The organism is Mycobacterium sp. B14F4 (assembly GCF_039871645.1).
Lineage (GTDB): Bacteria > Actinomycetota > Actinomycetes > Mycobacteriales > Mycobacteriaceae > Mycobacterium.
In genome coordinates, this window is record NZ_JBDPMF010000013.1 from 1 (window position 1) to 56,444 (window position 56,444).

The 56,444-nt window shown below is 65.4% G+C and carries 62 protein-coding genes (1 of these 62 running past the window's edge); 27 read left to right on the top strand and 35 right to left on the bottom strand.

What is annotated here, in order from left to right; all coding sequences use genetic code 11:
• The coding region (locus ABGB19_RS24840) for a beta-propeller fold lactonase family protein (protein WP_347688661.1) at positions 1–2,795 on the top strand (2,795 nt) is incomplete at its 5' end.
• Positions 2,796–2,813: 18 nt separating this feature from the next.
• On the opposite strand, the gene ABGB19_RS24845 is transcribed toward ABGB19_RS24840, so the two are convergent.
• The gene (locus ABGB19_RS24845) at positions 2,814–3,233 is read right to left on the bottom strand and encodes a DUF3499 domain-containing protein (RefSeq protein WP_347688662.1); all 420 of its coding nucleotides are present in this window, start codon (positions 3,231–3,233) and stop codon (positions 2,814–2,816) included.
• 130 nt (positions 3,234–3,363) lie between these two features.
• On the opposite strand from ABGB19_RS24845, the gene ABGB19_RS24850 reads away from it, so the two are divergent.
• Positions 3,364–3,786 carry a metallopeptidase family protein gene (locus ABGB19_RS24850; RefSeq protein ID WP_347688751.1) on the top strand — a complete coding sequence of 141 codons (423 nt, stop codon included), beginning with the start codon at positions 3,364–3,366 and terminating at the stop codon, positions 3,784–3,786.
• Between the two features lie 8 nt (positions 3,787–3,794).
• Here the strand turns inward: ABGB19_RS24850 and ABGB19_RS24855 are convergent, their stop codons facing one another.
• Positions 3,795–4,058, bottom strand: coding sequence for a WhiB family transcriptional regulator (locus ABGB19_RS24855; protein ID WP_347688752.1), 264 nt, complete (start codon positions 4,056–4,058; stop codon positions 3,795–3,797).
• A gap of 437 nt (positions 4,059–4,495) precedes the next feature.
• Here ABGB19_RS24855 and cofD point away from each other — a divergent pair, with 437 nt between their 5' ends.
• Genes cofD through ABGB19_RS24870 form a run of 3 tightly spaced genes read left to right on the top strand, consistent with a single transcriptional unit; the run spans position 4,496 to position 7,388 of the window.
• On the top strand, positions 4,496–5,494 hold the full coding sequence (gene cofD / locus ABGB19_RS24860) for a 2-phospho-L-lactate transferase (protein ID WP_347688753.1): 999 nt from the start codon (positions 4,496–4,498) through the stop codon (positions 5,492–5,494).
• Positions 5,491–6,855: a coenzyme F420-0:L-glutamate ligase gene (locus tag ABGB19_RS24865; RefSeq protein WP_347688663.1), complete on the top strand. Its 1,365-nt coding sequence runs from the start codon at positions 5,491–5,493 to the stop codon at positions 6,853–6,855. The genes cofD and ABGB19_RS24865 overlap by 4 nt, the downstream gene beginning before the upstream one ends.
• On the top strand, positions 6,852–7,388 hold the full coding sequence (locus tag ABGB19_RS24870; RefSeq protein ID WP_347688664.1) for an NUDIX domain-containing protein: 537 nt from the start codon (positions 6,852–6,854) through the stop codon (positions 7,386–7,388). Before ABGB19_RS24865 ends, ABGB19_RS24870 begins: the two co-directional genes overlap by 4 nt.
• A gap of 87 nt (positions 7,389–7,475) precedes the next feature.
• Here ABGB19_RS24870 and ABGB19_RS24875 read toward each other — a convergent pair whose 3' ends face one another.
• From ABGB19_RS24875 to rfbD, 3 genes are read right to left on the bottom strand one after another with little or no spacing between them, the layout of a single operon-like run.
• Positions 7,476–8,552 (bottom strand): NDP-sugar synthase, encoded by a 1,077-nt coding sequence (locus tag ABGB19_RS24875; protein WP_347688665.1) that lies wholly within the window; start codon positions 8,550–8,552, stop codon positions 7,476–7,478.
• Positions 8,553–8,554: 2 nt separating this feature from the next.
• A complete protein-coding gene (locus tag ABGB19_RS24880; protein ID WP_347688666.1) occupies positions 8,555–9,439 on the bottom strand; it encodes a glycosyltransferase family 2 protein in 885 nt (294 codons plus the stop codon).
• Between the two features lie 22 nt (positions 9,440–9,461).
• A complete protein-coding gene (gene rfbD, locus ABGB19_RS24885) occupies positions 9,462–10,340 on the bottom strand; it encodes a dTDP-4-dehydrorhamnose reductase (protein ID WP_347688667.1) in 879 nt (292 codons plus the stop codon).
• Positions 10,341–10,404: 64 nt separating this feature from the next.
• Here rfbD and ABGB19_RS24890 point away from each other — a divergent pair, with 64 nt between their 5' ends.
• Both ABGB19_RS24890 and ABGB19_RS24895 read left to right on the top strand, forming a co-directional pair.
• Positions 10,405–11,877: an LCP family protein gene (locus ABGB19_RS24890; protein ID WP_347688754.1), complete on the top strand. Its 1,473-nt coding sequence runs from the start codon at positions 10,405–10,407 to the stop codon at positions 11,875–11,877.
• A 2-nt stretch (positions 11,878–11,879) separates the two neighbouring features.
• A complete protein-coding gene (locus ABGB19_RS24895) occupies positions 11,880–12,602 on the top strand; it encodes a TIGR03089 family protein (RefSeq protein WP_347688668.1) in 723 nt (240 codons plus the stop codon).
• A 17-nt stretch (positions 12,603–12,619) separates the two neighbouring features.
• Here ABGB19_RS24895 and ABGB19_RS24900 read toward each other — a convergent pair whose 3' ends face one another.
• The 4 genes from ABGB19_RS24900 to ABGB19_RS24915 form a co-directional block, all read right to left on the bottom strand.
• Positions 12,620–13,318, bottom strand: a complete 699-nt coding sequence (locus tag ABGB19_RS24900) for a hypothetical protein (RefSeq protein ID WP_347688669.1) — start codon at positions 13,316–13,318, stop codon at positions 12,620–12,622.
• A 122-nt stretch (positions 13,319–13,440) separates the two neighbouring features.
• Complete coding sequence (locus ABGB19_RS24905; protein ID WP_347688670.1) at positions 13,441–14,607, bottom strand: acyl-CoA dehydrogenase; 1,167 nt, start codon at positions 14,605–14,607, stop codon at positions 13,441–13,443.
• Positions 14,608–14,657: 50 nt separating this feature from the next.
• Positions 14,658–15,173, bottom strand: coding sequence for a 5-(carboxyamino)imidazole ribonucleotide mutase (gene purE, locus ABGB19_RS24910; RefSeq protein ID WP_347688671.1), 516 nt, complete (start codon positions 15,171–15,173; stop codon positions 14,658–14,660).
• Positions 15,166–16,329, bottom strand: coding sequence for a 5-(carboxyamino)imidazole ribonucleotide synthase (locus tag ABGB19_RS24915; protein ID WP_347688755.1), 1,164 nt, complete (start codon positions 16,327–16,329; stop codon positions 15,166–15,168). Before ABGB19_RS24915 ends, purE begins: the two co-directional genes overlap by 8 nt.
• Before the next feature lie 128 nt (positions 16,330–16,457).
• Here ABGB19_RS24915 and ABGB19_RS24920 point away from each other — a divergent pair, with 128 nt between their 5' ends.
• Complete coding sequence (locus ABGB19_RS24920) at positions 16,458–17,126, top strand: GtrA family protein (protein WP_347688672.1); 669 nt, start codon at positions 16,458–16,460, stop codon at positions 17,124–17,126.
• On the opposite strand, the gene ABGB19_RS24925 is transcribed toward ABGB19_RS24920, so the two are convergent.
• The 3 genes from ABGB19_RS24925 to ABGB19_RS24935 are packed head-to-tail and all read right to left on the bottom strand — an operon-like array spanning position 17,081 to position 19,748.
• On the bottom strand, positions 17,081–17,599 hold the full coding sequence (locus ABGB19_RS24925) for a PH domain-containing protein (RefSeq protein ID WP_347688673.1): 519 nt from the start codon (positions 17,597–17,599) through the stop codon (positions 17,081–17,083). The two genes, ABGB19_RS24920 and ABGB19_RS24925, sit on opposite strands and share 46 nt — an antisense overlap.
• 29 nt (positions 17,600–17,628) lie before the next feature.
• Complete coding sequence (locus ABGB19_RS24930) at positions 17,629–18,393, bottom strand: class I SAM-dependent methyltransferase (RefSeq protein ID WP_347688674.1); 765 nt, start codon at positions 18,391–18,393, stop codon at positions 17,629–17,631.
• Between the two features lie 38 nt (positions 18,394–18,431).
• Complete coding sequence (locus tag ABGB19_RS24935) at positions 18,432–19,748, bottom strand: cytochrome P450 (protein ID WP_347688675.1); 1,317 nt, start codon at positions 19,746–19,748, stop codon at positions 18,432–18,434.
• A gap of 190 nt (positions 19,749–19,938) precedes the next feature.
• Between ABGB19_RS24935 and ABGB19_RS24940 the strand changes: the two genes are divergently transcribed.
• The gene (locus ABGB19_RS24940) at positions 19,939–20,907 is read left to right on the top strand and encodes a class I SAM-dependent methyltransferase (protein ID WP_347688676.1); all 969 of its coding nucleotides are present in this window, start codon (positions 19,939–19,941) and stop codon (positions 20,905–20,907) included.
• 21 nt (positions 20,908–20,928) lie between these two features.
• Here ABGB19_RS24940 and ABGB19_RS24945 read toward each other — a convergent pair whose 3' ends face one another.
• The 3 genes from ABGB19_RS24945 to ABGB19_RS24955 form a co-directional block, all read right to left on the bottom strand.
• Positions 20,929–21,672, bottom strand: coding sequence for a methyltransferase domain-containing protein (locus ABGB19_RS24945; protein WP_347688677.1), 744 nt, complete (start codon positions 21,670–21,672; stop codon positions 20,929–20,931).
• 20 nt (positions 21,673–21,692) lie between these two features.
• A complete protein-coding gene (locus tag ABGB19_RS24950) occupies positions 21,693–22,394 on the bottom strand; it encodes a hypothetical protein (RefSeq protein ID WP_347688678.1) in 702 nt (233 codons plus the stop codon).
• A 68-nt stretch (positions 22,395–22,462) separates the two neighbouring features.
• The gene (locus ABGB19_RS24955; protein WP_347688679.1) at positions 22,463–23,320 is read right to left on the bottom strand and encodes a lipase family protein; all 858 of its coding nucleotides are present in this window, start codon (positions 23,318–23,320) and stop codon (positions 22,463–22,465) included.
• A 603-nt stretch (positions 23,321–23,923) separates the two neighbouring features.
• Here ABGB19_RS24955 and ABGB19_RS24960 point away from each other — a divergent pair.
• A complete protein-coding gene (locus ABGB19_RS24960; RefSeq protein ID WP_347688680.1) occupies positions 23,924–24,745 on the top strand; it encodes a class I SAM-dependent methyltransferase in 822 nt (273 codons plus the stop codon).
• 20 nt (positions 24,746–24,765) lie between these two features.
• On the opposite strand, the gene ABGB19_RS24965 is transcribed toward ABGB19_RS24960, so the two are convergent.
• On the bottom strand, positions 24,766–25,575 hold the full coding sequence (locus tag ABGB19_RS24965; protein ID WP_347688681.1) for a biotin--[acetyl-CoA-carboxylase] ligase: 810 nt from the start codon (positions 25,573–25,575) through the stop codon (positions 24,766–24,768).
• A gap of 64 nt (positions 25,576–25,639) precedes the next feature.
• On the opposite strand from ABGB19_RS24965, the gene ABGB19_RS24970 reads away from it, so the two are divergent.
• Both ABGB19_RS24970 and ABGB19_RS24975 read left to right on the top strand, forming a co-directional pair.
• The gene (locus tag ABGB19_RS24970; protein WP_347688682.1) at positions 25,640–26,065 is read left to right on the top strand and encodes a hypothetical protein; all 426 of its coding nucleotides are present in this window, start codon (positions 25,640–25,642) and stop codon (positions 26,063–26,065) included.
• Entirely contained in the window at positions 26,062–26,451 is a 390-nt protein-coding gene (locus ABGB19_RS24975) for a hypothetical protein (protein ID WP_347688683.1), read from the top strand. The genes ABGB19_RS24970 and ABGB19_RS24975 overlap by 4 nt, the downstream gene beginning before the upstream one ends.
• A 45-nt stretch (positions 26,452–26,496) precedes the next feature.
• Here the strand turns inward: ABGB19_RS24975 and ABGB19_RS24980 are convergent, their stop codons facing one another.
• From ABGB19_RS24980 to ABGB19_RS25040, 13 genes are all read right to left on the bottom strand, one after another.
• On the bottom strand, positions 26,497–27,258 hold the full coding sequence (locus tag ABGB19_RS24980; RefSeq protein WP_347688684.1) for an FkbM family methyltransferase: 762 nt from the start codon (positions 27,256–27,258) through the stop codon (positions 26,497–26,499).
• Between the two features lie 110 nt (positions 27,259–27,368).
• On the bottom strand, positions 27,369–27,908 hold the full coding sequence (locus ABGB19_RS24985) for a YdcF family protein (RefSeq protein WP_347688685.1): 540 nt from the start codon (positions 27,906–27,908) through the stop codon (positions 27,369–27,371).
• A gap of 20 nt (positions 27,909–27,928) precedes the next feature.
• Entirely contained in the window at positions 27,929–29,104 is a 1,176-nt protein-coding gene (locus tag ABGB19_RS24990) for a hypothetical protein (protein ID WP_347688686.1), read from the bottom strand.
• A gap of 119 nt (positions 29,105–29,223) precedes the next feature.
• Positions 29,224–30,423, bottom strand: a complete 1,200-nt coding sequence (locus ABGB19_RS24995; protein ID WP_347688687.1) for a lipase family protein — start codon at positions 30,421–30,423, stop codon at positions 29,224–29,226.
• A gap of 88 nt (positions 30,424–30,511) precedes the next feature.
• On the bottom strand, positions 30,512–31,660 hold the full coding sequence (locus ABGB19_RS25000) for a hypothetical protein (protein WP_347688688.1): 1,149 nt from the start codon (positions 31,658–31,660) through the stop codon (positions 30,512–30,514).
• A gap of 214 nt (positions 31,661–31,874) precedes the next feature.
• Entirely contained in the window at positions 31,875–32,951 is a 1,077-nt protein-coding gene (locus tag ABGB19_RS25005; protein ID WP_347688689.1) for a hypothetical protein, read from the bottom strand.
• 93 nt (positions 32,952–33,044) lie between these two features.
• Positions 33,045–33,794 (bottom strand): SGNH/GDSL hydrolase family protein, encoded by a 750-nt coding sequence (locus tag ABGB19_RS25010; protein ID WP_347688690.1) that lies wholly within the window; start codon positions 33,792–33,794, stop codon positions 33,045–33,047.
• Entirely contained in the window at positions 33,791–34,993 is a 1,203-nt protein-coding gene (locus ABGB19_RS25015) for a hypothetical protein (RefSeq protein ID WP_347688691.1), read from the bottom strand. Before ABGB19_RS25015 ends, ABGB19_RS25010 begins: the two co-directional genes overlap by 4 nt.
• A gap of 198 nt (positions 34,994–35,191) precedes the next feature.
• Entirely contained in the window at positions 35,192–36,613 is a 1,422-nt protein-coding gene (locus ABGB19_RS25020) for a sugar transferase (RefSeq protein WP_347688756.1), read from the bottom strand.
• A gap of 356 nt (positions 36,614–36,969) precedes the next feature.
• Positions 36,970–37,932, bottom strand: a complete 963-nt coding sequence (locus ABGB19_RS25025) for a glycosyltransferase (protein ID WP_347688692.1) — start codon at positions 37,930–37,932, stop codon at positions 36,970–36,972.
• 62 nt (positions 37,933–37,994) lie between these two features.
• A complete protein-coding gene (locus tag ABGB19_RS25030) occupies positions 37,995–38,756 on the bottom strand; it encodes an FkbM family methyltransferase (protein WP_347688693.1) in 762 nt (253 codons plus the stop codon).
• 18 nt (positions 38,757–38,774) lie between these two features.
• Positions 38,775–40,067, bottom strand: coding sequence for a Wzz/FepE/Etk N-terminal domain-containing protein (locus ABGB19_RS25035; RefSeq protein WP_347688694.1), 1,293 nt, complete (start codon positions 40,065–40,067; stop codon positions 38,775–38,777).
• Between the two features lie 170 nt (positions 40,068–40,237).
• Positions 40,238–41,344: a right-handed parallel beta-helix repeat-containing protein gene (locus ABGB19_RS25040; protein WP_347688757.1), complete on the bottom strand. Its 1,107-nt coding sequence runs from the start codon at positions 41,342–41,344 to the stop codon at positions 40,238–40,240.
• Between the two features lie 227 nt (positions 41,345–41,571).
• Here ABGB19_RS25040 and ABGB19_RS25045 point away from each other — a divergent pair, with 227 nt between their 5' ends.
• From ABGB19_RS25045 to ABGB19_RS25090, 10 genes are all read left to right on the top strand, one after another.
• Positions 41,572–42,153, top strand: a complete 582-nt coding sequence (locus ABGB19_RS25045) for a cutinase family protein (RefSeq protein ID WP_347688758.1) — start codon at positions 41,572–41,574, stop codon at positions 42,151–42,153.
• A 52-nt stretch (positions 42,154–42,205) separates the two neighbouring features.
• Positions 42,206–42,889 carry a hypothetical protein gene (locus tag ABGB19_RS25050; RefSeq protein ID WP_347688695.1) on the top strand — a complete coding sequence of 228 codons (684 nt, stop codon included), beginning with the start codon at positions 42,206–42,208 and terminating at the stop codon, positions 42,887–42,889.
• Between the two features lie 60 nt (positions 42,890–42,949).
• Complete coding sequence (locus ABGB19_RS25055) at positions 42,950–44,590, top strand: acyl-CoA carboxylase subunit beta (protein WP_347688696.1); 1,641 nt, start codon at positions 42,950–42,952, stop codon at positions 44,588–44,590.
• 23 nt (positions 44,591–44,613) lie between these two features.
• A complete protein-coding gene (locus tag ABGB19_RS25060) occupies positions 44,614–44,916 on the top strand; it encodes an acyl-CoA carboxylase epsilon subunit (protein ID WP_347688697.1) in 303 nt (100 codons plus the stop codon).
• On the top strand, positions 44,913–45,554 hold the full coding sequence (locus ABGB19_RS25065) for a Maf family nucleotide pyrophosphatase (RefSeq protein ID WP_347688698.1): 642 nt from the start codon (positions 44,913–44,915) through the stop codon (positions 45,552–45,554). Before ABGB19_RS25060 ends, ABGB19_RS25065 begins: the two co-directional genes overlap by 4 nt.
• 48 nt (positions 45,555–45,602) lie before the next feature.
• Positions 45,603–46,793, top strand: a complete 1,191-nt coding sequence (locus tag ABGB19_RS25070) for a hypothetical protein (RefSeq protein ID WP_347688699.1) — start codon at positions 45,603–45,605, stop codon at positions 46,791–46,793.
• A 48-nt stretch (positions 46,794–46,841) separates the two neighbouring features.
• Complete coding sequence (locus ABGB19_RS25075) at positions 46,842–47,738, top strand: sulfurtransferase (RefSeq protein ID WP_347688700.1); 897 nt, start codon at positions 46,842–46,844, stop codon at positions 47,736–47,738.
• Positions 47,735–48,148 (top strand): SufE family protein, encoded by a 414-nt coding sequence (locus tag ABGB19_RS25080; protein ID WP_347688701.1) that lies wholly within the window; start codon positions 47,735–47,737, stop codon positions 48,146–48,148. Before ABGB19_RS25075 ends, ABGB19_RS25080 begins: the two co-directional genes overlap by 4 nt.
• 195 nt (positions 48,149–48,343) lie before the next feature.
• Positions 48,344–50,143 (top strand): acetyl/propionyl/methylcrotonyl-CoA carboxylase subunit alpha, encoded by a 1,800-nt coding sequence (locus ABGB19_RS25085; RefSeq protein WP_347688702.1) that lies wholly within the window; start codon positions 48,344–48,346, stop codon positions 50,141–50,143.
• Between the two features lie 87 nt (positions 50,144–50,230).
• Positions 50,231–50,554: a hypothetical protein gene (locus ABGB19_RS25090; protein ID WP_347688703.1), complete on the top strand. Its 324-nt coding sequence runs from the start codon at positions 50,231–50,233 to the stop codon at positions 50,552–50,554.
• Here ABGB19_RS25090 and ABGB19_RS25095 read toward each other — a convergent pair.
• Positions 50,547–51,083, bottom strand: a complete 537-nt coding sequence (locus tag ABGB19_RS25095; RefSeq protein ID WP_347688704.1) for a nucleotidyltransferase family protein — start codon at positions 51,081–51,083, stop codon at positions 50,547–50,549. The genes ABGB19_RS25090 and ABGB19_RS25095 overlap by 8 nt on opposite strands.
• A 302-nt stretch (positions 51,084–51,385) precedes the next feature.
• On the opposite strand from ABGB19_RS25095, the gene ABGB19_RS25100 reads away from it, so the two are divergent.
• The gene (locus ABGB19_RS25100; protein WP_347688705.1) at positions 51,386–51,829 is read left to right on the top strand and encodes an STAS domain-containing protein; all 444 of its coding nucleotides are present in this window, start codon (positions 51,386–51,388) and stop codon (positions 51,827–51,829) included.
• On the opposite strand, the gene ABGB19_RS25105 is transcribed toward ABGB19_RS25100, so the two are convergent.
• Both ABGB19_RS25105 and ABGB19_RS25110 read right to left on the bottom strand, forming a co-directional pair.
• Positions 51,800–52,588, bottom strand: a complete 789-nt coding sequence (locus ABGB19_RS25105) for an RNA polymerase sigma factor SigF (RefSeq protein ID WP_347688706.1) — start codon at positions 52,586–52,588, stop codon at positions 51,800–51,802. The two genes, ABGB19_RS25100 and ABGB19_RS25105, sit on opposite strands and share 30 nt — an antisense overlap.
• Positions 52,585–53,019, bottom strand: a complete 435-nt coding sequence (locus ABGB19_RS25110; RefSeq protein ID WP_347688707.1) for an ATP-binding protein — start codon at positions 53,017–53,019, stop codon at positions 52,585–52,587. The genes ABGB19_RS25105 and ABGB19_RS25110 overlap by 4 nt, the downstream gene beginning before the upstream one ends.
• Positions 53,020–53,140: 121 nt before the next feature.
• On the opposite strand from ABGB19_RS25110, the gene ABGB19_RS25115 reads away from it, so the two are divergent.
• Together ABGB19_RS25115 and ABGB19_RS25120 are read left to right on the top strand one after the other, a co-directional pair.
• A complete protein-coding gene (locus tag ABGB19_RS25115; RefSeq protein ID WP_347688708.1) occupies positions 53,141–53,299 on the top strand; it encodes a hypothetical protein in 159 nt (52 codons plus the stop codon).
• Between the two features lie 93 nt (positions 53,300–53,392).
• Complete coding sequence (locus ABGB19_RS25120) at positions 53,393–54,412, top strand: DNA topoisomerase IB (protein WP_347688709.1); 1,020 nt, start codon at positions 53,393–53,395, stop codon at positions 54,410–54,412.
• 16 nt (positions 54,413–54,428) lie between these two features.
• Here the strand turns inward: ABGB19_RS25120 and ABGB19_RS25125 are convergent, their stop codons facing one another.
• On the bottom strand, positions 54,429–54,614 hold the full coding sequence (locus ABGB19_RS25125; RefSeq protein WP_347688710.1) for a hypothetical protein: 186 nt from the start codon (positions 54,612–54,614) through the stop codon (positions 54,429–54,431).
• Here ABGB19_RS25125 and ABGB19_RS25130 point away from each other — a divergent pair.
• Positions 54,609–54,899, top strand: coding sequence for a hypothetical protein (locus ABGB19_RS25130; RefSeq protein WP_347688711.1), 291 nt, complete (start codon positions 54,609–54,611; stop codon positions 54,897–54,899). The two genes, ABGB19_RS25125 and ABGB19_RS25130, sit on opposite strands and share 6 nt — an antisense overlap.
• A gap of 300 nt (positions 54,900–55,199) precedes the next feature.
• Entirely contained in the window at positions 55,200–55,436 is a 237-nt protein-coding gene (locus ABGB19_RS25135) for a CsbD family protein (protein WP_347688712.1), read from the top strand.
• Positions 55,437–55,494: 58 nt separating this feature from the next.
• Here the strand turns inward: ABGB19_RS25135 and usfY are convergent, their stop codons facing one another.
• Together usfY and ABGB19_RS25145 are read right to left on the bottom strand one after the other, a co-directional pair.
• Complete coding sequence (gene usfY / locus ABGB19_RS25140) at positions 55,495–55,803, bottom strand: protein UsfY (RefSeq protein WP_347688713.1); 309 nt, start codon at positions 55,801–55,803, stop codon at positions 55,495–55,497.
• Between the two features lie 103 nt (positions 55,804–55,906).
• Positions 55,907–56,444, bottom strand: partial view of an NAD(P)H-dependent oxidoreductase gene (locus ABGB19_RS25145; protein ID WP_347688714.1) — the 3' portion only. Its footprint extends 95 nt past the window's final position; 538 of the gene's 633 nt are visible here — the last part of the coding sequence; its start codon lies off the right edge, out of view — the gene reads right to left on this strand; it ends in the stop codon at positions 55,907–55,909.

Here is a 56,444-nt window from a genome sequence, read left to right on the forward strand (position 1 = left end):
ACCCACTGACCTACACCGTGCCCACCCAACCCAGCAGCGGCACCGTCACCATCACCACCAACGGCACCTACACCTACACCCCCACCCAAGCCGCCCGCGACGCCGCAGCCACCCCCACCGGACCCAAGACCGCCACCTTCACCGTCGTCGCCAGCGACGGCCAAGCCACCGCGTCGGTATCCGTCACCGTCGCCATCCTGCCGAGCACCGGGAGCAACAGCCCTCCGGTGGTGACGGGCACCACCGCAGGCTCACCGAATCAGATCACTGGGACGATTACGGGCACCGTCACCGCGACCGACGCGAACAGCGATCAGCTGACGTATTCGTTGTCGGGTGGACAGCCCGCAGGCGGCACCGTCACGGTCAACGCCAATGGCACCTTCACCTTCACGCCCACCGTGTCGGCGCGACTCGCTGCAGATGCCACCCCGCTAGCCGACTACGCAACGTTCACGATTGCGGTCAGCGACGGACAGGCAACCACGACTACGACGGTAAGCCTGGCGATCCTGCCGGCCACCTTCTCCAGCCAGATCGGTTCTGCTACCACCGGTTCCAATCCGTACGGCGTCGTCGTCGTAGGCGACAGGGCCTATGTCGCCAACCAAGGCAGCAACACCCTGTCCGTGATCAGCATCACGGACGGCTCCCTGGTGAGCACCATCACGGTTGGAACAGCGCCGACCAATCTGGTGTCCTCTCCCAACGGATCGCTCCTGTATGTAACGAACCGCACAAGCGGCACGGTGTCGGTCATCAATACAGCGACCAATCAGGTAGTGGGAAGCCCGATCAAGGTCGGCACGCAGCCCGAGTCGATAACCATCAATACCGACGGCACCCGAGTGTATGTTGCGAATTTCTTCAGCAGCACCGTTTCAGTGATCGACACCGATGCGACGAGCGCCAACTTCAACAAGGTGATAGCCACCATTCCGGTTGGTGCGAATCCGCGTGGAATCGCATTTGCGCAGACGGTGAACGGGCCGAGGTTGTACGTGGTGAACCGGACCTCGAACACCGTCACAGTGATCAACGCCAGCACGAACCAGGTGACAGTCAGCGCGATCGGCGTCGGCGCGACCCCCCAGCAGGTCGTCGTCAGCGCGGACGGCACTCGTGCTTACGTGAGCAACTACGGCAGCAACAGTGTGTCGGTGATCAATACTGCCACCAACACGGTCGAAGGAACGACCGCGGTGCCTTCCATGCCGGTGGGCGTGGCGCTGAGTGCCGACGGCAGCGTCTTGTACGTCGCCAACGGCAACGACAAGATCAGCGTTATCGACACCGCGTCGCGGACGGTGATCAATACCCTGACAATCGACCTTGCTCCCGAGTCGAACTTCCATATGATCGCTGTCGCCGCCGACGGAAGCCTGCTCGTCACGGACACGGCGGACAACGTCCTCCGCACGGTGAATCTTCAGCGAGGCCACACCCTTACTGTCACGGTCTCTGAACCCAATGCGACGAGCGGCGTGGTCACAGGAGCCGTGAGCACCGACATCAACGCCGGTTCGGTGGCATATACGCCGACTGCCCCGAAATACGGCGCGGTGGTGATGAACACGAACGGCACCTTCACCTACACACCGAGCCAGCTCGGGCGCCAGATTGCCCGCATCACGGCGGGAACCGACACGGATCAATTTTCCGTCACCGTCGATGACGGCACCGGATCCGTGCAGACCGTCACGGTCACCGTCACCATGGCCCCCGTCGACGTCACGGGTGTTGATACGACGGCCGCTCTGCAAGCGTTATTGGGCGGCCTCCGATCCGGCGACACGCTCGTGCTCGCACCTGGCACGTATCAGTACAACAGCCTGCTGCGCGTCACCACGTCGGGCGTGACGATCGACGGCAGTGGCGCTACTCTGTACGCCACTAATCCCGCGCTGGCGTCATTCCAGATCCTGGCGAACAACGTGACGCTGAAGAACATGAATCTGCATGCTCCCGTTGGGCTTCCACGCCAGGACGGCACCAACCAGAGCCGCCTGCTGTTCGGCGGGAACGGCAACATCATCAGCGACGTCAACGTCGTCGGAAGCGCGTCCGCAGGAATCTACATCGTCGGCGCCAGCAACTTCCTTGTAGAGCGGGTCACGGTCAGCGACACCGCCGCCGACGGCATCCAGATCACCGGCGCGTCGAAGAACGGCGTCGTGAACAACGCAACGGTATCCCGTACCGGCGACGACTCCATTGCCGTCGTGTCGTACAGCTCCGACTCCGGCCCGGTGACCGACATCGTCATCAACAATCCGACAGTCATCGATAATCTGCAGGCGCGTGGCATCGCGGTCGTCGGCGGTGAGCGAATAACGATTAACAACTTCACGGTCAACGGTTCGAGCCAGGCCGGTCTCTTCATCGGTTCGCAGGGCGGGATCTTCAATACCCGCGCCACGAGAGACATCACGGTCAACGGCGGCACCATAAGCCGTTCGAACACGGCCTCGTTCTTCCCGTTCGGCGCCATCATGATTCTGAGCCAGAACCCGGGTGTCGAAGTGTCGAACGTGACGATCCGCAACGTCACCATCAATCAGCCGACGTTGGGCCAGACGCACAACATCACCGTTGTTACGGCAGGGAATGCGTTGACATGGGACCAGGCTTTATTGGCCACTCCGCAGGGCACTCTGTCGAACATCAACTTCGACGGCATTACGATCGTGGAGTTCCCGGAGCTACCTGTGTTCTTCTCAAACGCTCCCGGCGCCTACACCGCTACCGGGGTGACGATGAACGGACGACCGATCACGATTTCGACCTCGGTCTGATGCGGTAGTCGTCGGGCCCTATTCCACCGGATCCGGCAGCACCCTCAAGTGGCCGCGCCGGCGGCCGTTGACCTCGGAACGCCGGGCGGGCGGCGCAACCAGGGCTCCGCCCTGCACTCCCGTGGCCGGATCGGAGAAACCTGGCAGAACGCCGTTGACCGGCGGCGTCATGTCTCGTCGTTCCCGGACCGCATCGGCGAGTGCGACGAGATCGTCGTCGTCCGGAATCGACGGCAACGGCCCGGCGTGCCGAACTAAATCCCAGCCGCGTGGGGCGGTGATCCGTTGAGCGTGCGATACACACAAGTCCCAGGAATGCGGCTCAGACACTGTCGCCAACGGTCCTACGACGGCCGTCGAATCCGAGTAGACGAAGGTCAGCGTCGCGACCGCATAGTGGGGACACCCGGGCCGGCAGCAGCGACGGGGAACGTTCACGAACGAGAGGTTATCGTGCGCAAACACCGCGAGCCGCCGGACACGCGCAGTCGGCGGGCCGCCGATCCCCAACCGTTACCCTCGTACCGTGCCCAAGCGGGGATACCTGCATTCACGCCGCGGCCGCGAGATGCGCGGGCCGCTGCTGCCGCCTACGGTGCCGGGCTGGCGAAGCCGCGCCGAGTTGTTCGACATGGTGGTCCTCGAGGCGTACGAGCCGATCGAGCGGCGGTGGCAGGACCGGCTGAAGGCGCTCGACGTCGCGGTCGATGAGATTCCCCGGATCTCGCCGAAGGACCCGGACAGTGTGCAGTGGCCACCCGAAGTGATCGCCGACGGGCCGATCGCCCTGGCCCGGCTGATACCGGCCGGGGTGGATGTTCGCGGCAACTCCACCCGGGCTCGAATTGTGTTGTTCCGCAAGCCGATCGAGCGACGGGCGAAGGACACCGTCGAACTCGAGGAGCTGTTGCACGAGATTCTGGTGGCTCAGGTCGCCACGTATCTGGGCGTCGAGCCTTCGGTCATCGACCCGGCGATCGACGACGACTGATACGACGACTAGATGATCCCACGCTTGAGGCGGCGGCGCTCGCGCTCGGAGAGGCCGCCCCAGATGCCGAAGCGCTCGTCATGAGCCAGCGCGTAGTCCAGGCACGCGTCGCGCACCTCGCAGCCCTGGCAGATCCGCTTGGCCTCGCGGGTCGAGCCGCCCTTCTCCGGGAAGAACGCCTCGGGGTCGGTCTGGGCGCACAGCGCCTTCTCCTGCCAGAGGTCGTCCTCCGGGGTAAGCGCCGGCGCCACCTCAATCGGATCGGGCACCAGGCTTAACTGGGGACGCCGTGGCGTCTCGATCGGTGCCAGTCCGGTATCGGTGTGCGGCGCGCTGTCTACTGAGCCGAAAAACCGGCTGTCGAACCGAACGACGCGATCGAAATCGCTGTGCTCAAAAGACATCTTCCGCCTCCTCACCTGGTCTCGTGAATCCCCTATACGCCCGCACAGCACAGACGTGCGGCCATCTCAATTCGAACAAGTGATCGAATCTCGGTCTGCGGCACCGGAACCGGATGGCCTACCGGGAAATGACACTGGTGTGATTACACACGCGTTAGCTGCCGGGGTCAAGCGCTAGAACAGGAATTCATACCATTCCGTGATCCAATTTCGGCGAGTCGCAGTTCGGCGTGTCCCTCACACCCCCCGTCCTGCCCGAGTCCTGCCTGCCCCCCGCCCGCGGTGACGGCCTACTCTCGGTCGATGTGAAGGTCACCGTTCTGGTCGGCGGCGTCGGCGGCGCCCGCTTCCTGCTCGGCGTGCAACATCTGCTGGGACTGGGGCAATTTGGCGCTGGTGATGCAGGCGAGCATGAAGTGACTGCTGTGGTGAACGTCGGCGACGATGCGTGGATGTTCGGCGTGCGCATCTGCCCGGACCTCGACACCTGTATGTACACCCTCGGCGGCGGCATCGACCCCGAACGAGGTTGGGGCCATCGCAACGAAACCTGGCACGCCAAAGAGGAACTCGCGGCCTACGGCGTGCAGCCCGACTGGTTCGGCCTCGGCGACCGGGACCTGGCGACCCACCTGGTGCGCACCCAGATGCTGCGCGCCGGATATCCGCTGTCGCAAGTGACCGAGGCGTTGTGCCGGCGGTGGTCGCCCGGCGCCCGGCTGCTGCCGGCCAGTGACGACCGCAGCGAAACCCATGTCGTCATCACCGATCCCGGCCCCGGCGAGCACGCCGGACAGAAGCGTGCCATCCACTTCCAGGAGTGGTGGGTGCGCCACCGCGCTCGCGTGCCGACGCACAGCTTCGCGTTCGTCGGAGCGGATAAAGCCACCGCGGGGCCCGGCGTCGCCGAGGCGATCGAGACCGCCGACGTGGTGCTGTTGGCGCCGTCCAATCCCGTCGTGAGCATCGGCGCCATCCTCGCGGTGCCCGTAATTCGGGGCGCGCTGCGGTCGACCCCGGCCCGGGTGATCGGCTACTCCCCCATCATCGGTGGAAAGCCGTTGCGCGGCATGGCCGACGAATGCCTCTCGGTGATCGGCGTCGAGAGCACCTCCGAGGCGGTCGGTCGGCACTACGGTGCACGCTCGGGCGTCGGCATCCTCGACGGCTGGCTCGTCCACGAGAACGACCTCGCCGACATCGACGGTGTGGAGGTCCGATCCGTGCCGCTGCTGATGTCGGAGCCCGCGGTCACCGCCGAGATGGTGCGGGCGGGACTGGAACTGGGTGGGGTGAAACCGTGAGCGGCCCGCCGGGCGGTGACCACGGGTCCGCCGCCGCCGTCGAACTGCTGCCCATGCCGGGACTTCCCGAGTTCCGGCCAGGCGACGACCTCGCGGCCGCGATCGCGTCGGCGGCGCCGTGGTTGCGCGACGGCGACATCCTCGTCGTCACCAGCAAGGTCGTCTCCAAGTGCGAGGGCCGCATCGTCGATGCTCCCGCCGATCCCGAGGAACGGGACACGCTGCGGCGCAAGCTCATCGACGCCGAGGCCGTCCGGGTGCTGGCGCGCAAGGGCCGGACGCTGATCACCGAGAACGCCTACGGACTGGTGCAGGCGGCCGCCGGCGTCGACGGCTCTAACGTGGACGCGGCCGAACTGGCCCTGCTGCCAACCGATCCCGATGCCAGCGCGGCGCAGCTGCGCTCGGCGCTTCGGGAACGTCTGGGCGTGGCGGTCGGCGTCATCATCACCGACACCATGGGCCGCGCGTGGCGCAACGGCCAGACCGACGTCGCGATCGGGGCGGCCGGGCTGACCGTGCTGCACGGCTACGGCGGCTCTGTCGACCGTCACGGCAACGAGTTGATCGTCACCGAGATCGCCGTCGCCGACGAGATCGCCGCTGCGGCGGACCTGGTGAAGGGCAAGCTGACCGACATACCGGTCGCGGTGGTACGTGGGCTGAGTCTGTCCGACGACGGGTCGACCGCGCAGACGCTGGTACGGGCGGGCGAGGAAGACCTGTTCTGGCTCGGCACCGAGGAGGCCATCGCGCTGGGCCGCCGGCAGGCTCAGCTGTTGCGGCGGTCGGTACGGCGGTTCTCGGCCGAGCCGGTCGCGGCCGATGTCGTGGAATCCGCTGTCGCCGAGGCCCTCACTGCCCCCGCACCGCACCACACCCGGCCGGTGCGGTTCGTGTGGCTGCAGAGCCGTGCCCGACGGGTCGCACTGCTGGACCGGATGAAGGAGAAATGGCGCGCCGACCTGATCGCCGACGGCCGACCGGCCGACGCCGTTGAACGCCGCGTCGCCCGGGGCCAGATCCTCTACGACGCACCGGAAGTCGTCATCCCGTTCCTGGTGCCCGACGGTGCTCACCACTATCCCGACACCGACCGCACCGCCGCCGAGCGCACCATGTTCACCGTCGCGGTCGGCGCCGCGGTGCAGGCGCTGCTGGTGGCCCTGGCCGTGCGCGAGGTCGGCAGTTGCTGGGTCGGTTCGACGATCTTCGCCGCCGACCTGGTGCGCGACGAGCTGGACCTGCCCGCCGATTGGGAACCGTTGGGCGCGATCGCGATCGGCTATCCCGACGAAGGCGCGGCGCCGCCGGGACCCCGCGATCCCGTGCCGACCGACGACCTGCTGGTGCGCAAGTGAGCCTGCACGAATCGGCGGTCGAGACGCTCACGAATTGGCAGGCGCCCGATCCGGCTCAGGATTCGCTGCGGCACGCGTTGCTGGCGTTCCTGGCCGCCCGTCCCGACGGATGTCTGCGCGAATGCGTGCCCGGACACGTCACCGGGTCGGCGCTGGTGCTGAACCACACCGGCACGCATGCGCTGCTCACCCTGCACCCGAGGTTCGGGCGGTGGCTGCAACTCGGCGGGCACTGCGAGGCCGACGACCCCGACGTCGTCTCGGCCGCGCTGCGCGAAGCCACCGAGGAGTCCGGTGTCGACGGGTTGGTCATCGACCCCACGCCGGCCGCGCTGCACGTGCATCCGGTCACCTGCTCGCTGGGAGTGCCGACCCGCCACCTCGACATGCAATACCTCGTCCGCGCGCCGGCCGACGCCGAGATCGCGGTCAGCGACGAGTCTTTGGACCTGCGCTGGTGGCCGCTCGACGCGCTCCCGGACGACTGCGACTTCGGCCTCACCCAACTGGCGGCGGCGGCACGCTCCCGGTGATCGCGTCGAGATAAGAGTGTCGAGATAAGAGTTACGACACACAAGCCGCCCGAAATCTGTACCGGAACCTTGTTTCGCGCGCCAGCTCTAGATGTCGGTGGAGAACCGGACCCCACCGTCGGGGATCGTGACCCCCGGCCATACCCGCGCACCGCGCAGCAGCTCGCAACGGGCACCGATGTCGGCGCCGTCGCCGATCACGCCGTCGCGGATCAGCGCCCGCGGGCCGATGCGCGCGCCGAAGCCGACAATCGAGCGTTCGATGACCGCGCCGGCGCCGACCCGGGCGCCGTCGAAGATGACCGCGCCGTCCAACCGGGCGCCGCCGGCGATCTCCGCGCCGCGACCGACCACGGTGCCGCCGATCAGCAGGGCGCCCGGCGCGACGCTCGCGCCGTCGTGCACCAGTTCCTCGCCGCGGTGACCGCCGAGGGCGGGCGACGGGGCGATGCCGCGCACCAGGTCGGCGGACCCGCGGACGAAATCCTCTGGCGTGCCCATGTCGCGCCAGTACGTCGAGTCGACGTAACCGCACACCCGCAGACCTTCGGACAGCAGCCCCGGGAACACCTCGCGCTCGACCGACAGCGCGCGGTTCTTGGGGATGCGCTCGATGACCTCGCGCTTGAACACGTAGCAGCCGGCGTTGATCTGGTCGGTCGGCGGGTCCTGCGTCTTCTCCAGGAACGCGGTGACCAGGCCGTCGTTGTCGGTGGGCACGCAGCCGAAGGCTCGGGGGTCGCCGACCCGCACCAGATGCAGGGTGACGTCTGCGTTGTTGGCTTCATGACTGTCGAGCAGGGCGCGCAGGTCCGCGCCGGACAGCACGTCGCCGTTGAACACCAGCGCCGTGTCGTAGCGCAGCTTCGACGCGACGTTGGCGATGCCGCCGCCGGTGCCAAGCGGTTCGTTCTCGACGACGTACTCGATCTGCAGGCCCATCTTGGAGCCGTCGCCGAACTCGGACTCGAAGACACCGGCCTTATACGAGGTGCCGAGCACGACGTGCTCGATGCCGGCGTCGGCGATGCGCGACAGCAGGTGGGTCAGGAACGGCAGGCCGGCCGTCGGCAGCATCGGCTTGGGCGCCGACAGGGTCAGCGGCCGCAGGCGGGTACCGAGCCCGCCGACCAAGATGACGGCGTCCACCTGTGCAGGATTCACCGTTATGCCCGTCCTTTCGCCCTCTTGCGCCGCGAGTTGCGGACCACCAGACCCGCGCGCCCGGCGAGTGCGGCCTTGATCGTCCAGCGCAGCGGCGCCTGCCACCGCCTCGGATACCGATCCGCGAGGAAAGTGTAGGTGCTCACATGATGGGCAGCCAAGTTGCGGGCCGGGTCCCGGCCCGTCGCGTGGCCCTTGTCGTGCAAAATCTCTGCCGCAGGCACGTATACGTTCTGCCAGCCGGCGCGTGACAGGCGATCACCCAGGTCGACGTCCTCCATGTACATGAAATAGCGCTCGTCGAAGCCTTTGATCTCCTCGAATGCGGAGCGCCGTAGCAACAGACACGATCCGGAGAGCCAGCCGACGGGGCGTTCGCTGGGCTCCTCTCGTTGCTGGCGGTACTCGGCCGTCCAGGGGTTCGATTTCCAGAACGGGCCGACGACGGCGTGCATGCCGCCACGGATCAGGCTCGGCTGGTGGCGCGCCGACGGATAGACCGAGCCGTCGGGATCGCGGATCAGCGGTCCCAGGGCGCCGGCACGCGGCCAGCGCGCGGCGGCTTCCAGCAGGATGTCGATGCTGCGCGGCCCCCACTGCACGTCGGGGTTGGCCACCACGAAGAAGTCGGAGTAGTGCGATTCCGCGAGGTACTGCTCGACCGCGCGGTTCACGGCACGGCCGTAGCCCAGGTTGGCGCCGGTGCGCAGCAACCGGACGTTGGAATAGCGCTCGACCGCGTCCTCCGGGGCACCGTCGGTGGAGCCGTTGTCGGCCACGATCACCGTCACCGGACGGTCGGTGGCGTGTGACAGCGAGGCGAGGAACCGGTCCAGGTGCGGCCCCGGTGAGTACGTCACCGTGACGACTGCCAATTCGTCACTCACGTGACGGCTGCCAATTCGTCACTCACGGCGTCGAGGGTATCGGGCCGCCGGGGCCGTGCGCTGCGATCGCATCCGCCAGGGCCTCGCGCCACGGGCGCAGCGGCGTCAGCCCGGCCGCGACCGACCGCTCGATCGACAACGCCGAGTACGGCGGCCTCGGCGCGGGCCGCGGATGGCGGTCGGTGCCGACCGGCCGCACCCGCCCGGGGTCGGCGCCGACGGCCTCGAACACGGCCCGCGCCTGGTCGAAGCGGCTGGCTTCGCCCGTGTTGGCGGCGTGTAGCACCGGCAGGTGCACCGCACCGTCGGCCACCTCGAGTAGCGCCGTGACCAGATCGCCCGCGTAGGTGGGCGATCCGATCTGATCGGCCACCACATCCACCGGTCGATCGCCCGCCGCCAGCCGACGCATCGTGGCCACGAAGTCGGCGCCGTCGCCGCCCTCGTAGACCCAGGCGGTGCGCACGACATAGGCGCCGGGCAGCGCGGCGCGCCCCGCCGACTCCCCCGCCAGCTTGGTGCGGCCGTACACACTCACCGGCCCGGTCTCGTCGTCGATCTCGTAGGGGTGACGCTGGGCACCGGAGAAGACATAGTCCGTCGAGATGTGGACCAGGCCCGCGCCGGCGTCGGCGCAGGCCCGCGCGATGGCGGCCGGCCCGTCGGCGTTGACCGCGTACGCCAGGGCCTCGTCGGCCTCGGCCGCGTCGACCTTGGTGTAGGCGGCGCAGTTGATCACCACGTCACCGGGTTCGACGAACCGGCGGGCGGCGGCCTCGTCGGTGATGTCCCAGTCCGACGACGTCAGCGCCAGCACCTCGCGGCCCTGGCCGCGGGCGCGGGCGGCCAGGGCCCGGCCGACCATCCCGCCCGCGCCGGGGATAACGATTCGGGCAGACATGATCACGAGTCTGGCACGCCGATCCGCGCTACCGGGTCTGCGCCCGTCTCGCAAGTAGCCTGGGCTGATGCCCGCTCGCATGCTTCGTGTCATCGCCGTGTCGACGGCATTGGCGATCGTGGTGGGTACCGGAGTCGCGTGGGGAAAGATCCGCTCGTTCGAGTCGGGCATCAACCACATCTCGCCGATCGCGCTGGGTGAGGGCGGCGAGGACGGCGCGATCGACGTGCTGCTGGTCGGCTTGGACAGCCGCACCGACGCCCACGGCAACCCGCTGTCGGCCGACGAACTGGCCACCCTGCGGGCCGGCGACGACGAGGCCACCAACACCGACACCATCATCCTGATCCGCATCCCGAACAACGGGAAGTCGGCCACGGCCATCTCGATCCCGCGCGACTCCTACGTCGAGGCACCCGGTGTTGGCAAGATGAAGATCAACGGCGTGTACGGCTCGGAGCACGCAGAGAAGATGATCGAACTCGTGGAGCAGGACGGCATGGACCCGGCACAGGCCCAGCCGCAGGCGACCGAGGCGGGCCGCGAGGCGTTGATCAAGACGGTCGCCAACCTCACCGGCGTCACCGTCGACCACTACGCCGAGATCGGCCTGCTGGGCTTCGCGTTGATCACCGAAGCGCTCGGCGGAGTCAATGTGTGCCTGAAAGAAGCGGTGTACGAACCACTTTCGGGTGCAGACTTCCCCGCCGGCTGGCAGAAGCTCAACGGCCCGCAGGCGCTGAGCTTCGTGCGCCAGCGCCACGACCTGCCGCGCGGCGACCTCGACCGGGTGACCCGGCAGCAGGCCGTGATGGCCTCGCTGGCCCACGACGTCATATCCAGCAGGACGCTGTCGAGTCCGGCCACCCTGAACCGCCTGGAGGACGCCGTCCAGCGCTCCGTCGTGCTCTCCGACGGCTGGGACGTCATGGAGTTCGCCGAGCAGTTGCAGAAGCTGGCAGCGGGCAACGTCGCGTTCGCGACCATTCCGGTGCTCGAGGAGGCCGGCTGGAGCGACGACGGCATGCAGAGCGTCGTGCGCATCGACGCCGGCGAGGTCAAGTCGTGGGTGGAGGGCCTGCTGCACGACCAGGACGAGGGCAAGACCGAAGAACTCGCCTACTCGCCGGACAAGACCACCGCCGACGTGGTGAACGCCACCGACATCAACGGCTTGGCGGCCGCGGTGTCACAGGTGTTGACCAAAAAGGGATTCACGCCCGGCAGCACCGGCAACCACGAGGGTGACCCGGTGACCGGAAGCCAGGTGCGGGTGGCCAAGGCCGACGACCTCGGCGCTGCCGCCGTCGCGAAGGACCTGGGCGGGCTGCCCGTCGTCGAGGACGCCTCGGTGGCACCCGGCTCGGTGCGGGTGGTGCTGGGCAACGACTACACCGGGCCGGGATCCGGCCTCGACGGCAGCGATCCGATGCTGACCACCGACGCCGTCGCGGTCGGCGCCGACTCGACCGGGACCGCGCCGCCGCCGTCGCCGATCCTGACTGCGGGCGCCGCCGACCCGGAGTGCGTCAACTAGCCGTGACCACAGTCAGTTCGGCGATCCTCGATCCGCTCATGGCGTCCGACCCCGCCGGCCCGCGGATCACCTACTACGACGACGCCACCGGCGAGCGCATCGAGCTGTCGACCGCCACGCTGGCCAACTGGGCGGCCAAGACCGCCAACCTGCTGCGCGACGAACTGAGCGCGGGCCCGAGCAGTCGCGTCGCGGTGTTACTTCCCGCGCACTGGCAGACCGCCGCCGTGTTGTTCGGGATCTGGTGGATCGGCGCCGAAGTCGTGCTGGGCCCCGATCCCGATGGGCAGGCCGACATCGCGCTCTGCACGGTCGACCGGCTGGTCGACGCCGACGACGCCGTCGGGATGGGCGAGATCGCGGTGCTGTCGCTCGATCCGTTCGGCAAGCCGGTGGCCGATCTGCCCGTCGGGCTGACCGACTACGCGACCGCCGTGCGCGTGCACGGCGACCAGATCTCACCCGAGCAGCATCCCGGGCCGGCACTCGACGGCCGATCGGTGGCCGAAGTCCTTGCGGCGGCTCGTGATTCAGCGGCGGCGCGCGGTCTCACCGCGCAGGACCGGGTGCTGTCGAGCAAGCCTTGGACGACCGGCACCGACCTGATCGACAATCTTCTCGCTGCCCTAGTCGCAGGCGCCTCGTTGGTGCAGGTGAGCAATCCGGAACCGGCTGCAGTGGACAAGCACAGAACGGCCGAAAAGGTCAGCCGAACTCTGGAATGAGATGCAGAGCGGGCCGACTACGGCGATTTGCTCTCCATGATCTGCTGCGCGTTGGCGAAATGCGCATTGGCCTGCTCGACGTGAGACATGAGCGCTTGCGCATTCGAGGTGGCGTCCGGGCCCAGACACATGTTGGCCGCGGTGATCAGTTCACTCACCGCACCTTCCACTTCAGCGGTGAGTGCCTCGTCCGGGCTCGGCAAGGTGTTGCGCAACCGTTGGCTGTTGCTGAGAATTTGTTGGCAGGCGCTGCGGACCCCGTCCATGTTTTGTGCCTGCATCTCACTCGCCGCGGTCTGCAGCGAACTCTGAATGGCGGTGTACGGCCCTTGCGCTGCTCTTAACCATCCAGCAGCAGCCGAGTCAGCGACGTTACGCGAAGGGGGGCACGCGGACCGCGACAGATTCGGAATGCACTCCACCTGCCCCGGTGTCGCCGGGGCCTGAGCCGTGAACTGCGGGCGCCGCAAATCGAAGCCGCTGTCGCGGTTGGAGCCGAAGCCAGGAGTGGCAGTCACCGACGAAGCCGCCGCTTCGGGCGAGAAAGGTAGTTGGGCGCCAGCGGACATCGTCAGCGCGGCAACGATGCCGCCAGTCGCAAGGAGGGCGCTCCCAGCGCTTGCCAGAATGGTCATCAGCCGCCGCTGAGACCCACCGAACTTCTCGTCACTTGCTGACTCCACCGTCACAGGATGGCCTTTGTTGTCGCGTTTCATCGCCGTCCTTTTCCCCACCGACTTATTGACTAGCAAACTCAGGGTATATCACTGCCAAGCAATCTGAAACCGAATGCCACGGCACACCCCTCGAGTGTTGATCGAATCGTCTCGAGGGGTTGTTACTTGAGCAGGGCACGCGACATGACGACGCGCTGAATCTGGTTGGTGCCCTCATAAATCTGAGTGATTTTCGCGTCGCGCATCATTCGTTCAACCGGGAAGTCCTGGGTGTAGCCGGCACCGCCCAGCAACTGCACGGCATCGGTGGTGACCTCCATCGCCGTGTCTGAGGCCAGGCACTTGCTCGCCGCCGAGATGAACCCCAGGTTGCCCTCGCCTCGCTCGGCACGTGCGGCGGCGGTGTAGACCATCAGCCGGGCGGCCTCGACCTTCATAGCCATGTCGGCCAGCATGAACTGCACCGCCTGAAATTCGCTGATGGACTGGCCGAACTGCTTGCGGTCCTTGGTGTAGTCGATGGCCACATCCAACGCGCCTTGCGCAATTCCGACCGCCTGGGCACCAATCGTCGGTCGGGTGTGGTCAAGCGTGGCGAGCGCGGTTTTGAAACCGGTGCCTGGTTCCCCGATGATCCGGTGACCAGGGACGCGGCAATTCTCGAAGTACAACTCGGCCGTCGGCGAACCCTTGATCCCGAGCTTCTTCTCCTTCGCTCCGACGGTGAACCCCTCGTCGTCGATGTGAACCATGAACGCCGATATGCCGTTGGCGCCATTGTCGGGGTCAGTGACCGCCATTACGGTGTACCAAGCGGATTTCCCGCCGTTGGTGATCCATGCCTTGGCACCGTTGAGGATCCAATCGTCACCGTCGGCCTTGGCGCGCGTCCGCATTGCCGCCGCATCGCTGCCCGCCTCCCGCTCGGACAACGCATACGACGCGAGCTTGCCCTGGACGAGGTCCGGCAGTACCTCCTTCTTCAGGTCGTCGGAACCCTTCAGGATCAGGCCCATAGTGCCCAGCTTGTTCACGGCCGGGATCAACGACGCCGAGGCGTCCACCCGTGCGACCTCTTCGATCACGATGCAGGCCGCCACGGAATCCGCACCTTGTCCGCCGTATTCTTCTGGCACGTGCACCGCGTTGAAGCCGGAGGTATTGAGCGCCTCCAGCGCCTCCTGAGGAAACCGAGACTTCTCATCGACGTCCGCGGCGTGCGGCGCAATCTCTTTCTCCGCGAGGGCCCGGATCGCAGTTCGCAACTCTCGGTGCTCCTCGGGCAACTGGAACAGATCGAACGACGAATTTCCAGTCCATTGAGCCATCGTTGCCTCCTCGCTACTCACCGGTAACTTTACCGTGGACCCCGCGGTGCTCAGTAATCGAGCAAGCGATCGCGGAGCGCGGCGTCCTTCTGCAGCACCGCCGTTTCGAGGTCCGCCTGGAATTTCTCAACTCGTCCACGCAACTGCGGGTCGGCCGAGGCAAGGATGCGCACCGCCAGCAGCCCGGCGTTTCGTGCCCCGCCGATCGAAACCGTTGCAACTGGTACACCGGCGGGCATCTGGACGATGGACAGCAAGGAGTCGAGCCCGTCGAGCCTCGCCAGGGGTACAGGCACCCCGATGACGGGAAGAGGCGTGGCCGCTGCCACCATGCCCGGAAGATGCGCCGCACCTCCGGCACCGGCGATGATCACCTCCATTCCTCGCGCGGCCGCGCCGCGAGCGTAGTCATGCATCCGGGCGGGGGTCCGGTGCGCCGACACGATGCCCACCTCGAATGTGATGTCGAACTCGGTGAGTGCAACGGCGGCCTCCTGCATGACAGGCCAGTCGCTGTCGCTGCCCATGATCACGCCGACCCGAGGCCGCGACCGCTCATCAGCCATGCGCATCCCATCCGTCGTCCCATTCCGCATGCGCCAGCCAGCGTGCCGCACGCCGTGCCCGTTCTCGCACCTCGGCCAACGCGCCGTCGGGTCCACTTACATTCACGTGACCGAGCTTGCGACCCGGTCTCTCGACCTTGCCGTAGAGGTGCACCTTGACATCCGGCATCCGAGCGAACAGGTGATGCAGGCGTTCGTCAACGCTCATTGCCGGCGGTCGAGGCGCGCCGAGCACGTTGGCCATCACCGTCACCGGCCAGATCGGCGCGGTGTCGCCCAGCGGGTAGTCCAACACTGCCCGCAGGTGCTGCTCGAACTGGCTGGTGCGCGCACCGTCCATGGTCCAGTGACCTGAATTGTGCGGTCGCATGGCCAACTCGTTGACCAGAACCGTCCCCTCGACAGTCTCGAACAATTCGACGGCAAGCACTCCCACCACGCCCAATTCGTCGGCCAACCGCAACGAGAGTTGCGCTGCGGCGCTGCTCAGTCCCGGGTCCAGGTCCGGAGCGGGCGCAATGACCTCCACACAGATTCCGTCGCGCTGCACCGTCTCAACCACCGGCCATGCCGCCCCCTGCCCGAACGGCGAGCGCGCCACGAGCGCTGCCAGTTCACGGCGCATTCGGACGTTCTCCTCCACCAGCACCGCGACACCATCCGCTAGGTATCGTCGCACGGCGTCGCGTGCCTCGGCGACATCGCGAGCCAGCGTTACCCCGCGGCCGTCGTAGCCGCCGCGCGCAGCCTTCACCACCAGCGCTTCGCCCGCGCGCGCCGCGAATGTATCGATTTCGGCCACGTCGGTGATCTCCGCGAACCGTGGCACCGGCGCGCCGAGCGCGGCCAACCGCCGCCGCATCGTCAACTTGTCCTGCGCGTGGATCAATGCCGATGGAGGCGGGGCCACGTTGACCCCCTCGTCCACCAGTTTCGCCAGCAACTCGCTCGGCACATGCTCGTGGTCGAAGGTCACCACGTCCGCGCCGGCCGCGGCGCGGCGGAGCGCCTCGAGGTCGTCGTGTGCGCCGATGATTGTGTCGGGGGTGACTTGGGCCGCCGCTTCGTCGGCGGTTGCGGCCAGCACGCGCAACGTCTGGCCGAGCGCAATCGCGGCCTGGTGGGTCATCCTGGACAGTTGCCCACCGCCGATCATGGCTACTACCGGCGGCGCACTCGGATCTCGTGGCACCCGCTTATGTTGTCATGCGTGAAGTGGCCACATATCCGTGGTTATCTGCGCGAGTACGCGTCACCGGCCTGTTTTCCGTAGACTGCGCAGTTGTGTCCTTCACCGATGCCACGATCGCAAGGCTGCCACGCCCGATCCGGCCCTACTTCGAACGACACCACGAGCTCATCAAGTTTGCGATCGTCGGCGCAACCACCTTCGTCATCGACTCGACGGTGTTCTACACGCTGAAGCTGACCGTGCTCGAGCCCAAACCGGTCACCGCCAAGATCATCGCGGGCATCGTCGCGGTCATCGCGTCCTACATCCTCAATCGCGAGTGGAGCTTCCGGGATCGCGGCGGCCGCGAGCGCCACCACGAGGCGTTGATGTTCTTCGCGTTCAGCGGTGTCGGGGTCTTGCTGTCGATGGCCCCGCTGTGGTTCTCCAGCTACGTGCTTCAGCTGCGCGTCCCCGACGTGTCGCTGACCGTCGAAAACGTCGCCGACTTCATCTCCGCCTACATCATCGGCAACCTGCTGCAGATGGCGTTCCGGTTCTGGGCATTCCGCCGCTGGGTCTTCCCAGACGAGTTCGGGCGCAACCCGGACAAGGCGATCGAGTCGCTCACAGCCGGCGGACTCGCCGAGGTGCTCGAGGACCAGCGCGACCCCAGCCTGCACGACGGCACCGTGACCCCCCTGCGCAGCCCCGGTCGACGGACCCGGCGGCTGGGTCAGCTCGGCGACTCCTCGGAGCCCAGGGTGTCGAAAACCTCGTGATACAACAACGAGTGAACGCGCTCGACATGTGGGATGTCATGAAACTCAAGAGGATCCTGTGCCGCTGACTCGATGATCAGCGTGCCGGTCCGCAGCATCCTGTCCACGAGACCATGGCGGAACTCGACACTGTTGATCCGCGCCAGCGGGATATCTATTCCCGCGCGCGTCAGCAGGCCATGGCGGAACATGACCCGCCTGTCTGTAATCACGAAGTGCGTAGTCAGCCAGCTGAGAAACGGCCAGAGCACTAGCCAGCCGACCACCAGCAGCCAGACGACCAGGATGACCAGCACGACGATTTGCTTGGCGGTGCTGTCCCAATCCGTGCTGTTGACGTAGCCGGCGCCCAACGCCGCCACGGCAGTGATGGCGACGAGAATCAGCACCGGTACTGTCAGGCGCTTCCAGTGCGGATGCCGATGCAGAACCACCTGTTCGTCTCTAGCCAGCACGTTCTCCGGATAACCCACCGCTGTACTGTACTGCGCAGGTCTACGGCCTACTTCTTGTTGACGACCCCGACCACTGAACCCTTGTCCACTTCGATCAGAGGCAAGGCCTCGAGTCCGGCGCGCTGACAGAATTCGACGAACGCCGGGTTGGCATCGGCGTCGTCGGCGACCAGCACTCCGTCGTCCTTCAGATACGGCCATACGTGGTGAAATTCGAACGTCATTGTCTCGGCTGTGTGCAAGCCGTCGTGCACGAATATGTCGATGGTGCGAAGGTCGGCCAGCAGCGGCGGCAATGCCCGGCGGCTCGAGGACCTGATGTAGGTCCACCGGCCCTTCAGGCGGTCCGGAACTGCACTGCCGGTCTCCACCTGCCAGTCGCCGCGCACCGGCGGCAGATCGATGCTCCAGAGCTGGCCTTCACCGTTCGCTGCCAGCGCGCCAAGCTGGAAGGCCGACGAAATACCACGCGCCACACCGGTTTCCACGATCTTGGCAGGTTTACGATGCCGAATCAGGATCCAGAGCGATTGCGCGAGGGTGTTTCCTCCGTCGTGAAGGTGCTCCCTCGGTAGACGCGCATTGACTTCGGCCGTCATCGCCGCGATCTCCTCGGCGCAGGTAAAGCAGGCCGAGACACCGCACAACTCGTGGATCGCATCGTAGACATCGGCCCGGGCACCGGCGACGTCGACGTGCGGACCCATCCGCCGTACCTCGCGCTTGCCCTCGATTCTGTCGACCAACTCGAACGGACGGGTCACCGCGAGACGCGCCCCCGCTAACGCAACTGAAAGCGAATTCAACGCCATGACAGGACCATAACGTGTTCACTACGCAACATCGACGACTACTTCGCTGCGCTGGCGCGGCGGCGCAGTACCATGCGCGCGCCACGGTGCGGCGCGAACGAGACGCCCTTGTTGCGGGGCCGTTCGTCGGGTTCGTCCGTCGGTACCAGGCTGACCTCGCGGAGCATCGTCTTGAGCACGCCGTTCATCTCCATGTTCGCGAACGCAGCGCCGATACACCGCCGCGTTCCCCCGCCGAACGGCACCCACGCATACATGTCCGGTTTAGAGTCGATGAACCGATCGGGATTGAAGCGGTCGGGCTCCGGATACACGGCTTCGTTGCGGTGGGTCAACGGTATGTCGACCCGGATGATCTGCCCCTTGGCGACGACCCACGGCCCGATCGGCACCGGCTCGTCTATCACCTGTCGGGCGACCCCGTCGATCACCGGCCTTGTGCGGTGAACCTCGTCGATCGTGGCTTGCAGCAATTCCGAACCACCGGAGTCAAATTCGTCGACCAGACGAGACAATACATCTGGATGGCGCCGTAGCCGCTCCACGGTCCAAGCCAACGCGGTTGCTGTTGTTTCGTGCCCAGCGGCCAGCAGTGTGAACAGCTCGTCGGAAATCTCGCTGTTCGACATCACCGTACCGTCCTCATAGGAGGACCGCAGCAACATCGAAAGCACGTCGCTGCGCTCTTCGAAGTGGGGGTCGGCTCGGTGTTGGGCGATCAGAGCATCGATGATGGAATTGAACCGGTGCCGAATCTCGAGGTAGCGTCCCCACGGGCTGCGCGGCCCCCAGTCGTGGCGCAGTCCCGGCAGAATGGCGAAGATGGCAGCCCGTTTCATCAATTTGGGCATGACAGTGCGTAATTCGTCGAGTTGCGCGCCCTCGGCTCCGAATACTGCCCGAAGTATGGAGTTGAGCGTCATACGCATCATCGACTCCAGGATCGGAAATTCCTGATCCTCAGGCCATGTGGCGATCTCCCTCATCGCCTCCTCTTCGACCACGCCGTCATAGGACCGCATCCGCTTGCCGTTGAAAGCGGGCACGAGCAGTTTGCGGCGTCGGCGATGGGCCTCGCCGTGCAGGCCGAACGTCGAGCCAGGACCGAAGACCACGTCCAGATTCGGCTCGACACCCTGCACCAATGTCGTCGAGGTCTGGAACAGCTCCTTGATCAACGCTGGATCGGTGATCACGAGCATTGTGGTCGAGGGGAGTGTCACGGTGAAAGCGGTGCCGAAGCGCTTCCAGGCCGCCTCCATGACCCTGCGGCGGGCGGCCAGAAAGGCGACACCCTGCGCGTGTACCGGCCAGGCCGGGCCCGGTGGCAGCTGGGTGGTCTGGGTAGTCGTCATGAGGCCGACACCTGGTGGCGGTCAGGGTTGGAGTCGTCCGAGTTTTTCGACATCGCCGACAAGCATATCGCGGGTTTGCTCCGAATTCAGATCCAGTCTTGCGACGAGTCCGGCAACACAGTCATTTCAAGCCTCTTGTGACGACAACGCACGGCGCATCGGCCTCATCGGCCTGTGACAGACTGAGAAGATGGTGGCAACTCGTGATAAGCGAATCCGTTCGGTAAAGGAGTGGGGAAAGGGGCGGCTCCGCGGCCTTTTTGAAGTCGGCCAGCGTGTCGGCATCGACGTGCTGCCCAGGCATTTCTACAGCGAGATTCCGGATATCCGCGCTTTGAAGGCCGACCGGCGCTGGCAACGTCCGTATTCGTTGGCCGGTGTTTCGGGCACCGACATCGAAAAACAACTCGGGTGGTTGCGCGAGATTTGCCCAGCGGACCTCGCCGCCACACTGCCGTCGCTGGGCCTGTACGAGTATGCCGCTTCGGAGAACGGAGCAGTCGGCTTCGGCCCGATTGAGACTGATTTGCTGTATTGCTTCGTGCGGACGCGAAAGCCACGGCGGATGATTCAGATCGGTGCGGGGGCGTCGACGTCTGTGGTGCTGCGCGCAGCTGCCGAGACCGGCACAGACATCGACCTCGAGTGTGTAGACCCGTTTCCCACCAGCTACCTCAAACGCTTGCATTCAGAACACAAGATCACGCTGCGTGACGTTCCGGTGCAGGATCTGCCAACCGATGAATTCGCCGGTCTCGGCCCGGGTGATGTGTTGTTCATCGACTCCACCCATACCGTGTCGCCGGGCAGCGACGTCAACTACCTGATCCTCGAAATTTTGCCACGACTGGCAAGGGGTGTCTTCGTCCACTTCCACGACGTGACGCTGCCGTACGACTACATGCCGTCGGTGCTTTCGAGCGATCTCTTTTTCTGGTCGGAGAGCGTGCTGCTGCACGCCTACCTGGCCGACAACCGACGGTTCGAAATCCGACTCGGCTGTGCCATGGTCCACGATCAGGCGCTCGAGCGGGCTCAGGCGATCATCCCGACCTACAACAACCCACTGAGGACCGACCGCGGCGTCGCAGCGCCTGGCACAGGGGGCGACTTTCCGGCATCCATCTGGCTCGAAGTCGTCGCAGACCCCCACGTATGAGATGAGCCGCCCAAAGGGACGCTACGCGCGCTTGCGGATGTAGATCAGCAGGGTCGGCTGCAGCACCGCCGGGGCATGTTTGTTCAGCCACCGGATGATCCGGTAGACCACGGGGCGGCCGAAGTGGTAGGCCGGTTCGGCCGCCCAGTAGCCGACATTGACCTCGGCATCCGGCCCGAAGGCCCGCCGCAACGCCGCCGCTGTGTTCATCCGGTACCGGGTCGGGAAGACGTCTTCGGGCTTGCGCTGGGGTTGAGCGCTCTCGAGCGCCTTCACGTGCATGCGGTTGGGCACGAGTCGCGCACCGGTGGCGATGTAGCCGTACTTGTTGGGGGTGATCGCGGCGATCAAACCGCCCGGTTTCGTCACACGCATCAGCTCGCGTGCGACGAAGTGGGGATCGTCGACGTGCTCGAGAACCGAACGCGCGAGGACGATGTCGAAGTGCTCGTCGGGATACGGCAGCGAGGCCCCAGGAGCGATCACTTCGGCATGGTCGAGGTACGGGTTCTGCAGGACGGCGTCGTCGATATCGCATCCCTCCAGATGCGCACAACGCCCCTTCAAGTTCGACAAGTGTCGGCGGAACTCGACGGCGTCATCGATGATCGGCTCGCCTCGTCCGGCACCGAAATCGAGGACGACGTCGGTCGGCCGCAAGATCGACGCGATCTGCGTGTAGAAGGCGACCGTGCCGTCGACATGGCTGAACCCGCCGACATTGGCTTCAGGATGAAACCGGCGCACCAGCTCTTCGTTGTTCATGGGCGTCAGTGTAGGGATGACTATGGGGCTAACGAACCGCCAGGCTCAGAAGGTATTTGACGCTTCGCCGCGTCAAGGTCCTCCGCAATCACACCCATCGGACCGTCGACAACGAATTCGGTCATGAATCGTTCGGCCCGGTCGAAGTAGCGCCCGATGGTTTCTCGCTTCCATACCGCAGGGGACCCAGCGTACAGCCCCCGTTTGCGGTCCCGTGCGGAGGCCGACGTCATGGTCGAATTGGCTGCCAGCAGCGACTGATCCGGCAGGTACGCGCCTTTGAGCATGACGGCGCAACTGCCCACCAGCGAGTGGTGCCCGATCGTGATCCGGCCGACCCGCTGTAGATACTTCTTGAAATCGGGTTCGTGGGTTTGGATAAAGACTCGATGCCCACCGACGGCGGCATAATCGCGCAAGACAACCGTTCCGGAGGCATCAACGTAGTTGCGGCTGCCTAGCTTCGCGCTGTACCCGAGGTAGAAAGTGCCGGCTTGGGGGTCCACGTCTTGAAAGGCCGGATGCGCCGATATCCAATTCCAGGACTCGATGGCGGCATAGCGGTCCAGGTGAACCAGGCGCAGACCGCTGAACACGTTGAACAGGCTGATCCGCGCGCCGTCACCGATCTCGAACCGCCCGACCCGGCGAACCACCGCAGGTCCGATCCGAGCGCTCGGCGAGATGCTGTGGCCGAATCTGGCGAGGATCCGGTTCTTCAACGCAGACGGCGGAAGCAGCCAGCATAACGTTTGGAGCACTGCCTGTCCTTTCCTGTCGGCTGGTGAGTCTAGCCACGCAAAGTGGTTGTCTGACAACCGGTCTGAAGTCGGCCGGCCAGACGGTCCTCAGTCCAGGAAACGAGCATCTCCGGTATCTGACCGTCCCCTGCCAGCACAGTATTGTGATCCCGCTCGCGAACGCGCCAATAGGCCAAATTCTGTCTTGCCGCGCATTGCCGCTCGACGAAGGCGTCCGTGACGGACGACGGGATGACAGGATCCGTCAGCCCCTGGATGACCAGCAGCGGGAGAGCGACGGGTTGGTTGGGCGTGTTCTCCCGCAGGCGGGTCGCGAACGGGCCGGATGGTGACGCCGGCATTACCGACGCCGCCCCCAACTGGCTGCCGAGTTCCTGCATTCGAGGCATGTCCTTAGGTTCGGGACACAAGTCGGCGATCTCCCGTGAAATCTCGCGCGCGCCGAGTGGCACGAGGTCGTCGAACTTCACGTCCGGGTAGTACTGGCTGTAGGCGGTTGCCATGTACGGACCCAGGAAGGCCGCGGCGACGCCCTGGGCGTGTATACGCGCGAGTTCGTCCAGATCGGTGGCCGGAGCGGCCGCGACAACGCCGAGCAGGTTGACGTCCGGTGCGTAAGTCGGCCGAACGATACCCGTCCACAGCGCCGCATGGCCGCCCTGGGAGTGGCCCCAGACCAGAGTGCGCCTGTCCAAATTCAGCTCCGGCATCTGCCGCGCCGCTCGCAGGGAGTCCAGCGCACTGCGAGCTTCCCCTTCACCGACGAGGAAGGGAATCACGCCGTCGCCTTTGACCTGGTAGTCGGTAGCAACGACTACCCAACCCTTCCGGATGATCTCCTCCAGCCCGGGTACACCCTCAAACGGGCTCGTGATCACTGAGGGCATGCACTTCTGCTTGATACCGACCGTCCCGTGTTGGAACAGGATCACCGGGCTTGGCGCGGTAGGAGGTTGCTGTGGAGCCAACACTGTGGCGACTGCGGTCGTGGGTGCCCCGTTCGGAAGCGTGGAGCTGTACATGACTCGCCAGGCTCGGGATCTCGGCGGAAGCAAGCGGCCGGTCATGGGTTCACTACGCATCAGGATGCCCGGCCTTCGCGGCACATTCGCAGGCGGTGTGTAGAACCCGTCGAGCGGGAGCCACACGTGCGGCGGCGGGAGATCCGGTTCCGCACCGATCGCCGGTACCCCCGGATCAATGCGCGGAACAGGCTCGGCCCGGCAGCCCACCGCTGCGAGTGTGACGACAACGCAGACCGCCGCGGTAATCGACGACAATTTCATCTTCGGATACACGGATAACCCTTTGCTAGCGTGCCCACCACTGTAATCATCGCCTGTGCCATAGGGCACCAGCCGCAGCAACGGACGCAATTACGCGTCCGCAATTTTGAACCACTCGTGATAGTCCGGCACGGTTGTAGACCTTTGACACCGGCGCTAGTCCTCTGTGTCTTGGTGCTCGCGTAGTTTTGTTAGGTTTCTGCGGTGGACAGGATCGATGGAAGCAGTTTGGAGGGCGTTTCAGCGACGTCACTGTGGGCTCTGCACAACCGCGCGGTGGAGGCCAACCGGCCTGACGCGGTCATCGCCGACGAGTTGGCGACCCAACTCGCGGAGCGAATCAGATACGACTACTCGAAATTCGGCAAATCCAACCAAGCGTTTGCCCTGCGTGCGTTGCTCTACGACCGCGTTACGACGGCCTACCTCCGGTCCCATCCCAGGGCATCGGTGGTCGCACTCGCCGAGGGCCTGCAAACAAGCTTCTGGCGCCTGGACGCCGCAGGTGTCTGCGACGATGTGACGTGGTACTCGATCGACCTGCCGCCCGTCATCGCAGTGCGGCGGCAATTGTTGCCGCGCGATCCGCGCGTCGTCGAGTTGCCCCAGTCTGCCCTGGACCGAAGCTGGATGGATCGAGTCGACGCGTCGAACGGTGTGATCATCACGGCCGAGGGCCTGTTCATGTACTTCGAGCCGGAAGACGTGATGTCCTTGATCGCGGACTGCGCCAAGCGATTCCCGGGCGGTCAAATGCTCTTCGACTCGATCCCGCACTGGCTGAGTCGCCGGACACTTCGAGGGGTCGATTTGTCGGACCGCTACGAATCGCCCCGGATGCCGTTCGGATTCAGCGCTGACGAGGGCGTTTCGCTGGGGCGGCAAATAACTGGGATCAAGGCCGCACACGACATCCGCATGCCACGGGGACGTGGCCGCTACCGCTTCGAATACCTGCCCATGCTCGACCGGATCCCGCGGTACCGCCGCATCCGGCCCAGTACCACACTGCTCGAGTTCGCCTAGCATTTCGTGCTGGGACGCCCTCAACCTTTCGGCCGTACGTGCACCACGTCCCCGGCCGCTACCGCGACCGTCCGCCCCCCCGCTTCGATGAGGAGACGGCCCATCTCGTCGATCGACTGCGCCATCCCCACGAGTTGACGGCCCCCGGGCAGATTCGCGCGGACAGTTAAACCGATGGTGCTGCAGAGACTTCGGTAGTCAGCGGCGAGTGAAGGATCCGCACCGTCGGCGGCCCGCCATGCTTCGATTCGGGCTCCGAGTTCCATCAGCAGGCGTTTCGTCAAAGCCGTTCGGTCCAGCTCCTCGGCTCCCAGCTCGAATAACGACGTCGCACACAACCCGGGGGGCAACTCGTCGGCGCGCAGCGTGACGTTCAAACCGATGCCCACGATGACGGTCGAGTCGACCGGGGATACTTCCACCAGGATGCCGGCCAATTTGTGGCCCCCCGCCAATACATCGTTCGGCCACTTCAATTCCGCGCGCACCCCGGTGATATCAGTGATCGTGGCGACCACCGCGACACCGGCGGCCAAGGGCAGCCATCCCCAGCCGGCGACAGGCACGTCCGTCGCTGCCACGCCGACGGACATGATGATCTGCGAGAAGGGGACTGCTGACCACGTACGTCCACTCCGACCCCGTCCGGCTGTCTGGTGTTCCGCAATGAGGACCGCACCCTCGACGTCTTCCCCTGCGGCGGAGCGCGCGAGCAGATCGGCATTGGTCGAACCGGTTTCGTCAACGATCTCAAGGCGACGCCACGGCGGCGTCAGTCCGTCGACCAACGATTGGGCAGCGAGCGGTTCACGGCGCACGATCGGCAGCATACGTATGCCACAGTGTCTTTTAACCGCCTTGCCCGGGGTTTGTAGAGTCAAGTAGCCTCTGCGGGTGCCCAAGGGGTCGCAACTTTCGAGGCAAACCTTCGCGTGCGCGGCGTCCGGAATCATCCTCGGTGCGGTCCTGCGTTACGCGTTGCACACGGTATGGCCCGCTCCTCCGGCGTTTCCGTCACCCGCCGCTTTCCCGGTCGGCGGCGTCGTCATGCTGGCCGTGACCGTGGGCCTATCACTGTTCGTCGCCGGATTCGCTTTCACGGCTTGGCAGCCGAGTAACCTCCGCACGTTCACACTGGGCGTTTGCGCAGGTGCTGCGAGCCTGAGTCAGTACGCCGTAATCGGGATCAGCACGGTCGCCGCCGCGGGCCTGCTGGTGCTCATCACAGCGCCGATCTGCGGTCTGGCGGGCTTGAGCGCAGGGGTCTACTCGGCACTATTGGTACGGGCGCCCGTCTCCAACGGATCCATTGCAGAATGACCCATCTCGTGTTGGTTGCGCTCGGCGCAGCGGCGGGCTCGGTAGGGCCTATTCTGGGCTGGCACCGCCGGTGGAGTCGGCTTCGGGTACTCGGCTTCAACGTTGCCGTCTCAGCCCTCGCCGGAGCGGTTGCGGGGGCATTGGACTTCGTCGCTCAGGAGAGCGTCGTCTCGTCGTTTCTCGGCTCCGGCCTGCTTGCCACCGCGGCGCCGTTCGCGTCGGTGCTGGTGTCGCAAGCGCCTCCCCGCGATGGGCCAGATGCGTGGCGCTTCATTCGCCGCGCAGCGGGTGTGCTTGCCATCAGCGCCCTCTTCTGCGCGACGGCCGCGTCGGTGACCTACATGATCATTGCCGGCAGCTTCTTCTACATTCGCGCGACGCATTAGCCGGCGGGGCGGTCTCAGACGGCTCGGTCACCGCATGACGCGCAGCTAATCCTCATCCGTAACCGCTTGGCGATCGCCGACGGAGATGAAGGTGTAATTCCATACATCGATCCTCGCAAGCTGGTACCCGGATCGTTGAAGCCTTCTGATCGATTCGGTGAGTAAGCGCATTCGCACCGGTTGGTCGAATTCGATGCACACCACGCGCGGCCGAATCCCGCTGTCGAGGAACGATTTGATGACGCGATGCTCGGAACCTTCGATGTCCAACTTGAGGATGTCGATCGTGGCGTCACCAAGTTCCTCCAACAACGCCTTCAATGGTGTGACTTCTGCGGTGACGTACTCGGAGGACCGCTGCAGGTTCACTATCGAATAGTTGTCGGAGAGCGGATCGCGGGGAACGTAGAAGCGCATCTCCCCGGCCTCATCCCACAGTCCGACCTGCACGAAGGTGAAGCGGTCACTCTCCGGCGCCACGGCTGTCACGTGGGCGACCGCGCGCGGCGTGGGATCTATGGTCACAACGCGCAGCCCGCGCTCGTGCAGCGCGATATCGAAGGAGATGTCTTCACCGGCTCCCGCGCAGTATGCGACCGCCCCTGGGCGCAACACCGAGGCCGGGATCCACCAGCCGCCGTACCCCGTCCCGAGATGGACCAGCTCTTCGGGACTGCGGGGCCTCAGGTAAGCGGACATGATGGGCGGATACAAATGAATCCGGATCGCGAAATTCAGGGCCCAGAAGAAACCGTATCGTCGTATTTCTCGTACGTATCTCTTACCTTCGCTGAGAATCGACGACACGAAGCCTCCTCCACAAGAGAATCACGATTAGTACCCGCCCGACGACCGTGGCGAATCATACCGGGTAGCCGGTTCGCCATTGGTCGGCGCTGCGGGCGCCTCTCCGAAGACTAGGCACAGGACGGCGTCACGACGGCCTTCATCAGGGCCGCGTACTGGTAGAGGTACTGAAACTCCCATACAGCGAGCGAATACTCGTACCGCCTAGGGACGGCGACATAGGAGATTTCGGACGACCGCGGCAGACACCGGCTGAAGATCAGCCGGGTACGCGGGATGTGAAAGCGCCAAGTGACGACGACGACGCGTTGCCACTGTCGCTCTGCAGTCAAGTCGCGGGCCATCATCGCTTCACCCCGAGTGGTCGTGTGCGGCGGCCGTGAGCAAATGACCTCGATCCTGTGGTACCGCCCCTGGCAGAAGCTGCGCATTGACGAGTCATCTCGTGGGTATGGATCGGACAGCACCACCGTCGGGGCCAGACCCCTCTGTGCCAACGAGATGCCGTACTCTTCGCGGCCGTCATGTTCCCCCGCGAGAACCAGGATGGCGTCAGCCTGCCGGAGCGGGCCGACGGCCGCGCGGTTGAACACGAAATAGCCGACTCCGCATAAAAGGGCATTGGTTACGACTATCGCCGTTATCGCCACGAAGGCGAATCTCCGTCGCACTATTCCGGCCGCGGCGATGCCGGAGTCTCGAGCGCCTTAGTCAAAGCGGCGCGGACGACGTCGGGGTCCACGCGCGAATCGTAGAACGTCGCGGTCAGGTGAATGGCCCGGTCTTCCGGAGTAGTGATCATGCAGATATTGACGTATGACGGATCAGGCGCCTGCAGCGCGATCGCGAGATTTATATCCTCGGGCTTGTGGCCGGGTTTGAGGATGTGCTTTTCACTGGCCGGAATCTTCGTCACGTCCGAGATGGAGAGGGTGAGCGGTCCCGTCGAGCGCGCGGAACCTGGCTGCGCTTTCACCACGTCCTCAACGGCGGGCAGACCGCGCAGGCGGGCGACCACCGATCTCGCCATCATCCTCAAAAGTGGCTTGCGTGAAGCCACCTGCCAGAAGGCGGCCGTCGTCACGTCCTCTGCGGACATCTGTGGGGTCACCGAAACGACGACCGGCGCACTCAGATTGGCCAAGGACCACTGTCCCTTGGGCAGGTGCCGACGCAAATCCATCATGACGAAGATGTCGTCACTCACTTCGATCCCGGCCTCGCGAAAAGCGTGGTATATCGACCGGATCAGATAAGTCGTCACCGTGGCCGTCTGCTTGGTGCTAGCTCGGTAGGCACGCAATTCGTCGACGTACCCCACTCGGCTCTTGACGAAAACAGCCCTCGCCGAACCTATTCCGGTGTCGGGAGGGGGTGCTTCGCCAACATCGGCAATCTGCACGACCGGATTCCCGGACCCCTTCCGAGACACGGCGGACTTGACCAGATCCACCGCATCGGACCACATACCCTTCGGATCAGATCTGGTCGCGTTCCAAAAGCAGGACAGCAGGGGCGTTCTCATCGAACCAGGGACGGGCGGGACGAAATCGCCGAACTTGGCGGCCTGCGACAATGCGACGTAAAGCTCAATGATCAGGTGCGCATCGCCGACGCCGTGATCTATGTACATGCAGACGTAGTCACCGCCCCCAGGGGAGACGACCTGGATCGGAACCTGCGGCGATGTCTTCATGAACTGCTCGAGCATCTCGTTGACATCGTCGGTGTCGAAGGCGAGGTCGGTATTGATGGCCGTATCGCCGGGCCGGCTGTCGAATCGCCACCTCCTGGTACCTGCGGCAGGAATCAGTCCGATCCGCGTGCCGGGGCCCCGACTGGCCATGTTGTTGAGGGTTCGGGCCACCAGATCGGGAGTCAGCGGGGAAACGGGGCCGCAGACGACCCATATCGCGCCTCTCGCGAATGGAACGTCCTGCCACGCGACTCGAGCAGTCGAGTGCGTCACTTCTCGGAGTCCTGGGGACAATTGGACGGGGCAGATTTGCCTGCGAGCCTGTCGGCCGCCCACTCCTCGACGAACTTCTGATCGGCTCGCAAGTTGGCGTGTCCTCCGTCGGGTACCGGATAGTGGGCGATCTGCCCACCGAGGCGGCAGGCGCGTGCTATTGCAGTCGAAATCCAGGTCGGCAGGACCAACAGGTCGTTCAGACCGTTGATCACCAGCATCGGCGCGGACAACGGCCGCTCCGGCAGCGCCAGTGTGCGTAGCATATCCCGTAGCATGTCGGCGTCCTGCTGAGTGTCCGGTCGCACATCGTCGGCCGTAACCTGAATGCGCGTGCGTTGCGCGTCAAGGGTGCACCCGATTGCCGAGTACCTCAGTTCCAACGCTTTTCCGTGCATATACTTCGCTATCGGGAAGTCTGGATGCATCTGCTCGAGGGATGTCAGCAGCAACGGAGTCAGGCCGATCTGTCCGGTGTTCAGGGTCCCGTCGTACGCCATCTGCGCCATGGGACTCATATCGACGGGCGGTGCAACGGCGACGGTACCGACGAGATCCAGTCCACCACCGTAAAAGTCGTCGAGTTCATTGGCCGCCCATGCCGCTTGTCCGCCCTGGGAACCACCCAACGCCAGCCAACGGGTCGATACACCGGGATAGATCTGCCGAATCGCACGCACCGAATCAATGACATTGAACGCCACCGTTCGTGGCTCAAGATACGGGTGGAAGCCCGGCATCCCGAGTCCCTGATAGTCGGGAAGCGCTACGGCGTAACCTTTCTTGAGCATCTCGACGACACCCGGCGAGTAACCCAACAGATCCGACCGGACGGACGGTGCGCAATCCGTCGTCGTTCCGACGGTCGCATGCGCCATGGCGACGACGGGCCATCCGCCCGCCGGCGGTGCGCCTTTCGGAACGAAGAAGGCCCCAGACACCTCGGTAGCCGATCCGTCGAGTCCGTAAACGGACGCATAGACCGCGCGGGTGCCTGCGCCCATCGCACCGATCAACGCGCGATCGAGATCGTCGGGCAGCGGCTCCTCCCTGATCACCGACCCGCGGTCCGCCCACACGTCGGGCGCGATTACGGGAAGGGGCGTGGTGATGGGCCCCGGCGCCATGTCGTCATTCCACGGCGGCGCGGCAACCGGTGCCCGGGTCTGGCAGGCACCGACCAGCAGTGCGATCACCGCCGCGACGACGACGATCCACGGGTTGCGGCCTTGTGTTCGAGGATGATTCACGGAATGATCTCACTTCTTCCGGCCGGATACCGCCTCATACCGGCTCTCGCACACCGGTGGCCAACGTCTGTTGCGGTGGCGGGGGTGGCGCCGGAGTGGGTTCGCCGGCTAATGAGCCGGCCGGGCGCTTTCGTCGGACAAGAAAGGACACCACCAGCAGCACCACCGCGATCGACAGCACTCGCCACACGTTGCGCGAGGTGTACTGGATCGACAGTGCCCCGAGTGCCAAGGCGATGGGCACCGTGAGAAGCCAGAGGTACTGCAACCTGCTCCGCAGGAAATTCGCCATGGTGTATCCGGTCGTCCACCCCATGAAGCAGTACAACAGGACTTGTCCCATCCAGCCGGTCGCGCCGAACCAGGTCCCGACGAAAGCCAGGGGCACCCAGGAGTACGGCCAATAGACCTCGTACCCCCGTCCCACCGAGGTCCCGGGTAGCGGATTGGCGTTGGCCAGAAGGATATCGAGCAGGTTGTATTGCGCCGACCGCTCAACGAGCGGGTACGCGACGACGATTGACGAAACAAGCTGTTTGACCGGCATCAGAATGAGATCTGCGAAACTGCCGCCTCTGTCGATGACCGCCATGACGATGCCGGGCAGGTTCAGCAGGCCGTGCGGAACCGCACGAGCGGTGTACACCACGCTGAAGGTGAACGCGGCCAGCCCAAGTAAGACAACCGCAGCCATCAGCGACGCGACGTAAAGCCTCCTGTTGCGCACCATGTTCGCGATCAACACCAGCGCAGCCACCGCCGGGAAGGCAATCGCCATCCGAGTGCCGACCGCTGTCATGACGATGTATACCGCGGCGACGGTGACCCACATCGACAACTTCAAGAGCGGATCGCGCTCGAAGACGCTCAACACCAGTGTGATGATCGCCGCGAGGAAACACAGTGGCCAGCCCACCAGCAGAAAGAACTTGATGCCGTCGCTCTGGAGGTAGTAGTCCCTGGCCAACGTGCTCGGGCCGCTACCGATCAGCCATAACGCGAGGGCACCCAGTGTCGCCCAGACACAGACGATAGACGCCGTCCGGGAATGGAATTCAGTAACAGCGCCGTCGGCTGCCCGCTGATTCATCCGGCCGACCGACGGCAGCAGCAGCGCCGACAATCCGGCCCCGATGCAAGCCCAGAGCAGGGCCGTGGCACCGATGGAGTCGGCGAACGGCACCGCGCGGATCTCGGGTCCGAGGCCGGCGCCCTTGGAGTGCTTCGACCACTCCCACAGAGGACCCCCGAACAACGCAATCAACAACAGGGGCACGGCCAGCAGGACGGGTCCCAGGGCGGCCGAGGAACGCCTCATCCACACCCATATCGCGACAGCGGTAGTCAGGAGCGCGATCGTCGCGAGAGACGTGTTGGTGAGAAGTGACGGGCCGAAGTCAGTCGGCACGAACCGGCCTTCCGCGCTTCTCGGCATCAAGTACATCGATGGTCGGCCAAGGCATCTCGGAGTCGCCGTCGCCGGACGTCGGCTGAGCAGGCGGCGTTGACTCGCGGCGCCGCCGCGATCTGCTTCGCAGGATGATCGCCCCGCGTACCGCGACGTTATTCATGGCGAGCAGATCACGGACCTCCTTGGCGTCGCGCAGCGACGTGACGTTGTAGCGCGTCACCATCAAAGCCTGCTGGCAATTCGACCGGTTCAGCGCCGCGGCAGACGCACTACTCTCCAGCAGCGCCGGTACGTCGACGATGTCGACGCCGGTGCGGCCGGACTCCTCGATCGATTGTCTGAACACCTCGCTGAACCGTTCAGCGTGATCCTGCGCCTTAGCACCCACCACCAGGAGGCAACCATCGTGGGCAGCCTCGGTGACGAGTTCGGCTTGGAGTCGGCGCAATTCGCGATCGGACCACTTCGGGTCGACCTTCTCGGCCAGCGCGATATGCAACTCACTCCGCAGCTGGTCGGCGGATCGGACATTCGGGAAGCGACGTCGATAGGCGAAGGAATACAGTGCACCGACGAGTCCCAGGCCCACCATCAACGTGATCAAGAGCCCGTACTGTTGTACGAAACCGGGCTCTTCTGCGAGCGGAAGGGCAACTGTGACCACGCTTGGCGCCCCGCGTAGGCCACCGGATCCCTCGATCGACCTCGCGAACGAGGGCAGAGCCTCGGCATAAGCGACGGCCAACTCTCTCGCGTCACTGGGCGAACTACCGCTGGCGGTGATGGAGAGCAGGGACGTCAAGGGTGTCGCTTTTCCCTCCACTCTGTCCGCCAGCTCCTCGGGCGGCTGATTGACCTGCAACCGTTCGGTCACCGCGCGGGCCAATTCCGGGCTTTCGATGAACGACAGGTACAGCTGGGTGCGGTTCGCGGCATACTGGTCCGCGGTCAACGCATCTGATGCGCTGCTGCTGATGGGCGGCGTCACGTACACCGTCGCCGTCGCGCTGTAGGGGTAGTCTTTCAAGTACATCCGCAGAAGGCCGAGGCCGGCGCCGATCAATGCGAATACGAGCACCACGGCCCATACCCGCCGCGAGAACCCATCGAAGATTCGTTTCACGTTATCGACCCTTCATCCGTTGACGGCTGACCATCAAGCTTGCGGTTCGAGTGCTTGCAGAGTGGCTTGATAGATCGCGAGAGCGATCCGTTCGTGTCCTGCATCTGACGGGTGGATGTTGTCCGGGGCCATCAGTTTGCCGGGATCGTCCGCGAACCAACCCTGTTCAATCGGATCGATGAAGACGGCACCTGCCTCGGTCGAAGCGTCGCGCACCATGTCACGCGTTCTGAGAAGCTCCAAAGGCGCCGCGGCGCCCGGCCACACCGGACCGACCACGACCAGGACTGCATCGGGCGCCGCTTCCCGGACAACGCCATAGGTTTCTGTCGCGGCCGACCGGACGGCGTCTGGTGCGGCATACATGTCGAAACGACTCCCGAAGATCACCACAGCGCTCGTGTCGCTTTTGACGAGAACTTTCACCGCATCGAGATATGTCTGGTTGTACGCCCCCGCGGCCACATACCCAGAGCCCTCGGCGTTGTCTCGCACAACTTGAGTGGGTTGATTCGTCTGGAGTGCCAAGCCGACCAACGCCGTCCAATTGCGGGGCCCGCTTCCGCCGACCTCCGATTCCGCGGTGTAGTCACCGATGAGAACCACCTTCTTCGAAGCCGGCACCGGCAGCACAGTCGGTTGAGCGGAAGCGGGCGCGCTCGGCGGCGCCGACACGCTCTCCGCGACTTTGTTGTTGACCCCGAGCGCCAGGCCGGCGCCGAGACCGACCAGCGCGACGACCGCCACAATGCCGACGATGGTGGTCCGCCGGATGCTTTTCACGTCACTACCTGCCTCGATGAAGCATTGCTTTCATGGTCGCGATTCGGTACCGCCTCCTCGGCGGCGAGCCGCCGCACCACACCGATCACGACCGTCAACACGATCCCTACCGCAACCCAGCTCGCCGCAGCTTCGCCGAGTGCAATTCCGGCTGCACTGTCGAAGATCAGCCCCCCGACTGTGCTCAGAAGCACGATCAACACAACCTGGCTGGTGTGCACCCTCAATAGCGTCGCGCTCATTCCTTGTGCAGCTAACATATTATAGCCGCTCACCAACCAGGCAATAGCGACACAACTGATTCCCATAAATGGGACAACCGTCATCGCGGGCTGCCAAACGTCGCCGAGAACCATTTTCCCGATGGAATCGGGCAGGCTCAGGAGGATTGCAACGGTGCCTAGGCCGAGAAAAGACATGAATACCGAAGCCGTGAGCATCCGGCGCCATTGATTCTTGATTGAATCGGTTGCGCGTCTCGCCTGCGGAACGAAAATCAGGGAAGACGCCGTGATGAGAATGGCGAGTGGACCGAATAAGGTGTACGCCCCCCGCAGGCTCGCGGCCGCCGCGGTTCCCACCACCACTGTCGCGATCGCCGTCATCGCGACTGCGCCTAGCTGGTCAAGCGAGTAATTGAACCCGAATCGGAGCCGGGACCGCCAGTAGTAACTCCACCAGTCGAAAATCCGATGGAAATTCGGCGTCACCCCAGTGGCCATGGTCAATACGATCCAGCCGACGGCTCCGCCGAGCCCCCACAAATAGATCGTCCCCGAAGTCGAACTCCAGAGATCCAGCGAATTGACTACGAAAAGCACGGCCACCCATACCGTCCACAACCCGTCGGAAACGACCGCCGCGAACGCATTACCCATCGTTATGGCCGTCAAGCGCAAGGTGTCTTGCAGCGCCACCACCGGGGCGGCCACCGCGAAAGCGATGCCGAGCCAGATGGAACCGAGCGCAGCGGAGCTGACCACGACCACGACAGACGCCAGCGCCAGCGTCCCGAACGCCCATGTCAGCGCGTAGCCGGCTTCCATCCTGATCTGCCGGTGGGGGTAGTTGCCGAGCAGCAACAGCACAGTGCCGATGGCACCACGATTGAAACCCAGGCACATCGTGATGACCGCCATCATGAGCGCCGCGACACCGAACTGACCGACGCTTGCCACTTGTGCCAGGGCCAAGATCATCAGTGCGTTGCTCGCACTGGATAACACTTGGTCAACCGCTGTCAGCGTGGAGTTACCGCGCTTCGGTCGCGGCGGCGCGATCTCGTCAGTGAACCCGTTAACCGCGAGGACTCCCCTCTTTTCCGCGACTGAAACCCCGACGGTTCAATCGGGACGATGATATTCGTTGAGCCTGGGGCCGCTGCGTCGAGCGTGTGCTCAGTACGCTCCGGCTCTGGTCAGCACCGCTTTAAGCGTCTTTCCGATGATGATCAGGTCACCGACCATCGACCAATTCTCCACGTAGGACAGATCGAGCCGTACCGAGTCCTCCCACGACAGGTCCGACCGTCCGCTCACCTGCCACAAGCCGGTGATCCCGGGCTTGACGAGGAATTTCCGCTTGACGTCTCCATCGTAGGTCTCGACTTCGCGACGCAGCGGGGGACGCGGACCGACCACGCTCATGTCCTTTTTCAGCACATTGAAGAACTGCGGCAGTTCGTCGATGCTGGTCCGCCGGATGAATCGACCGACCCGCGTCACACGAGGATCGTCGCGCATCTTGAACAACACGCCGCCCTCGTTCTCGTTCTGCAGCAACAACGGCTGCAGCAGGCGATCGGCGCCGTCGACCATGCTGCGGAACTTCAACATCTTGAACGGCTTGCCGTCGTATCCGATTCGCTCGGCGGTATAGAAGACCGGACCTTTGCTGGTCAACTTGATCGAAAGCGCGGTGAAGATCAGCAGCGGCGACATACCGATGATCGCCGCCGCGGCGAAGCAGAAGTCGAACGCCCGCTTCTGGAACCGCTGAGCCCCGTGATACTGCGGCTTCTCGACGTGAATCAGTGGGAAGCCGGCCACGGGCCGCATCGACAGGCGCGGACCGGCGACGTCGAGTACACCAGGGGAAACGAAAAGGTCGATGTTCATCGACTCGAGGTCCCACGTCAGCTTGCGAATACCGTGGACGCCGAGGTGCTCGGTCGCGGTCACCGCTACCGTGTCAGCACCGGTCAGGTGGACAGCCGCCAGCGCTTCGGTTTCATCACCGAGGATCGGTATATCGCGTCCCTGCACCATGATGCTGTCGCCGACCAGCTCACCGTATCTGGGCACACACATGCCCACCACCCGGTACCCGTTGGCGGCGTCCCGCATCAGTTCTTCGGCGAGAACCGCCACCGCGTCACGATCGCCGATGGCCAGCACGGCCGTCTGGTACTTGCCGTGGGCCCGTTGACGTGCCACATAGACCCGTCGGAGATTTCGGGCGACCAGCAACCCCAGCAATCCCAGCGGCAGTGCAACCGCAAGATATCCCCTTGCCACGTCTACCCTGGCCAGCAACGTGACGATGGCCACCGCGCCGAAAGTCCACACCGTCGCGCTGACGACAAGGCGATACTCCTCGAGCCCCGCGCCGATCACGCGCGGCGAGCGGGTACGGAAGATCGCCAGAGCACACAACCACACTGCGATCAGTGCGGCCGAGAAAAGGCCCGCCAGAAGAAGCGCTCGCGGCGAAGTTCCGAATCGGACGATCTGCGCTAGAAGCACGGCGCCGCATACGACGGCGGTGTCGGAAGCCAAGAGCCATCGAGCGTATTTCCGCTGCCAGTTGGCGCGCGGCAATTCTGGTGTGGCTGCGTATTCACGTCCGGCGCGACGCCGACCGTCGAACTCCCGCGACAGGACCGCTTCTGTCGTCACGGCACGCTTCCCCTCAGTCTGGCTATGGATCGCAACTCGGTCATCCACACGCGGCGCGCGAGAGACCGGAACCCGCACTGTAACACCTATTCGTCCCAACTTCAGCAAAAATGAATTCGGTTCGATAGCAAACCCTCAATCCTCCGAATTCGGCGGTCGTGGACGGTCGCAGAATTGGATGCTTTCATGGGTGCGATCGTTGGCGAGGCCGCATCCGTTACAGCGGGCAGCCCCTGAAAGCTCTGGGACACAGCGGTGGGCGCGGTTGAAGCGGCCTGTTACTCGACCACCGCCCGAAACTGGAGGCGGGTGCGGTTGTGTTGCGCTTCGAATGCAGCGCGCACGTCGGCCGAGCATGCCGCAAACGTATGGTCGTCGAGCTCCGCAATCCGTTTTACGGCGGCGGCGATACCACTTACGTCACCGATATCGAACACGTACTGGCCGAGTCCGAGGCGGTCGAGTTGCTCGCCGATCCACCCATTACGCCAGACGATCGGCACACACCCAGCAGCGGCGGCCTCGTAGAGCACAAGGGGCTGGGCCTCGTGTCGGTAAGACGAGGGAAACACCATGCACCGAGCAGTGGCCAGTTCCCGGAACTTGTCTTCGCCGCGGCGCGGCCCCCCGGCTGCAAACGGCACCCCACGCCGGCGGGCATCGTCGAGTATCGCCACGGCATCCTCGGAGGGCGCTCCCAGGAGCCGAACACAAATACCGGTCTGATTCGCGACTTCCAGCACAGCTGCCAGACCCTTCTCGGCGCTGAGATTCGACAGGTGTACGACCCCGCGCCGCTGGAAGTCGGGATCGGGTGCCGGCGGCAGTGGCATCAGGCCGGCGTTGTCGACCACCACTATGCGGTGCTCTTCGATTCCGTACCGCGAGGAGAGCTCCGCCCCCATCGCTTCGTCCAGCACGGCGTGGCGAAGGCGCCCGCTCGCCACCGCAAGGACGATGCGCAGCGTCCACGACGATTCACGCACATACCGCGAGGAGTGGTGAGTCAGCGTTGTGGCCACACGTCGGAGACGGGCCCCGAGCAGCGGAATCACCTCGAAGGCCAGGCCCGCTCCGCCGGAGGCAACCACGACAGTGCGATCGACGCGGGGACCGATCAGCAGAACGAAGAAGGCCTTCAGACAGCGGCGCAGCTTCGCCAATCGCCCTGCCTGCGTGTTGATCACGGTCACGGCATGACCATCCGCGCGCCACGCGTCGACCAGCCAGCCCGTTGCCACCGCGCGTCCATCGACGGGCGGCGGTACAGGTCCGACTAGAAGGATGTCCAACGAACTGACCGCTACCGCCGCTCGAAAAGGAGGTCGGCCTGATGCAAGCTCCACGAGGAGTCGGCACCGGGTACGCGGGCGGCGCCGGTGAGCGAGAAGCCGGCGTCCAGGAGGTGCGCCACGACGGCGGACGGATCGGACTGACCCTCGTACAAGGGCTCGAAGGACACTTCCACGAGCACCGCGTCAGCCGCTGAGAGCAGCTTGGGCATTCCGGCGAGAACGTCCAATTCGGTCCCCTGCACATCGAGCTTGACGAGCAGAGGCCTTGGGAGATTGTTGGGCAGCACGTCGTCGCCGACGAAAACCTCGACCTCTTGTGTGCCGGCTTCGTGAAGGGCCGTCCTGCTCTGCGCCGTGGCCGTCGTCGGCAGCAGTGAAGAGCTGTCGATTGCGGCGGTGACGTGCAGGGTATGGTGTCCTGGCGCCGCGCTCAGTGCGCCGGCGATCACCTCGACCCGGCAAGGGGCCAGGCGCGGCACGACTTTTCGAAGCAGCTCGATGGCGGCAGGCAGCGGCTCGATGCACACGACCCGTTCGGCGGCCAGGACGTCGGCGGCCCAGATCGCGAACTGGCCGACATTGGCTCCCACGTCGACGACCGAACGGAAACTCCGTCCTTCGAGGAGCTCGTTGTGCTCGATCGACGGTGCGATGCGGTGCCGGAGTAGGCCCCGACGCTCTGGGCGCCGGGCCAGCCAGACTAACTTCCGCGCGCGCAACCCGATCAGTGACAGATTCAAAGTAAATGCCTCACCAGCGTCGGCCGACAATTGTGGTCCCAGCAAGCGCTATGACGCGGAACCGACCTCGTCCTTCTCCAGTTCGCCGTCGACGACCGTCTCGTCGGTCTTCTTCTTGTCGGGACGCAGAAACACCACGCCCAGGGCAGGCAGCTTCATCGCCTCGAGCGTGTATTTGGCCTCCTCGATGTCGGCTAACCGTGTCGATTTGGTCGTGGCAACGAGCAGGGCGGCATCGGCAACCGACGTCAACGCGACCGCAAGGGGGGTATGGACGATCGACGGCCCCGCGAGGACGGCGTACTCACCGCGGCGGAGGGGCAACGGTGTCTGGGGAAGTCGACCGGCGAGGAAGTAGGCATCGAGGTGCTGGCCGTCGCTGCCCGCGCGGACCTCGGTGACATTCGGCATCCCGCTGGGCGTGCCGGCCTGGCCCCATTCGACAATGCCGGCAAGATAATCCGACCAGCCAGGCCCGGCTGATGCGTCAGTCGAGTCCGCAACGTCGACGAGCATGACCTTCTTGCCGTAGGAACCTAACGCCTCGGCCATTCCCCGTGCGATGGTCGACGAAGGAGACTCCGCATCGACGCTGACCACGAGTAGCCGGCTGCCGAGATGGGGCTCCGCGTTGATGAGGCACTCGAGCGCAATGCGGCGGAATTCGTCCAAGGAGCCGGTCGAACTTCCCACCGTTCCCAAGTACGGCAATTCAATTGACGACAACTGCCCCGACTTGCGCATCACGGGGTCAGTTCGGTCACGCACGACGGCTATCAGCGTGCCGACCACGAATCCGATCAGACCGGCGATCACAGTGTCCCGCTTCCAGTGCCCTTCAGGTCGCACTGTCGGCTCGTCGGTGGTTATCTGGACGGAGGTGAGCGCACCAGTGGCGCCTGGCCGCTCGATCTCGGCCACGTACTCACGAAATGCGTTCTGGACGGCTTCCACGATTCTGATTGCCGTGCCCGGGTCGGAAGCCTCTGCGGTGACCGTGATCAGGGGCTGGTCCGGTGCCGTTCGCGTGCCGATCGCACCCTGAATGTCGCTCGGACTGATCTGTCCATCGAGTTTGCGCGAGGCGCGAAGCGCGACCTCGGGACCCCTGAGGAGTTCGGCATAGCTCGGTGCCCGGAGTTGGGCGACCCGTTCGCCGGCGTAGGCATCGACTGCGGTTCCGGTGCCGCCGCTGGTTGACACCACCACCCGTGTCTGCGCTCGATACTCGAGCGGGCGAAGGAAATACCAGGCAAGTGACCCGATCACGCAAAGGAGCGTCACGATTACGACGATCAGCCAACGCTCCCGCAGAATTCGCCACAGTTCCTGGATTTCCATCTGCCGCCTTTCAGCTGGTATGGCCTGCAAACCGCAATTGCATTAGGCGCCGCTCGCGCCGGTGAGCTCGAATGTGGACATCGTAGAGCATCTCCGGCAAATGTCGGCGACGCGCATCAGCACGATCCAGCAAGCTTCAGGTCGGCGGAACCGGGGCGTGCGGGTCTTCGTCAGGGCGCCGTGTAGGGGGCCCCGTTCAGCGTGATCCCCGTCGCCGTATACGTCTCGCGCGGCGCGTCCAGCGTCTTTAGCACGGGAAGATCTCCGGCCTGCTGTATCGCGATATCCCTGAAGTTGATGTTGCTGAGGGTCCCCCCCGCCGTCCCGACGCCGATATTCTGCCCCGCCACCGGCTGGGTATCGGTGATGGCAAGGTTTGACACGGTCACGTCTGCCACGGTCTGGCCGGGAGTACCGCTGTACACCGTGACCGCCCCCATCGGGAAGGCGGTGAAATTGGCAGCTGTGATCACCCCCCCGTTCACGGTCACCCCGCGGACAGAACCTGTCGCAAAGGTGGCCTGGGAGCCGATGAAGACGCCCGCGGCGCTCGTATTCGACACGTTGATGTCGTTGAAGGTGATGCGCTCGCCCCCGACCACAACCAAGCCCCGAGCCTGCCTGTTGCTCAACACCCTCGGCGAATTGATCACGATGTCATGGCACATGCCGACCGCCGGCCCGAAAGTGTGCGATACGACGGCGATGCCATCATCACCCGTGCCCTCCGTGGTGACGTTGTTGACCTGCCCATTGTTCGACCCCGCGGTCAGCTGAATACCGTCGGCGGCGGTGTCACGGATGGTCACGTTCTCGATCCGGAAGTTGCTCGCGTTCGGAACGTACATACCTGCCGAGGAGCCTCCGGTGATGTTGACTCCACTGACCGTCACACCGGTGCCGCCGAATACCAGCATGGTCTGGTTGGTTCCATCCTGGCGGGGCAGGCCGACCGGCGCGATGAGGTTCAGGTTGCTCAGCGCGACGTTGTCGCCGTGAATCACGAGTGCGGCCGTGCCGGGGTTGGTCGCTTCCAGGGTGGCGCCGTTGCCGTTGATCTGCACGCCGGAGGCCCGGATGTAGAGCATGCCGCCGTGCTGGTAGGTCCCCGGTTCTAGGTTGAGCGTGTCACCGGGCCTGAGCTGATCGAACCGAGCCTGCAGGGCGGCCGTGTTGTCGCCAGCGACCGGAACCGCGGTCGCGGCCGGTGCACCGTCGAAAGTCAGGACCGCCAGCACGCACGCAATTGCGGCGCCCACGGCACCGAACTTCTTCATCACAGTCTTACGCCCCACAGTCGTACGCCCCATCTTCTCTTGATCGCTTCAACCGGCTCATTGTTACAGCTTCGGCAGGTCGGGCGGGCGGTCCGGCCCCGATGACACGTCCGCCGCCCCGCATCGACACTAGAGTCGGCGGTGTGAAACGGACCGTCAGCGCAGGAGTCGCAGCGGCCATCCTGCTGGCTGCCGTATTAGCTGGTTGTAGTGCGCGAGTTCCCAACATGGACACCACCTACACCTCCGTCGAGCGCTGCCCCGACATCGAGGTGGTTTTCGCGCGAGGCACCGGCGAGGCACCGGGCCCCGGCGCGATCGGCGGACCGTTCGTCGATTCGCTGCGCAAGAAGGTCGGCGGCCGGTCCGTCTCGTCGTACGCGGTCAACTATCCGGCCAGCAACGACTTCACGAAGGCGGCGGACGGTGCCAATGACGCCAGCGCCCATGTGCAGCAGACGGTGGCCAACTGTCCGGATACCCGGATCGTGCTCGGAGGCTTCTCCCAGGGTGCAGCCGTGATCGATCTGATCACCGCTGTATCCGTGCCGATGTACGGGTTCACTGCACCAATGCCGCCGGAGGTCGCCGATCACGTCGCCGCAGTGGCCGTGTTCGGCAACCCGTCGATCAAGTGGGCCGGGGGCCCGTTGACCGAACTCAGCCCCCTGTACGGTTCTAAGACCATCGATGTGTGCATCCCCTACGACCCCATCTGTTCCGATGGCGGGCTGATCATCGTGCACGGCATGTACCTGATGTTGGGACTGGTCGAGGGAGCCACGGATTTCGTCGCGAAGCGGCTCTGAAAGATTGCGGAGTCGGGCTGCAAGGGCACGTCACGTTGTGGGTGTCCTAGCCATGGTCGTCATCGTGGCTGCGGCCGTTGTCGGGCTCGTCGACATGCTGGTCGGACCCGAGACGCCGAACCACGAACGGGATCGAGTGTTCGCGGACTTCACGTCGCGGCAACTCGACGTCACCAATGACGGAACGCCGCTGACGGTTCTCGACAGTGGTCGGAACATCTCTGGTTTGGCGGTCGTCGACAGCGAGCTGACGCACGGAAGCCCGAAACAGGCCAATGCAGCGGGATACCTTCAGGCTCGTATTGACGCGCCGGTCACCCGCATAGGGGCTGTCGCCGAGTTCCACTCCGCAAACTCAGGTGCGATCGCCCTGATCTCGTCGGCCGACTCGCTGGCGGATGACAGCGGCACTGGTGTGCGCGACCGACTTCCCAGCAGCGGCATGCTATTTGCCGCAACGAACCGAAGCTGGCACTTCAGTGTCTGGGACGGGGTTGCGAAGAAGATGCATGTTTTGCTTCACGGCGCCCTGGCACTGCCCGCCGACGGAACGGGGCACGCGTTTGAAGTCGTCCGGTACGGAGACACTGTCACGATCCGCCTACCCGACGGCACCATGCGTGCCACGGCCGACGCACGAATCGCGCGGTGGAGCGGACCGTGGGCTTACTGGCAGCTCTACGAACAAAATGTCGGGCAGGTGCCAGCTACCTTGACCGCCGTTTGGGCCAGCTGAAGACGCCGAAAGCGGGCGCGTTCGCGAGGGTCGACCGGGTGGTCGATACCATCGACCACCATGACAAGCGTTCACGAGTCGTCGGTCGAGCCCTCGGGCAAGCACGAGATCGATATCCACACCACCGCGGGCAAGCTCGCCGATCTGCGCAGGCGCGCCGAGGAGACGCTGCACCCGGTCGGTGAGGAGGCCGTCGAGAAGACCCACGCCAAGGGCAAACTCACCGCTCGTGAGCGCATTCTGGGGTTGCTCGACGAGGGCTCGTTCGTGGAACTCGACGCGCTGGCCCGGCACCGCAGCACCAACTTCGGCCTCGAGGCCAACCGGCCGCTGGGCGATGGCGTGGTGACCGGCTACGGCACCATCGACGGCCGCGAGGTCTGCATCTTCAGCCAGGACGCGACGGTCTTCGGCGGCAGCCTCGGCGAGGTGTACGGCGAGAAGATCGTCAAGGTCCAGGAGCTCGCGATCAAGACCGGTCGTCCGCTGATCGGCATCAACGACGGCGCCGGGGCCCGCATCCAGGAGGGCGTGGTCTCACTCGGCCTGTACAGCAACATCTTCCACAACAACATCCTGGCCTCGGGCGTCATCCCGCAGATCTCGCTGATCATGGGGGCCGCGGCGGGCGGGCACGTCTACTCCCCCGCGCTGACCGACTTCGTGGTGATGGTCGACCAGACCAGCCAGATGTTCATCACCGGGCCCGACGTCATCAAGACCGTCACCGGCGAAGAGGTGACGATGGAGGAACTCGGCGGCGCACACACGCACATGGCCAAGTCGGGCTTGGCGCACTACGTGGCCTCCGGTGAGCAGGACGCCTTCGACTACGTCCGTGAACTGCTGTCGTACCTGCCGTCCAACAACTACGCCGATCCGCCGCGCTACCCCGCGGCGGTGCCCGAGGGCGCGATCGAGGAGAACCTCACCGACGAGGACCTCGAACTCGACACGCTGATCCCGGACTCGCCGAACCAGCCCTACGACATGCACGAGGTCATCACCCGCATCCTCGACGACGACGAGTTCCTCGAGGTGCAGGCCGGCTACGCGCAGAACATCATCGTCGGGTTCGGCCGCGTCGAGGGTCGCCCGGTCGGCATCGTCGCCAACCAGCCGACGCAGTTCGCCGGCTGCCTGGACATCAACGCCTCGGAGAAGGCCGCGCGGTTCATCCGGACCTGCGACTGCTTCAACGTCCCGATCGTGATGCTGGTCGACGTCCCGGGCTTCCTTCCCGGCACCGACCAGGAGTACAACGGCATCATCCGGCGCGGCGCCAAGCTGCTCTACGCCTACGGCGAGGCCACGGTCGCCAAGATCACCGTGATCACCCGCAAGGCCTACGGCGGCGCGTACTGCGTGATGGGGTCCAAGGAGATGGGCGCCGACGTCAACGTCGCCTGGCCGACCGCGCAGATCGCGGTGATGGGCGCGTCGGGCGCCGTCGGGTTCGTGTACCGCAGCAAGCTCAAGGAAGCGGCCAAGTCCGGCGAGGACGTCGACGCCCTGCGCCTGGAACTGCAGCAGGAGTACGAGGACACGCTGGTCAACCCGTACATCGCGGCCGAGCGCGGTTACGTCGACGCGGTGATCCCGCCGTCGCACACCCGCGGCTACGTCGCGACCGCCCTGCGCCTGCTCGAACGCAAGATCACGCAGGTGCCGCCGAAGAAGCACGGGAACATTCCACTGTGAGCGGGGCGAACGATTCAGCCACTGTGAGCGGGGCGAACGATTCAGCCACTGTGAGCGGGGAAGAGGTCATCGTGACCGACGACGAGGCCACCGCGGCCGGCGTGCCCGCCGACCACGAGGCGCACATCCAGGTGCTCCGGGGCGAGCCGACCGCCGAGGAGATGGCGGCGATGATGGCCGTGCTGGCCGCCGCGTCGAGTGCACCCGCCGAGCCGCGCGAACAGGAAGAGAACCTGTGGGGCCATCCGGTGGACCGGCTGCGCTACGCGAGCTTCAGCTGGCAGCGGGTCACGCTGGTGGAACGGACCCACATGCGCCGGCGGTGACGCGGGTCGTCCTCGCGTCAGCGTCACCCGGTCGCCTGAAAGTGTTGCGGCAGGCCGGAATCGATCCGCTCGTCGTCGTGTCAGGCGTCGATGAGGATGCCGTCGTCGCGGGCCTCGACCCGTCCGCCACCCCGGCCGAGGTGACGGTCGCGCTCGCGGCCGCCAAGGCCGACGCGGTGGTCGCCTGCCTCGACGCCGCCGTGGCCGTCGACTGCGTGGTGATCGGTTGCGATTCGATGCTCTTCCGAGACGGCGTGCTCTTGGGCAAGCCGCCGACGCCGGAAGCGGCGCTGGCCGGATGGCGAGAGATGGCGGGCCGGTCCGGTGAGCTCTACACCGGCCACTGCCTCATCCGGTTGTCTCACAACGCGGTAACGCATCAGGTGAGCGAGGCCTCGGTGACGACGATACGGTTCGGCGTGCCGGCGCCGGCAGATCTCGCGGCCTATGTCGACACCGACGAGCCGACCGCGGTCGCTGGCGGCTTCACGCTAGACGGGCTGGGCGGCTGGTTCATCGAAGGCGTCGACGGTGACCCGTCCTCGGTGATCGGCATCAGTTTGCCATTGCTGCGCCGGCTGTTCGAACGCGCCGAGCTGTCGATCGTCGAGCTATGGGCAACCAACCCCGTCAGTTGAGAGGTCCGAAGAGCATCTCGGACCACTGCGCCGATGTACTTTGCCTGTGTGTTCGTCGGAGCGGCGCGGGCCTCGCCGAGATTGGATTCACGGCTGATCTCTGGCTGCTTCGTCGTGAGCTCGCTGGCCGCCGGGGCCGTCGTCATCGGCCTGCACGGCCGGCTGGCCAGTAGATTCGGAATTCCTGATATCGTCGCGCTCGCAGTGCTAGTCGCCTCGACGCTGCCGCCGTTGCTCTACCCGATCTTCTTGCGTTTTCATCGAACACTCGGCCCCGTGGCAGGCCTCGCCATGGTGCTTACCGTTGCCGTGGCACAGCCGCGATTTGTGGCCGCCAGTATGCGCAACCCCACCAGTGGTAGCGATCAGGCGGAGTGCATCATCGTCGGCTTGACGAGTCTGTCGCGCGGTCAATGGCCTTACGACGCAACAGAGATGTCGAAACGGAATCCGATGAGCTGCGGACCGCTGTGGCTGATCACCCATTGGCCGGCTGCGGTAACCGGGTATTCAGTCGCGTTCGGCGCCATCATGATCGGGGCGCTTATGGTCATCGGCTTCCTCAACGGATGGGCGACCACGTCCAGGCTGCTCGTCATGTTGTCACTGACACCGGCGACATGGCTATCGCTGATTGTCGGAAGCGACTTTCTCACCTTCGGCCTGTGTACGGCCGCTTTCGCCGCGGTCACCACATCAACGAGTCCGGCTCTGCGGCGAGTCGCGATTCCTGCGTCGCTCCTGGTAGCCCACTTTCGGTTGCCATTCGCAGGCCTGCCCGCCGCAATCTTTCTGCGGCGCAATGCCGATGGACGCCTGTTAGGGCTGAGGACAGCGACATTCACGACAGTAGCGAGCGTCGCATTCTGGGCCCTCCTCTATGTGGTCGATGCGGAGCGCTACGTCGCCATGGGTCCCATGCACGTCATAGGGAAGGTCGAAGTCATGACCGGCACCGGCATCGATCAAGCCGCGGCTGTTGTGACAATGATCATGCTCTCCGCTGTGTTGGCACTCGTGTGTAGTCGCCTGAGTGTCGTGAGCGGCATTACCGTGTTCTGTGCGGTGATGCTGATCCCCATGGCTCTGGCCAATGGGTATCAGATGCTCCGATACGCCTATCCGCATTGGGAGGGCGCCTTTTGGTTGGTACCTCTGGTTGCGTTAACTGCTTTCGCTCTGGCGGATCGTCCTATCAAGCTGAATAGTCCACGCCGTCCCAAAATTGTCAGGCGATGACCTGCCGACAACGATTCTCCCCGACGCCGAGATTGTAGGCTTTGCGGTGTGCCGCTGCCTGCCGATCCCGACCCCGCCCTGCAGTCGTATGCCCACCCCGAACGCCTGGTGACCGCCGACTGGCTGTCGGCCAACCTGGGCCGTCCCGGGCTGGCCATCGTCGAGTCCGACGAGGACGTGCTGCTCTACGACACCGGCCACATTCCCGGGGCGGTGAAGATCGACTGGCACACCGACCTCAACGATCCCCACGTGCGCGACTACATCACCGGTGCGCAGTTCGCCGACCTGATGAACCGCAAGGGCATCTCCCGCGACGACACCGTGGTGATCTACGGCGACAAGAGCAACTGGTGGGCGGCCTACGCGCTGTGGGTGTTCACCCTGTTCGGCCATCCCGACGTGCGCCTGCTCAACGGCGGGCGCGACCTGTGGATCTCCGACGGCCGCGAGACCACCCTCGACGTGCCGACCAGGCAGACCACCGGCTACCCCGTCGTCGAACGCGACGACGCGCCGATCCGCGCCTTCAAGGACGACGTGCTCGCCACGCTTGGTTCGCAGCCGCTCATCGACGTCCGCTCGCCGCAGGAGTACACCGGCGAACGCACCCACATGCCGGACTATCCCGAGGAGGGCGCCCTGCGGGGTGGCCACGTGCCCACCGCGCGGTCCATTCCCTGGGCCAAGGCCGCCGACGACAGCGGACGGTTCCGCGGACGCGCCGAACTCGACGAGCTGTACGGCTTCCTTCGCGCCGACGACAACACGATCGTGTACTGCCGCATCGGCGAGCGTTCCAGCCACACCTGGTTCGTGCTGACGCACCTGCTGGGCCTGCCGGGAGTGCGCAACTACGACGGCTCGTGGACCGAATGGGGCAACGCGGTGCGGGTCCCGGTCGCCGTCGGCGAAGAGCCCGGAGAGGCGCCCGGCTCTCCATGACCGCCATGCCGGCCGCACTGGCCGAAGTGGTCTCCGACTTCAAGGAGGTGCAGGGCCAGGACAAGCTGCAGCTGCTGCTGGAGTTCGCCAACGAGTTGCCGCCGCTGCCCGCCGACCTCGAAGAGGCCGCGATGGAGCCGGTGCCGGAATGCCAGTCGCCGCTGTTCCTGCACGTCGACGCCGACGACCGCGAGCATGTCCGGCTGTATTTCAGCGCACCCGCCGAGGCGCCCACGACGCGCGGGTTCGCCGCGATCCTCGCCGCCGGGCTCGACGACAATCCGGCCGACGACATCCTCGCCGTGCCGGACGACTTCTACTCCGAGTTGGGGCTCGCCGCGCTCATCAGCCCGCTGCGGCTGCGCGGGATGTCGGCGATGCTGGCTCGCATCAAGAAACGGCTGCGCTGACACGATCAGCGCCGAGCGCTCAGCCTTGTACGAAATTCCGCGTCGATACCGTACGTAGGTGCGCGCTCACCGAGGCGGGCGGGGTTACCGACGGGTAAGGGAACCGGCTCGGCGAGACCTCAGCTGCGCCGCCTAAACTGCCCTCCGATACATTCCTAAAGACGTTTCTTAGAGAACATGCCGTCAGGAGGCGCAGTGGCAAGTCACGCCAGCTCAAAGATCTCCAAGGTGTTGGTCGCCAACCGCGGGGAGATCGCCGTGCGGGTGATCAGGGCCGCCAAGGACGCGGGGCTGGCCAGCGTGGCCGTGTACGCCGAACCCGACGCCGACGCGCCGCACGTCCGGCTCGCCGACGAGGCGTTCGCCCTCGGCGGCCAGACTTCGGCGGAGTCCTACCTGGTCTTCGAGAAGCTGCTCGACGCCGCCGAGAAGTCGGGCGCCAATGCCGTGCATCCCGGCTACGGCTTCCTCTCCGAGAACGCCGACTTCGCCCAGGCCGTCATCGACGCGGGCCTGATCTGGATCGGGCCCAGCCCTCAGTCCATCCGCGACCTCGGCGACAAGGTCACCGCCCGCCACATCGCCGCGCGCGCCCAGGCGCCGCTGGTGCCCGGCACCCCCGATCCGGTCAAGGACGCCGACGAGGTCGTCGCGTTCGCCAAGGAGTACGGCGTGCCGATCGCAATCAAGGCCGCGTTCGGCGGAGGTGGCCGCGGCATGAAGGTGGCCCGCACCATCGAGGAGATCCCCGAGCTGTACGACTCGGCGACCCGCGAGGCCGTCGCGGCGTTCGGTCGCGGTGAGTGCTTCGTCGAGCGCTACCTCGACAAGCCGCGTCACGTCGAGGCGCAGGTGATCGCCGACCAGCACGGCAACGTCGTCGTCGCGGGCACCCGCGACTGCTCGCTGCAGCGGCGCTTCCAGAAGCTGGTGGAGGAAGCGCCCGCACCGTTCCTGACCGACGCGCAGCGCAAGGAGATCCACGAGTCGGCCAAGCGCATCTGCAAGGAAGCCCACTACTACGGTGCGGGCACCGTGGAGTACCTCGTCGGCCAGGACGGCCTCATCTCGTTCCTCGAGGTGAACACCCGCCTGCAGGTCGAGCACCCGGTGACCGAGGAGACCTCGGGCGTCGACCTGGTGCGCCAGCAGTTCCGGATCGCCAACGGCGAACCCCTGGACATCACCGAGGACCCGACGCCGCGCGGTCACTCGATCGAGTTCCGCATCAACGGCGAGGACGCCGGCCGGGGATTCCTGCCCGCGCCCGGCCCGGTGACCAAGTTCGAGGCGCCGCAGGGTCCCGGTATCCGGCTGGACTCGGGGGTGGAGACCGGTTCGGTGATCGGCGGGCAGTTCGACTCGATGCTGGCCAAGCTGATCGTCACGGGTGCCACCCGCGAGGAGGCGCTGGAGCGGTCGCGCCGCGCCCTGGACGAGTTCCATGTCGAGGGCCTGGCGACGGTCATCCCGTTCCACCGTGCCGTGGTGTCCGACCCCGCCTTCATCGGCGACGACAACGGCTTCACCGTGCACACCCGCTGGATCGAGACCGAGTGGGACAACACCGTCGAGCCGTTCACCGGCGGCGACCCCATCGAGGAGGAGGACACCGTCCCGCGGCAGACCGTCGTGGTGGAGGTCGGCGGCCGCCGGCTCGAGGTGTCTCTGCCCGGTGACCTGGCGCTCGGCGGCGGGGGCGCCCCCGCGGCGGGCGGCAACGTCGTGCGGAAGAAGCCCAAGCCGCGCAAGCGGGGTGCGCAGGGCGGCGCTGCCGCGTCCGGCGACGCCGTCACCGCCCCGATGCAGGGCACCGTGGTCAAGGTCGCCGTCGAGGAGGGCCAGGAGGTCTCCGCGGGCGACCTCGTGGTGGTGCTCGAGGCGATGAAGATGGAGAACCCGGTCACCGCGCACAAGGACGGCACCATCACCGGTCTGGCCGTCGAGCCCGGCGCCGCCATCACCCAGGGCACCGTCCTCGCCGAGATCAAGTAGCCCTCCCCTTGCCGAACGTGCACTTGTGCTCGAAAAATCAGCGAATCATCGAGCGGTGATGCACGTTCGCGCCACCGACGGGTAGTGATGGAGCCGGTCGAGATCAACGCGGGCGCCTGGTATCTGCGCGCGCTGCGGGCCGACGAGAAGATCGACGATCGGCCCGCGTTGTCCGACCTGGGCGAGCCCGACGCCGAATACGTCCAGAAGCGGGCGGCGCAGTGGGAGTCGGACGCCGTCTACTCATGGGCGGTGTGCGAACCGACCACCGGCGAGATGCTGGCCGAGGTGACGCTGGACCCGCGCACCGCGGCGATCCGGTCCCGCGCGCGCGAAGGGCACGCCGACGCGGCGGCGGTGGCCGAGGGTTCGGTCCGGCGGTTCGCCGCGGCGATGCTGGACCTCACCTGAGGTCGATGTCGCGCCCGGTGGCCAGGTCGGCGCAGCCGACTTCGACGACGTCGTCGCGCGCCGCGAGGAACGTGCGTGCGCCCTGGTCGCCGCGCAGCCCCTCGAGGACCGCCGGCCAGTGTCTGCGGGCGATGACCACCGGATGTCCCGGCGCGTCGCCGTAGCGCGCCCGGGCCAGCCCGGACGGTGCCGCGCCGGCGGCGGCGATGACCCGCTGCACCACCCCGGCGCCGACATCGGGGGTGTCCACGGTGTGCACGACCGCGTAGTCGGCGTCCACCGCCGACAGGCCCGCCCGCAGCGACGCCGACAGTCCGTCGGACCAGTCCTCGGCGACGACCGCGCGCGCGGGTGGCGGCACCTCGACGATCGCGGCACCCAGCACCACCACCACGTCACCACAGCCGCCGTCCGACAGGGCCTCGACCGCTGCCTTGAGCCATTTCCCCTGCCCAGCAAGCACTTTCGGCATACCGAACCGAGAGCCGGCGCCAGCGGCAAGCACCACACCAGCGGCGGTTGTCGACATGTCACCAGTTTGGGGCCGCGGCGCGCGTTTCGACAAACTTGACGTTGCCGGACGTGGGTCCGAAGCGGTGCGGATCCCCGAATCGCCGGGCTGAACTGCGGGTATGACGGACTCTCGATATCAATTGTCAGCGGGCACGATGCGGCGTAGGGTCAAGACAGGTTGAGTTCAACAGCCGCATGGAAGCGTCATTGACGCACAGAGGAACTCCCGACCCCTGTAGCGAAGGCTTTGAGACGCAGGGCCCCAAAATTTTGACGTGAACCACAGTACGAATCCCGTATTCAACTGATGGAGTCACAATGTCTGTTATTTCGCATTCGCCGCCCACTTCGGTGGCGTCTTCACTGGAACCCACCGACTGCCACACCGCGCACTTCGAGACCCGTCAGCCGCAGCCTGACACCTCGGTGGTCTCGGCTCATGGCGAGATCGACGCCGCCAACGCTCAGGAATTCGTCAATTACGCCTTGCGGCACGCCGACCTGGTCAAGTGCCTGGTGATCGACTTGTCCGGGGTCGAGTTCTTCGGCACCGCAGGGTTTTCCGCGCTGCACACCTTGAACGTGCGCGCCGCAGGCGAGGGCATCGAGTGGGCGTTGGCGCCCAGCGTCTCGGTGACCCGATTGCTTCGACTCTGCGATCCTGATTCGGCGCTGCCCGTCTGCCCCAGCGTGGAGGCGGCGCTGTCGGCGGTGCAGCGTGCACCGAAGCCGTTACTGCAGTTGGTCCCGGAGGCGGGTTAGCGATTTCGCCAGCAGCCGCGAGACGTGCATCTGCGAGATGCCGACCCGCTCGGCGATCTGCGTCTGGGTGAGCGATTCGAAGAAGCGCAGCAGCAGCACGGTCCGCTCCCGCTCCGGTAGCGCAGCGAGCAAGGGCCGCAACGCTTCTCTGTTCTCGATTTGATCCAGACCCAGGTCGACGTCGCCGAGGGTGTCGGCGATCGCAGGCGCGTCCTCGGTTCCGCTGCCACCGCTGTCGATCGACAGCGTGTTGTAGGAGCTGCCGGCCACCAGCCCCTCGACGACCTCGTCGCGGTCCATGTCGAGTTCGGCCGCCAGCTCCGACGCGGTGGGTGCGCGGCCCAGCCGCTGCGAGAGTTCGGCGGTCGCCGAGCCCAGCCGCAGATGCAGTTCCTTGAGCCGCCGCGGCACCTTCACCGACCAACTGTTGTCGCGGAAGTGCCTGCGCACCTCGCCCATGATGGTCGGCACCGCGAACGACACGAAGTCCGAGCCCGCCTCGACGTCGAATCGGATGACCGCGTTCACCAGGCCCACGCGGGCCACCTGGACCAGGTCCTCGCGCGGTTCACCGCGGCCGTCGAAGCGACGGGCGATGTGGTCGGCCAGCGGCAGGCAGCGCTCGACGATGCGGTCCCGCTGCCGCTGGAACTTCGGCGAGTCCTCGCCGAGATCCTTCAGCTCGCGGAACATGTCGGCGACATCCGCGTACTCAGAGTTCGATCGCGATGACGAACCCTGTGACGTCGAGGGCGTCACTGCAGCGTGCTCGCTCGTCTCGTCGTCATGGAGATCCCGAATATCTGGGCGTTCTCGGGCCCTTGGCCATTCTCGAAGGTACGCACCTCGTCGGTCAGGGAGCTGAGCACGTGCCAGCTGAAGCTGCCCGGCGCGAGGATGTCGGGACTCTTGCACGTCGTCGACGCGTCGATGACGACGGCGTCGTCGCGCGGGTGGATGGCGAGCAGCAGCACGGAATGCGGGACCGCACTGCGGATCAGCCTGGTACAGGCTTCGTCAACGGCCAGCCGCAGGTCCGCGACGGCGTCGAAGTCCAAGTCCTCGAACGTCGCCACGGCGGCGACGAGCGTGCGCAACACGGCGAGATTCTCGAGCTCGGCTGCGACTCTCAGTTCCACAGACCGACCGCCGTGATCCTGCCCGTTGTTCTTGTTGGCGACGTCGGCCATCTGACCTCCCGGCAATATCGAAGCGAGACTACCCCAGGTTGATTCCCAGCTAACCACGAGGACTCCGGCAACCTGTCCTCGCGGACGTGTGGCACACGCCGAGCCGGGGTACCACCGGGGCATGGAGCAGTTGCAGCCGCGAAGCCCCCTCGATCACGCCGGTGACCAGACGTTGCGGCGCATCATCGTGACCGCCGCGGTGGTTCTGATCGCCGTGATCCTCGCCGCGGTGGCGATATACGCCGCCGCGTTCCTGATGCTTGCGCCGATGATGCAGTGAACGCACCGGTGACGACGAACTCTCAGAAGGCGCGCTCGACTCACACATGTCCATGGTGCTGGATCAATACCCCGCGACCCCCGGAAGCCAAACATGCGACTTCGGCGTAGCGCCGTGCGCGGCCCCGGCATGCGCCGGATCCGCCGCGGCCGCGGGTTCTCCTACGAGAATTTCGACGGCACACCGGTCACCGACGAGGCCACTCTGCAGCGCATCAAGGACCTGGTGATCCCGCCGGCGTGGAAGGACGTCTGGATCTGCCCGTATCCCAACGGTCACATCCAGGCGGTCGGCACCGATGCGGCGGGCCGGCGCCAGTACCTGTACCACCAGCGCTGGCAGCAGGACCGCAACGAGGAGAAGTTCGACCGGGTGCTGGAGATGTCGGCCGCGCTGACGGAGATGCGCAGGCAGGTCGCCGCCGACCTGCGCGGTCGCGGACTGAGCCGCAACCGCGTGGTCGCGGTGGCCCTGCACCTGCTCGACCTCGGCTACTTCCGCGCGGGCTCCGAGCAGTACGCCGAGGAGAACAACTCGTTCGGCATCTCCACCCTGCTCTGGGAGCACGTGACCGTGCAGCGCAACGCCATCGAGTTCGACTTTCCCGCCAAGAGCGGAGTGCGCCGCACGCTGACGATCGACGACCCCACGGCCGTGCATTCGGTGCGCGCGCTGCTGCGGCGCCCGGAGCGCACGGAGCGGTTGCTGGTGTGCCGCAATGGTTCCGGCTGGGCCGACGTCAACGCCGACGACCTGAACGCCCGCTTCAAGGAACTCGTCGGCGAGCAGTACTCGGTCAAGGATCTACGGACCTGGCACGGCACGGTGCTGGCGGCGACGGCCTTCGTCGACGCCGATCCGCCGGTCAACAAGACCGTCGTCAAGCGCGTCGAGTCGGCCGTGATGAAAGAGGTGGCCGAGGAACTCGGCAACACTCCCGCGGTGGCTCGCGCCTCCTACGTCGATCCCCGCGTCGTCGAGGGATACCAGTCGAATCTGACGATCGCCGCGGCCGTCCGTCGCGCGGACCGGATGAAGGCCCTGGCCGAGCGCCGGGAGGTGCTCGACCGCAGCACCGCCCGGCTGATTCGCCGGGTCGCCAAGAATCAATAGCCCGCCCGTTACCAAGTCAGGTCAGCCCGATGTCGGCCGGCAGGGTCACTACGACGAGAATCCCGCCGCCGATGGCGGTCGGGCCGGGCTGTGGACGTTGGGGGCTCTGACGCCGGGAGTCGTTGCGCATCAACTGGTTGATCGCCGTGACGAGTTCGCAGGGGCTCTTCGGTCGCACCAGCCGTCCGGTGACGTCGTGCACGACGCTGTCGACCAGTCCCCCGATCGCCGATGCGACTATACGCGCCGTTTCGGCCCCGGCACGGTTGGCTATTCGACCGGCATGCAGGACTACGACGGACTTCCCGACGATGTGCCGGTGGCCGACGCGATCGAGCAACAGCGCGCGGCGACCGAACCGGTTTTCGACGAGGAAGTGTCCGCCGAGCCGCGCGACAATCCTCCGTTGGAGGCGCCTCCCGCCGATTGGCAGGAGCAGCTCGAGACGGTCGATCTGGACCCCGAGGAGGACGTGGCCGAGGACTGACGCACGTTCCGTCATGCGTGCCCGGGGGCACGGTTGGCCCCGAGTCCGGACGGTGAACTGGCCGCATTCCCGCACCCAAGGCGGTGTCGCAAACCAAAGATGTTCGTAGGCAATCAATTTAGGTGAACAATGGCGACTTCAGACAGCATCGCCGCCGGGGGTCCACCCGGCCGATAGTGACGCTAACCACCGCCGCCGCCCCCGCCCTCGTGTTTAGCGCTTCGGGGGCTCGGGAACACGTTGCATGCACGGGGAGGTCCCCCGGGGCAGACCAGTCCACGCACAAGCGGGAAGGTAAGCATGACCGAGAAGAACAGTGGCCCCCAAGAAGGCATCAAGGGTGTCGTCGAGGACGTCAAGGGCAAGACGAAGGAAACGGTCGGCACCGTCACCGGACGTGACGACATGGTCCGCGAGGGCAAGGCCCAGCAGGACAAGGCCGACGCGCAGCAGGACGCCGCGAAGAAGGAAGCCGAGGCCGAGTCCGCGCGGGCCGGTGCGAAGGCTGCCGAGAAGCGTCAGGAGTCCGAGCAGTAATACGGACTGACACAACGAGAAAGCCCAGCCGGTCGGCTGGGCTTTTTCGTTGCGCCGCTCACCTCGTCGGCCGTTGCCGTTCGGTGTCGGGATGCTCTGCGTACCAACGTTCTTCGATCTTGCGCACGCGACGGTGCTCGATCAGGAACCAGGCGAGTGAGATCACGAGCACAACGGCGGCGATCACCACCAGAATGGTCCCGACGTCGGGATGTCCGCTGCCGAATGCCGCCAGGCCGCCGACGAACGAGACCAGCGCAATGCCGAGTAGCACCAGCGCCGGCAAGTTCTTGGTGTCCTTCATCGTTTCCCCGGCGTGCGGCCGCGTCGTCCTCGCGTGGTCGACGGGATCCTTCGGGCTCTTCATCGGTACTCCTCTCTCGGCATACCTCCGCCCCGTGGTGATGGGCTGATGTCAACGGTAGAACTACCCCGGTGCGCCGGGACAGAAACCGCAGGAGCGCCGAACATCACTGGTAGGGCGGATATTCGTCGTCCCGCAGGACGTTTGCGAGGTGCACGGCGTTGCGGGCGAGCGCCTCGTTCGTCGATACCACGGCCTCGGGCACCCGATCGAGGTCCTTGAAGTCGGTGCTCTCCATCGCCTCACCGGTCCAGTAGGTGCCACCCTGGGCGGGAATGGTGTAGCCGATGTCGTTGAGCCCCTGGAAACAGTCGGCGATGACCTTCTGTGCACCGTCCTCGTTGCCGACGACGGCGACCACGGCGACCTTGCCGACCATGATCGGCCTGCCCGCGTCATCGGTGTTCGACAGCTCAGCATCGAGGCGTTCGAGCACCCGTTGCGTGACACTGCTCGGGTGACCGAGCCAGATCGGCGTGGAAAGCACCAAAATGTCAGCGCCGAGCAGTTTCTCCCTGATATGCGGCCATTGGTCGCCGTCGCCCATGTCGGCCTCGACGCCCGGCGCGATCGCGTGGTCGACACACCGCACGGACTCCGTCGTCACCCCGGCGGCGCGCAGCTGCTCGCACACATGCTCGGCC

What these genes read in the sequence shown, in the direction of transcription:
- ABGB19_RS24850 (WP_347688751.1), top strand. Translation starts at nt 3,364, where the DNA reads ATGCGCGGGCCGCTGCTGCCGCCTACGGTGCCGGGCTGGCGAAGCCGC.
- rfbD (WP_347688667.1), bottom strand. Translation starts at nt 10,340, where the DNA reads ATGTCTGCCCGAATCGTTATCCCCGGCGCGGGCGGGATGGTCGGCCGG.
- ABGB19_RS24900 (WP_347688669.1), bottom strand. Translation starts at nt 13,318, where the DNA reads ATGAAACGCGACAACAAAGGCCATCCTGTGACGGTGGAGTCAGCAAGT.
- ABGB19_RS24905 (WP_347688670.1), bottom strand. Translation starts at nt 14,607, where the DNA reads ATGGCTCAATGGACTGGAAATTCGTCGTTCGATCTGTTCCAGTTGCCC.
- purE (WP_347688671.1), bottom strand. Translation starts at nt 15,173, where the DNA reads ATGGCTGATGAGCGGTCGCGGCCTCGGGTCGGCGTGATCATGGGCAGC.
- ABGB19_RS24915 (WP_347688755.1), bottom strand. Translation starts at nt 16,329, where the DNA reads ATGATCGGCGGTGGGCAACTGTCCAGGATGACCCACCAGGCCGCGATT.
- ABGB19_RS24930 (WP_347688674.1), bottom strand. Translation starts at nt 18,393, where the DNA reads ATGGCGTTGAATTCGCTTTCAGTTGCGTTAGCGGGGGCGCGTCTCGCG.
- ABGB19_RS24935 (WP_347688675.1), bottom strand. Translation starts at nt 19,748, where the DNA reads ATGACGACTACCCAGACCACCCAGCTGCCACCGGGCCCGGCCTGGCCG.
- ABGB19_RS24940 (WP_347688676.1), top strand. Translation starts at nt 19,939, where the DNA reads ATGGTGGCAACTCGTGATAAGCGAATCCGTTCGGTAAAGGAGTGGGGA.
- ABGB19_RS24945 (WP_347688677.1), bottom strand. Translation starts at nt 21,672, where the DNA reads ATGAACAACGAAGAGCTGGTGCGCCGGTTTCATCCTGAAGCCAATGTC.
- ABGB19_RS24955 (WP_347688679.1), bottom strand. Translation starts at nt 23,320, where the DNA reads ATGCCCTCAGTGATCACGAGCCCGTTTGAGGGTGTACCCGGGCTGGAG.
- ABGB19_RS24965 (WP_347688681.1), bottom strand. Translation starts at nt 25,575, where the DNA reads ATGCTGCCGATCGTGCGCCGTGAACCGCTCGCTGCCCAATCGTTGGTC.
- ABGB19_RS24975 (WP_347688683.1), top strand. Translation starts at nt 26,062, where the DNA reads ATGACCCATCTCGTGTTGGTTGCGCTCGGCGCAGCGGCGGGCTCGGTA.
- ABGB19_RS24990 (WP_347688686.1), bottom strand. Translation starts at nt 29,104, where the DNA reads ATGGCCAGTCGGGGCCCCGGCACGCGGATCGGACTGATTCCTGCCGCA.
- ABGB19_RS25015 (WP_347688691.1), bottom strand. Translation starts at nt 34,993, where the DNA reads ATGATCTTGGCCCTGGCACAAGTGGCAAGCGTCGGTCAGTTCGGTGTC.
- ABGB19_RS25035 (WP_347688694.1), bottom strand. Translation starts at nt 40,067, where the DNA reads ATGGAAATCCAGGAACTGTGGCGAATTCTGCGGGAGCGTTGGCTGATC.
- ABGB19_RS25040 (WP_347688757.1), bottom strand. Translation starts at nt 41,344, where the DNA reads ATGAAGAAGTTCGGTGCCGTGGGCGCCGCAATTGCGTGCGTGCTGGCG.
- ABGB19_RS25045 (WP_347688758.1), top strand. Translation starts at nt 41,572, where the DNA reads ATGGACACCACCTACACCTCCGTCGAGCGCTGCCCCGACATCGAGGTG.
- ABGB19_RS25050 (WP_347688695.1), top strand. Translation starts at nt 42,206, where the DNA reads ATGGTCGTCATCGTGGCTGCGGCCGTTGTCGGGCTCGTCGACATGCTG.
- ABGB19_RS25055 (WP_347688696.1), top strand. Translation starts at nt 42,950, where the DNA reads ATGACAAGCGTTCACGAGTCGTCGGTCGAGCCCTCGGGCAAGCACGAG.
- ABGB19_RS25080 (WP_347688701.1), top strand. Translation starts at nt 47,735, where the DNA reads ATGACCGCCATGCCGGCCGCACTGGCCGAAGTGGTCTCCGACTTCAAG.
- ABGB19_RS25090 (WP_347688703.1), top strand. Translation starts at nt 50,231, where the DNA reads ATGGAGCCGGTCGAGATCAACGCGGGCGCCTGGTATCTGCGCGCGCTG.
- ABGB19_RS25095 (WP_347688704.1), bottom strand. Translation starts at nt 51,083, where the DNA reads ATGTCGACAACCGCCGCTGGTGTGGTGCTTGCCGCTGGCGCCGGCTCT.
- ABGB19_RS25100 (WP_347688705.1), top strand. Translation starts at nt 51,386, where the DNA reads ATGTCTGTTATTTCGCATTCGCCGCCCACTTCGGTGGCGTCTTCACTG.
- ABGB19_RS25110 (WP_347688707.1), bottom strand. Translation starts at nt 53,019, where the DNA reads ATGGCCGACGTCGCCAACAAGAACAACGGGCAGGATCACGGCGGTCGG.
- ABGB19_RS25115 (WP_347688708.1), top strand. Translation starts at nt 53,141, where the DNA reads ATGGAGCAGTTGCAGCCGCGAAGCCCCCTCGATCACGCCGGTGACCAG.
- ABGB19_RS25120 (WP_347688709.1), top strand. Translation starts at nt 53,393, where the DNA reads ATGCGACTTCGGCGTAGCGCCGTGCGCGGCCCCGGCATGCGCCGGATC.
- ABGB19_RS25135 (WP_347688712.1), top strand. Translation starts at nt 55,200, where the DNA reads ATGACCGAGAAGAACAGTGGCCCCCAAGAAGGCATCAAGGGTGTCGTC.
- usfY (WP_347688713.1), bottom strand. Translation starts at nt 55,803, where the DNA reads ATGAAGAGCCCGAAGGATCCCGTCGACCACGCGAGGACGACGCGGCCG.